54 protein-coding genes, 1 tRNA gene, 1 other RNA gene and 1 pseudogene (1 of these 57 cut by a window edge) are annotated in these 55,891 nt (G+C 70.8%); 41 read left to right on the top strand and 16 right to left on the bottom strand.

Going from position 1 to position 55,891, the window contains the following annotated elements:
• Both LY625_RS07545 and LY625_RS07540 read left to right on the top strand, forming a co-directional pair.
• Window positions 1-516, top strand: partial view of a 3-deoxy-D-manno-octulosonic acid kinase gene (locus tag LY625_RS07545; RefSeq protein ID WP_233739285.1) — the 3' portion only. Its footprint begins 234 nt before the window's first position; 516 of the gene's 750 nt are visible here — the last part of the coding sequence; its start codon lies off the left edge, out of view; it ends in the stop codon at window positions 514-516.
• Window positions 516-1,286 (top strand): MBL fold metallo-hydrolase, encoded by a 771-nt coding sequence (locus LY625_RS07540; RefSeq protein WP_233739283.1) that lies wholly within the window; start codon window positions 516-518, stop codon window positions 1,284-1,286. The genes LY625_RS07545 and LY625_RS07540 overlap by 1 nt, the downstream gene beginning before the upstream one ends.
• A gap of 38 nt (window positions 1,287-1,324) precedes the next feature.
• On the opposite strand, the gene LY625_RS07535 is transcribed toward LY625_RS07540, so the two are convergent.
• The 8 genes from LY625_RS07535 to LY625_RS07500 all read right to left on the bottom strand — a co-directional run bounded on the left by LY625_RS07535 (window position 1,325) and on the right by LY625_RS07500 (window position 10,104).
• Window positions 1,325-1,825 (bottom strand): hemerythrin domain-containing protein, encoded by a 501-nt coding sequence (locus LY625_RS07535; protein ID WP_233739281.1) that lies wholly within the window; start codon window positions 1,823-1,825, stop codon window positions 1,325-1,327.
• A 123-nt stretch (window positions 1,826-1,948) separates the two neighbouring features.
• An RNA gene (gene ffs, locus LY625_RS07530) (signal recognition particle sRNA small type) lies at window positions 1,949-2,045 on the bottom strand.
• Between the two features lie 55 nt (window positions 2,046-2,100).
• On the bottom strand, window positions 2,101-2,724 hold the full coding sequence (locus LY625_RS07525) for a TetR/AcrR family transcriptional regulator (protein ID WP_233739261.1): 624 nt from the start codon (window positions 2,722-2,724) through the stop codon (window positions 2,101-2,103).
• On the bottom strand, window positions 2,721-4,148 hold the full coding sequence (locus LY625_RS07520; protein WP_343223472.1) for an efflux transporter outer membrane subunit: 1,428 nt from the start codon (window positions 4,146-4,148) through the stop codon (window positions 2,721-2,723). The genes LY625_RS07525 and LY625_RS07520 overlap by 4 nt, the downstream gene beginning before the upstream one ends.
• Window positions 4,141-7,290, bottom strand: a complete 3,150-nt coding sequence (locus LY625_RS07515) for an efflux RND transporter permease subunit (RefSeq protein ID WP_233739253.1) — start codon at window positions 7,288-7,290, stop codon at window positions 4,141-4,143. Before LY625_RS07515 ends, LY625_RS07520 begins: the two co-directional genes overlap by 8 nt.
• 9 nt (window positions 7,291-7,299) lie before the next feature.
• On the bottom strand, window positions 7,300-8,523 hold the full coding sequence (locus LY625_RS07510) for an efflux RND transporter periplasmic adaptor subunit (RefSeq protein WP_233739251.1): 1,224 nt from the start codon (window positions 8,521-8,523) through the stop codon (window positions 7,300-7,302).
• 241 nt (window positions 8,524-8,764) lie between these two features.
• Window positions 8,765-9,955 carry a GGDEF domain-containing protein gene (locus LY625_RS07505; RefSeq protein WP_233739249.1) on the bottom strand — a complete coding sequence of 397 codons (1,191 nt, stop codon included), beginning with the start codon at window positions 9,953-9,955 and terminating at the stop codon, window positions 8,765-8,767.
• A gap of 56 nt (window positions 9,956-10,011) precedes the next feature.
• A tRNA-Ser gene (locus tag LY625_RS07500) sits at window positions 10,012-10,104 on the bottom strand.
• A gap of 170 nt (window positions 10,105-10,274) precedes the next feature.
• On the opposite strand from LY625_RS07500, the gene dnaX reads away from it, so the two are divergent.
• The 4 genes from dnaX to LY625_RS07480 are packed head-to-tail and all read left to right on the top strand — an operon-like array spanning window position 10,275 to window position 13,705.
• A complete protein-coding gene (gene dnaX / locus LY625_RS07495; RefSeq protein ID WP_233739247.1) occupies window positions 10,275-12,308 on the top strand; it encodes a DNA polymerase III subunit gamma/tau in 2,034 nt (677 codons plus the stop codon).
• A 53-nt stretch (window positions 12,309-12,361) separates the two neighbouring features.
• Entirely contained in the window at window positions 12,362-12,682 is a 321-nt protein-coding gene (locus tag LY625_RS07490) for a YbaB/EbfC family nucleoid-associated protein (RefSeq protein WP_233739239.1), read from the top strand.
• Window positions 12,683-12,695: 13 nt separating this feature from the next.
• Window positions 12,696-13,292 (top strand): recombination mediator RecR, encoded by a 597-nt coding sequence (gene recR / locus LY625_RS07485; RefSeq protein ID WP_233739230.1) that lies wholly within the window; start codon window positions 12,696-12,698, stop codon window positions 13,290-13,292.
• A 53-nt stretch (window positions 13,293-13,345) separates the two neighbouring features.
• Window positions 13,346-13,705, top strand: a complete 360-nt coding sequence (locus LY625_RS07480; RefSeq protein WP_233739222.1) for a histidine triad nucleotide-binding protein — start codon at window positions 13,346-13,348, stop codon at window positions 13,703-13,705.
• A 9-nt stretch (window positions 13,706-13,714) separates the two neighbouring features.
• Here LY625_RS07480 and LY625_RS07475 read toward each other — a convergent pair whose 3' ends face one another.
• From LY625_RS07475 to LY625_RS07460, 4 genes are read right to left on the bottom strand one after another with little or no spacing between them, the layout of a single operon-like run.
• Window positions 13,715-14,200: a Slp family lipoprotein gene (locus LY625_RS07475; RefSeq protein WP_233739213.1), complete on the bottom strand. Its 486-nt coding sequence runs from the start codon at window positions 14,198-14,200 to the stop codon at window positions 13,715-13,717.
• Window positions 14,197-16,191, bottom strand: a complete 1,995-nt coding sequence (locus tag LY625_RS07470) for a DUF3488 and transglutaminase-like domain-containing protein (RefSeq protein ID WP_233739211.1) — start codon at window positions 16,189-16,191, stop codon at window positions 14,197-14,199. The genes LY625_RS07475 and LY625_RS07470 overlap by 4 nt, the downstream gene beginning before the upstream one ends.
• Entirely contained in the window at window positions 16,184-17,107 is a 924-nt protein-coding gene (locus tag LY625_RS07465; RefSeq protein ID WP_233739564.1) for a DUF58 domain-containing protein, read from the bottom strand. The genes LY625_RS07470 and LY625_RS07465 overlap by 8 nt, the downstream gene beginning before the upstream one ends.
• Window positions 17,108-17,146: 39 nt before the next feature.
• Complete coding sequence (locus LY625_RS07460; protein WP_233739563.1) at window positions 17,147-18,073, bottom strand: AAA family ATPase; 927 nt, start codon at window positions 18,071-18,073, stop codon at window positions 17,147-17,149.
• Between the two features lie 200 nt (window positions 18,074-18,273).
• Here LY625_RS07460 and LY625_RS07455 point away from each other — a divergent pair, with 200 nt between their 5' ends.
• Window positions 18,274-20,124, top strand: a complete 1,851-nt coding sequence (locus tag LY625_RS07455; RefSeq protein ID WP_233739562.1) for a glycosyltransferase family 39 protein — start codon at window positions 18,274-18,276, stop codon at window positions 20,122-20,124.
• 16 nt (window positions 20,125-20,140) lie between these two features.
• On the opposite strand, the gene LY625_RS07450 is transcribed toward LY625_RS07455, so the two are convergent.
• Window positions 20,141-20,725, bottom strand: coding sequence for a nucleoside triphosphate pyrophosphatase (locus tag LY625_RS07450; protein ID WP_233739209.1), 585 nt, complete (start codon window positions 20,723-20,725; stop codon window positions 20,141-20,143).
• Window positions 20,722-21,093 carry a hypothetical protein gene (locus LY625_RS07445; protein WP_233739200.1) on the bottom strand — a complete coding sequence of 124 codons (372 nt, stop codon included), beginning with the start codon at window positions 21,091-21,093 and terminating at the stop codon, window positions 20,722-20,724. The genes LY625_RS07450 and LY625_RS07445 overlap by 4 nt, the downstream gene beginning before the upstream one ends.
• Window positions 21,094-21,218: 125 nt before the next feature.
• Here LY625_RS07445 and LY625_RS07440 point away from each other — a divergent pair, with 125 nt between their 5' ends.
• The 14 genes from LY625_RS07440 to LY625_RS07375 all read left to right on the top strand — a co-directional run bounded on the left by LY625_RS07440 (window position 21,219) and on the right by LY625_RS07375 (window position 32,782).
• Window positions 21,219-21,758, top strand: a complete 540-nt coding sequence (locus LY625_RS07440) for a YceD family protein (RefSeq protein ID WP_233739198.1) — start codon at window positions 21,219-21,221, stop codon at window positions 21,756-21,758.
• Between the two features lie 46 nt (window positions 21,759-21,804).
• Complete coding sequence (gene rpmF / locus LY625_RS07435) at window positions 21,805-21,999, top strand: 50S ribosomal protein L32 (RefSeq protein ID WP_233739196.1); 195 nt, start codon at window positions 21,805-21,807, stop codon at window positions 21,997-21,999.
• A gap of 89 nt (window positions 22,000-22,088) precedes the next feature.
• Window positions 22,089-23,069, top strand: coding sequence for a beta-ketoacyl-ACP synthase III (locus tag LY625_RS07430; RefSeq protein WP_233739194.1), 981 nt, complete (start codon window positions 22,089-22,091; stop codon window positions 23,067-23,069).
• A gap of 50 nt (window positions 23,070-23,119) precedes the next feature.
• Window positions 23,120-23,914: a serine/threonine protein phosphatase gene (locus LY625_RS07425; RefSeq protein ID WP_233739192.1), complete on the top strand. Its 795-nt coding sequence runs from the start codon at window positions 23,120-23,122 to the stop codon at window positions 23,912-23,914.
• 95 nt (window positions 23,915-24,009) lie between these two features.
• Window positions 24,010-24,954, top strand: coding sequence for an ACP S-malonyltransferase (fabD, locus tag LY625_RS07420; protein ID WP_233739190.1), 945 nt, complete (start codon window positions 24,010-24,012; stop codon window positions 24,952-24,954).
• Window positions 24,955-24,994: 40 nt separating this feature from the next.
• Window positions 24,995-25,738 carry a 3-oxoacyl-ACP reductase FabG gene (gene fabG / locus LY625_RS07415; RefSeq protein WP_233739188.1) on the top strand — a complete coding sequence of 248 codons (744 nt, stop codon included), beginning with the start codon at window positions 24,995-24,997 and terminating at the stop codon, window positions 25,736-25,738.
• 127 nt (window positions 25,739-25,865) lie between these two features.
• Window positions 25,866-26,105, top strand: coding sequence for an acyl carrier protein (acpP, locus tag LY625_RS07410; RefSeq protein ID WP_027070331.1), 240 nt, complete (start codon window positions 25,866-25,868; stop codon window positions 26,103-26,105).
• Between the two features lie 114 nt (window positions 26,106-26,219).
• Window positions 26,220-27,458: a beta-ketoacyl-ACP synthase II gene (gene fabF / locus LY625_RS07405; protein WP_233739186.1), complete on the top strand. Its 1,239-nt coding sequence runs from the start codon at window positions 26,220-26,222 to the stop codon at window positions 27,456-27,458.
• On the top strand, window positions 27,459-28,817 hold the full coding sequence (locus LY625_RS07400) for an aminodeoxychorismate synthase component I (protein ID WP_233739184.1): 1,359 nt from the start codon (window positions 27,459-27,461) through the stop codon (window positions 28,815-28,817).
• Window positions 28,814-29,647: an aminodeoxychorismate lyase gene (gene pabC / locus LY625_RS07395; protein WP_233739182.1), complete on the top strand. Its 834-nt coding sequence runs from the start codon at window positions 28,814-28,816 to the stop codon at window positions 29,645-29,647. Before LY625_RS07400 ends, pabC begins: the two co-directional genes overlap by 4 nt.
• Window positions 29,644-30,720, top strand: a complete 1,077-nt coding sequence (gene mltG, locus LY625_RS07390; RefSeq protein WP_233739180.1) for an endolytic transglycosylase MltG — start codon at window positions 29,644-29,646, stop codon at window positions 30,718-30,720. Before pabC ends, mltG begins: the two co-directional genes overlap by 4 nt.
• A complete protein-coding gene (gene tmk, locus LY625_RS07385; RefSeq protein ID WP_233739178.1) occupies window positions 30,717-31,361 on the top strand; it encodes a dTMP kinase in 645 nt (214 codons plus the stop codon). Before mltG ends, tmk begins: the two co-directional genes overlap by 4 nt.
• Window positions 31,358-32,380, top strand: a complete 1,023-nt coding sequence (locus tag LY625_RS07380; RefSeq protein WP_233739176.1) for a DNA polymerase III subunit delta' — start codon at window positions 31,358-31,360, stop codon at window positions 32,378-32,380. The genes tmk and LY625_RS07380 overlap by 4 nt, the downstream gene beginning before the upstream one ends.
• A gap of 45 nt (window positions 32,381-32,425) precedes the next feature.
• Window positions 32,426-32,782 carry a PilZ domain-containing protein gene (locus LY625_RS07375; RefSeq protein ID WP_233739174.1) on the top strand — a complete coding sequence of 119 codons (357 nt, stop codon included), beginning with the start codon at window positions 32,426-32,428 and terminating at the stop codon, window positions 32,780-32,782.
• An 18-nt stretch (window positions 32,783-32,800) separates the two neighbouring features.
• On the opposite strand, the gene LY625_RS07370 is transcribed toward LY625_RS07375, so the two are convergent.
• Window positions 32,801-34,876 (bottom strand): 3-hydroxyacyl-CoA dehydrogenase NAD-binding domain-containing protein, encoded by a 2,076-nt coding sequence (locus LY625_RS07370; RefSeq protein ID WP_233739165.1) that lies wholly within the window; start codon window positions 34,874-34,876, stop codon window positions 32,801-32,803.
• Between the two features lie 198 nt (window positions 34,877-35,074).
• On the opposite strand from LY625_RS07370, the gene rpoE reads away from it, so the two are divergent.
• The 9 genes from rpoE to recO all read left to right on the top strand — a co-directional run bounded on the left by rpoE (window position 35,075) and on the right by recO (window position 44,270).
• On the top strand, window positions 35,075-35,671 hold the full coding sequence (rpoE, locus tag LY625_RS07365; RefSeq protein WP_233739163.1) for an RNA polymerase sigma factor RpoE: 597 nt from the start codon (window positions 35,075-35,077) through the stop codon (window positions 35,669-35,671).
• Window positions 35,672-35,683: 12 nt separating this feature from the next.
• Window positions 35,684-36,628, top strand: a complete 945-nt coding sequence (locus LY625_RS07360; RefSeq protein ID WP_233739161.1) for a sigma-E factor negative regulatory protein — start codon at window positions 35,684-35,686, stop codon at window positions 36,626-36,628.
• Between the two features lie 50 nt (window positions 36,629-36,678).
• Window positions 36,679-38,190 (top strand): DegQ family serine endoprotease, encoded by a 1,512-nt coding sequence (locus LY625_RS07355; protein WP_233739144.1) that lies wholly within the window; start codon window positions 36,679-36,681, stop codon window positions 38,188-38,190.
• 137 nt (window positions 38,191-38,327) lie between these two features.
• Entirely contained in the window at window positions 38,328-40,121 is a 1,794-nt protein-coding gene (gene lepA / locus LY625_RS07350) for a translation elongation factor 4 (RefSeq protein WP_233739143.1), read from the top strand.
• A 12-nt stretch (window positions 40,122-40,133) separates the two neighbouring features.
• Window positions 40,134-40,919, top strand: a complete 786-nt coding sequence (gene lepB / locus LY625_RS07345; protein WP_233739137.1) for a signal peptidase I — start codon at window positions 40,134-40,136, stop codon at window positions 40,917-40,919.
• Window positions 40,920-40,973: 54 nt separating this feature from the next.
• Complete coding sequence (locus tag LY625_RS07340; protein ID WP_233739135.1) at window positions 40,974-41,348, top strand: DUF4845 domain-containing protein; 375 nt, start codon at window positions 40,974-40,976, stop codon at window positions 41,346-41,348.
• An 18-nt stretch (window positions 41,349-41,366) separates the two neighbouring features.
• Window positions 41,367-42,029, top strand: coding sequence for a ribonuclease III (gene rnc / locus LY625_RS07335; RefSeq protein WP_233739133.1), 663 nt, complete (start codon window positions 41,367-41,369; stop codon window positions 42,027-42,029).
• A gap of 581 nt (window positions 42,030-42,610) precedes the next feature.
• Entirely contained in the window at window positions 42,611-43,519 is a 909-nt protein-coding gene (era, locus tag LY625_RS07330) for a GTPase Era (protein WP_233739131.1), read from the top strand.
• Between the two features lie 4 nt (window positions 43,520-43,523).
• Window positions 43,524-44,270 carry a DNA repair protein RecO gene (recO, locus tag LY625_RS07325; protein ID WP_233739129.1) on the top strand — a complete coding sequence of 249 codons (747 nt, stop codon included), beginning with the start codon at window positions 43,524-43,526 and terminating at the stop codon, window positions 44,268-44,270.
• On the opposite strand, the gene LY625_RS07320 is transcribed toward recO, so the two are convergent.
• On the bottom strand, window positions 44,267-44,968 hold the full coding sequence (locus LY625_RS07320; protein WP_233739127.1) for a response regulator: 702 nt from the start codon (window positions 44,966-44,968) through the stop codon (window positions 44,267-44,269). The two genes, recO and LY625_RS07320, sit on opposite strands and share 4 nt — an antisense overlap.
• A 34-nt stretch (window positions 44,969-45,002) precedes the next feature.
• On the opposite strand from LY625_RS07320, the gene LY625_RS07315 reads away from it, so the two are divergent.
• The 11 genes and pseudogenes from LY625_RS07315 to LY625_RS07265 all read left to right on the top strand — a co-directional run.
• The gene (locus tag LY625_RS07315) at window positions 45,003-47,036 is read left to right on the top strand and encodes a YdbH domain-containing protein (RefSeq protein WP_233739125.1); all 2,034 of its coding nucleotides are present in this window, start codon (window positions 45,003-45,005) and stop codon (window positions 47,034-47,036) included.
• Window positions 47,037-47,065: 29 nt separating this feature from the next.
• On the top strand, window positions 47,066-47,674 hold the full coding sequence (locus LY625_RS07310) for a DUF1318 domain-containing protein (protein WP_233739123.1): 609 nt from the start codon (window positions 47,066-47,068) through the stop codon (window positions 47,672-47,674).
• A gap of 51 nt (window positions 47,675-47,725) precedes the next feature.
• Window positions 47,726-49,078, top strand: coding sequence for a 23S rRNA (uracil(1939)-C(5))-methyltransferase RlmD (gene rlmD / locus LY625_RS07305; protein WP_233739122.1), 1,353 nt, complete (start codon window positions 47,726-47,728; stop codon window positions 49,076-49,078).
• A 19-nt stretch (window positions 49,079-49,097) separates the two neighbouring features.
• Entirely contained in the window at window positions 49,098-49,601 is a 504-nt protein-coding gene (locus LY625_RS07300; RefSeq protein WP_233739110.1) for a CYTH domain-containing protein, read from the top strand.
• Window positions 49,602-49,760: 159 nt separating this feature from the next.
• Window positions 49,761-50,756, top strand: coding sequence for a beta-N-acetylhexosaminidase (gene nagZ / locus LY625_RS07295; RefSeq protein WP_233739108.1), 996 nt, complete (start codon window positions 49,761-49,763; stop codon window positions 50,754-50,756).
• Entirely contained in the window at window positions 50,753-51,316 is a 564-nt protein-coding gene (locus LY625_RS07290; RefSeq protein ID WP_233739106.1) for a hypoxanthine-guanine phosphoribosyltransferase, read from the top strand. The genes nagZ and LY625_RS07290 overlap by 4 nt, the downstream gene beginning before the upstream one ends.
• A 3-nt stretch (window positions 51,317-51,319) precedes the next feature.
• A complete protein-coding gene (locus LY625_RS07285; protein ID WP_233739104.1) occupies window positions 51,320-52,087 on the top strand; it encodes an S-methyl-5'-thioinosine phosphorylase in 768 nt (255 codons plus the stop codon).
• A gap of 116 nt (window positions 52,088-52,203) precedes the next feature.
• Window positions 52,204-52,410, top strand: a complete 207-nt coding sequence (locus LY625_RS07280) for a cold-shock protein (protein ID WP_233739102.1) — start codon at window positions 52,204-52,206, stop codon at window positions 52,408-52,410.
• Window positions 52,411-52,541: 131 nt separating this feature from the next.
• Window positions 52,542-53,117, top strand: a pseudogene (locus LY625_RS07275) (DNA alkylation response protein); the annotation flags it as partial.
• A 356-nt stretch (window positions 53,118-53,473) separates the two neighbouring features.
• Entirely contained in the window at window positions 53,474-54,547 is a 1,074-nt protein-coding gene (locus LY625_RS07270) for a site-specific integrase (RefSeq protein WP_233739100.1), read from the top strand.
• Window positions 54,540-55,891 (top strand): hypothetical protein (locus LY625_RS07265; RefSeq protein ID WP_233739098.1); only part of this gene is annotated, 1,352 nt, incomplete at its 3' end. The genes LY625_RS07270 and LY625_RS07265, both read left to right, overlap by 8 nt.

Here is a 55,891-nt window from a genome sequence, read left to right as displayed (position 1 = left end):
GCCCGTTTCAACCGCGACCGCTACCTGTGGCAGGGCGCGATGCGCAGCCGCAGTTTTGCCGAGTTCCGGCTCTCGCGCGCGGTGATCGAGCGCGGCCTGCCGGTGCCGCGGCCGATCGCCGCGTGCTACCTGCGCGAGGGCGTGCTCTACCGTGCGGCGATCCTGATCGAGCGCCTGGAGGGCGTGCGCACGCTTGCCGACCGGGTGCAGGTGGCCGGTGACGGCGCTCCCTGGGAAGAGGCCGGGCGGCTGGTCGCCCGTGCCCACCGGGTGGGACTGGACCATGCCGACCTCAATGCCCACAACCTGATGTTCGACCAGCGCGGGCGCGGCTGGGTGATCGACCTGGACCGCGGCCGGCTGCGCATTCCCGATACCCGCTGGCGCGAGCGCAACCTGCAGCGCTTGCGGCGCTCGCTGCTCAAGCTGCGCGGTGAGCGCAGCCCCGGGGAGGTGCTGGCCGACTATGGCCGGTTGCGGCGCGCCTACGAGCGCGCCTGGGAGCGCGGCTGCTGATGGACCGGAACGACGACCGCTGGCGGCTGCGGCTGCACGGCGTGGGCAACGCCTCGGCGGTGGAGCTGGGCTCGGCGATGGCGACGATCGAGCGCGACGGCCGGCCCTGGCTGACCATCGATTGCGGCGGCGAAGGCCTGACCGCCTGCCTGGCGCAGTACGGCGCGCCGCCGGTGGCACTGTTCATCACCCACACCCACCTCGACCACGTGGCCGGTTTCGAGCGGCTGTTCGTCAAGGCGTGGTTCGGCGAGGGGTTGCGCGGGAAGATCCGGCTGTACGTGCCGGCCAGGCTGGTGCCATTGCTGCACCAGCGGGTCGGCGACTACCCGAACGTGCTTGCCGAAGGCGGAGCGAATTTCTGGGAGGCCTTCCACCTGGTGCCGGTCGGCTCCGCGTTCTGGCACGACGGGGTGCGGCTGGAGGTCTTTCCCACCCGCCACCACTGGCCGGACACCTCGTTCGGCCTGCGCCTGCCCGGCAGCCTGGTCTGGACCGGCGATACCCGGCCGATCCCCGAAGTGCTGGCGGCCATGGCCGGGCAGGGCGAGCTGGTCGCCCACGATTGCGGCCTGCACGGCAATCCCTCGCACAGCGGGATCGACGACCTGGAGCGCGAGTACCCGGCGGAGCTGCTGCGGCGTTGCCTGCTGTACCACTACGCCAGCGCGGCCGATGGCCAGGCGCTGGCGGCGCGTGGCTACCGGGTGGCGCATGCCGGCGAACTGGTGGACCTGCCCCCGGACCGTGCGGAGCGGGCGCAGGACTGAGCGGCCACGGCGCCCGCGCCCGCAGCCCGGGGCGGTTCCTACGGCTGGTACAGCACGTACAGTTCAGCTTCCTCGCGGGCGATGCGCTGCGCCAGCAGGCGGCCGACCTCGCCATGCTCGCGGATGAACTGCGCCTGGGTCGCCGGCCCGACCGGCTGCTGGCGGTAGCGGCGCACGAACTCCACCACCCCGCGGGCGATCGAGTTCATCTCCCTGCGGAAGCCGCGGATCAGTTCGCTGTTGACCTCGTCATCGGCCATCGACTGCTCGAGGTAGACATAGAAGCGCACGTTCTCGGTCAGCAGGTGCGCCTCGAGGCGGATCTTGAATTCCTGCAGCGCGGCGTCCACGCCGTGGAATTCCCCGGCCGCCACCTGCTCACCCAAGCGGGTGTACATCGCCACCAGTTCCTGGTGGTCGTCCTTCAGGCCGTCCACCAGCCCGGGGTCATAGCGGATCGTGCGTCCCTGTGCGACTTGCGGCGACGCCGTCGTGGCAGCGGGTGTTGCATCCGGCTTGCCGCCGAACAGTCGTTTCAAAAGGCCCATTGCTCTCCCCCCCGTCAGGCCCGGATGTTTGTACCCGCTGTGCACCGGGTGGGCAAGCCTGCCGGCCGGTGAGCCGGACCAGGGTCACAGATCGGGGTGGCGGAAATGGCGGTGGCCCCGCCGACTTGCCTCGGCGCCCGCATCAGTCGATACCGTTGCTGCCTTCCGGCCCTGGCGGGGTTTTCGACCTAGCGTCGCGAGGGGCCAACGGGGCCACCATGGATGTCCGGCGGATTGCTGCCGGCAAGCAGGCAATGATCGCACAGTCACCCAGGCGGGTGGAACCTCAGCAGGTTCGGTATGACCTGCTCAACGGCCAGCCGCAGCTCCTCGGAGTCGCCGTCGGGATGCCTGACCACGCGGACCGCCAGCCCCGAGATCAGCGCATGCATGGCGATGCCCCGCACCCGCAGCTCGAGCGGCGAGGGCCGGGCACCCTGTGCCTTCGCCACCGTCTCCAGCCAGGCGGCGAAATCATCCGCGCTGATCCGGTCGGCGCGGCGCAGCGCCTCGGCGATCTCCGGGTTGCGGCTGGATTCGGCGCTCATCTCCAGGAACAGCACCGGGTCCATGTCGTCGGGCTGGTCCTTGCACCACAGGCTGGCCAGCCGCGGGACCAGGGTCGCGGCATCCACCCCGCTCTGCAGGTCGGCGATGTTGCGCCGTGCCTGCCGCAACTGGCGGTCGATGATCGCCAGCACGATCGCGTTCTTGTTCTCGAAATAGCGGTAGATCAGTCCTGCGCTGACCTGCGCGGTCTCGGCGATGTTGGCGATGGTGGCGGCATGGAAGCCATGCCCGATGAAGCACTGGGCGGCCGCATCCAGGATGCGGCCGCGCTGTGCCTCGGCGCGCTCGCGCGCGCGGCAGCCGGTGTGTTCCGCGTTCACGGCGTGCGCTCGGCCCAGCCACCGCCGAGCACCCGGTACAGGGTGACCCGGTTGGCCTGCTCGGCCAGTTGCACCTGCACCAGCGACTGCTCCGCCTGGTAGTGGGTGCGCTGGGCGTCCAGCAACTCCAGGTAGCTCACCAGGCCCGCGTCATAGCGCGCCTGCGACAGCTCCAGGGTGTTGCCGGATGCTTCCACCAGGTCCTCCAGCGCGGCGCGCTGGCGGGCGAGGGTGGAACTGAGCGCCAGCGCATCGGCGACCTCGCGGAAGCCGGCCTGGATCGCCCGCTCGTAGTCGGCCAGGGCGATGTCGCGGTCGGCCTGGGCCATGCCCAGTGCCGCGCGCAGCCGTCCGCCCTGGAAGATCGGGATGTTGATCTGCGGGCTGAAGCGCCAGAACCCGGTCCCGCCCTCGAACAACCCCGACAGCTCGGTGCTTGCCGAGCCGACCATGCCGGTCAGGCTGATGGATGGGAAGAACGCCGCCCGCGCCGCTCCGATGTTGGCGTTGGCCGCCAGCAAGCGGTGCTCGGCGGCCATCACGTCCGGTCGCCGCAGCAGCGTCTCGGCCGGCACGCCGGCCGGCAACGGTGCCAGGCCACTGACCTGCGACAGGAAACGGTCCGGCAGCAGCGCCGGGTCGACCGGCTGGCCGACCAGCAGGTCGAGTGCGTTTTCGTCGCGCGCGACCTGGCCGGCAAAGCGGGCGACATCGGCGCGCGCGGTTTCCACCAGCGTCCGGCTCTGGTTGAGTTCCAGCCCGGACACCGCGCCCAGCTCGTGGCGCTGGCCGGTCAGCCGGTAGGACTCCTCGTGGGTACGAAGGGTCTGTTCGGCAATCTCCAGCAGCTCGCGGTCCGCAGCCAGGCTGAGCCAGGCGTTCGCGACCTCGGCGATCAGGCTGAGCTGCGCGGCCCGGTGGCTCTCGCCGGTCGCCAGGAACTGTTCCAGCGCGGCGCGGCTGAGGTTGCGCACGCGGCCGAACAGGTCCAGTTCGAACGCGGCCAGGCCGACCCCGGCGGTGTACAGGTCCTGCACCGGGGCATCGCCGCCGGTGCGCTCCAGTGTCGCGTTGGCGCCGAGCGAGGGCAGCCGGTCGGCACGCTGGATGCGGTACTGGGCGCGGGCCCGCTCGACGTTGAGGATGGCGATCCGCAGGTCGCGGTTGTTGTCCAGCGCCTGGGCGACCAGTTCCTCCAGCCGCGGGTCGGCGAAGAAGTCGCGCCAGCCGATGTCGGCCACCTCCAGGCCGCCGGCGGTCGCCTCCGGCGGGTGGGCATCGGCGCCGGCGGAGGTCACCGGCGGCAGCGGCCATTCGGCCGGGATCGACGGCTGGGCCGGCGGTACGCGCGGCTCGAGCATCGCGCAGCCGGAAACGAACACGCTGGTGGCCAGCGCCAGGGCGGTGATCAGGTGCTTACTCACGGTTTTCCACCTCCCCTTCGACCAGCGGCTCTTTCCGCAGCTCGGGGTTGAAGATGCGTTCGACCACCAGGAAGAACAGCGGGATGAAGAACACGCCCAGGAAGGTGCCCACGAGCATGCCGCCCAGCACGCCGGTGCCGATCGCGCGCTGCGCACCGGAGCCGGCGCCGGAGGCGATCGCCAGCGGCAGCACGCCCAGGCCGAAGGCCAGCGAGGTCATGATGATCGGGCGCAGGCGGTCGCGGACGGCCTGCATGATCCCGCCGACCAGGCCCATGCCCTTCTCCAGGTTTTCCTTGGCGAACTCCACGATCAGGATCGCGTTCTTGCTGGTCAGGCCCACCGTGGTGAGCATCGCGACCTGGAAGTACACGTCGCGCTCGTAGCCGCGGAAGGTGGTGAACAGCACCGCGCCGAGGATGCCCAGCGGGGCGACCAGCAGCACCGAGGTCGGGATCGACCAGCTCTCGTACAGCGCCGCCAGGCACAGGAACACCACCAGCAGCGACAGGGTGTAGAGCATCGGGGTCTGCGAGCCGGCCTGGCGCTCCTGGTAGGACATCGCGGTCCATTCCATGCCGATGCCGGGGGGCAGCTGGCCCACCAGGCGCTCCATTTCCGCCATCGCGTCACCGGACGCCACGCCCGGCGCCGCCTCGCCCTGGATCTCCATCGCCGGCACGCCGTTGTAGCGCTCCAGGCGCGGGGAGCCGTAGTCCCAACGGGTGGTGGCGAAGGCGCTGAACGGCACCATCTCGCCCTGGTTGTTCTTCACCGACCACAGGTTGAAGTCTTCCGGGGTCATGCGGAACGGCGCTTCGGCCTGGATGTAGACCCGCTTGATGCGGCCGCGATCGATGAAGTCGTCGATGTAACGGCCGCCCCAGGCGGTGGACAGGGTGGTGTTGATGGCGTCCATCGACAGCCCCAGTGCCGCCGCCCGCCGGGTGTCGACGTCGATCCGGAACTGCGGGGTGTCCTCCTGCCCATTGGGGCGCACGTTGGCGAGCAGCTCGCTCTGGCCGGCCATCCCCAGCAGTTGGTTGCGGGCATTGAGCAGGGCCTCGTGGCCGAGGCCGGCGTTGTCCTGCAGGAAGAACGAGTAGCCTGCCGCGATGCCCAGCTCCGGCATCGCCGGCGGGGCCATGACGAAGATGAAGGCGTCCTTGACCTGGCTCATCGCCGCCATGCCGCGCATCGCGATGGAACTGGCCAGGGAGTCCTCGCTGGTGCGGTCCTCCCAGTCGGTGAGCTTGATGAACGCCATGCCGGCGTTCTGGCCCATGCCGGCGAAGCTGAAGCCCTGCACGCTGAAGACCGACTCCACGACCTCCGATTCGTTCTCCAGGAAATGGTTCTCCAGCGCCCGGATCGACTCCATGGTGCGCTCCTGGGTGGCGCCGACGGGGGCCTGCACCATCGCCATCAGCACGCCCTGGTCCTCATCGGGCAGGAACGAGCTGGGGGTGCGCATGAAGGCCAGCACCATCACCACCGCCAGTGCGGCGAAGATCAGCATGAAACGGCCGGGGCGGGCGAGGATGCCGCGCACGCCGCGGCGGTAGCGCGCGCTGGTGGAGTCGAAATTGCGGTTGAACCAGCCGAAGAAGCCGCGGCTGCCGCCCATGTGCTCGCCCTTCTTGACCGGCTTGAGCATGGTCGCGCACAGCGCCGGGGTGAGCACGATGGCGACGATCACCGACAGTGCCATCGCCGAGACGATGGTGAAGGAGAACTGCCGGTAGATGATTCCGGTCGAGCCGGTCATGAACGCCATGGGCACGAACACCGCCGACAGCACCAGGCCGATGCCGACCAGCGCGCCGGTGATCTGGTCCATCGACTTGCGGGTGGCCTCCAGTGGCGACAGGCCCTCTTCGCTCATGATGCGCTCGACGTTCTCCACCACCACGATCGCATCGTCCACCAGCAGGCCGATCGCCAGCACCATCGCGAACATGGTCAGCATGTTCACCGACATGCCCAGCGCGGCGAGCACGCCGAAGGTGCCCAGCAGCACCACCGGCACGGCGATGGTCGGGATCAGGGTGGCGCGCAGGTTCTGCAGGAACAGGTACATCACCAGGAACACCAGCACGATCGCCTCGATCAGGGTGTGGATCACGCCCTTGATCGAGATGCGCACGAACGGGGTGGTGTCGAAGGGCACGACCACCTTCATGCCCTGCGGGAAATAGGGCTTCATGTCGTCCAGCGCCGTGGCCACCAGCTCGGCGGTCTCCAGCGCGTTGGCCCCGGTCGCCAGCGAGATCGCCACGCCGGTCGCCGGTTCGCCGTTGTAGCGGCTGATGAACTCGTAGGTCTCGCTGCCCAGCTCGATCCGGGCGATGTCACCCAGCCGCAGCAGCGAGCCGTCGGGGTTGGCGCGTACCACCACGTCGCGGAACTGCTCGGGGGTCTGCAGCCGGTCCTGGGCATTGATGGTGGCGTTGAGCTGCTGCCCTTCCACCGCCGGGGCCCCGCCGAGCTGGCCGATCGCGACCTGCGCGTTCTGCGACTGGATCGCGGCGACCACCTCGGACACCGACAACTGGTAGGTGTCGAGCCGGTTGGGGTCGAGCCAGATGCGCATGGCGTACTGGCCGCCGAACACCTGCAGGTTGCCGACCCCGGGGACGCGGCTGAGCGGGTCGACGACGTTGGCGTTGACGTAGTCGGAGATGTCCTCGCGGGCCATCGATCCGTCTTCCGACACGAAGCCGATCACCTGCAGGAAGCCGCTGGCCGACTTGCTGACGTTGACGCCCTGGCGCTGCACCTCCTGCGGCAGCAGCGGCATGGCCAGCTGCAGTTTGTTCTGCACCTGGACCTGGGCGATGTCCGGATCGATGCCCGGCTCGAAGGTCAGGGTGATGGAGGCACGGCCGCTGGCGGAGCTGTTGGACGAGAAGTACATCAGCCCGTCCAGGCCGGTCATGTTCTGCTCGATGATCTGGGTCACCGAGTCCTCGACCACCTGGGCCGAGGCGCCGGGATAGTTCGCATTGATGGAGACCGAGGGCGGGGCCACGGTCGGGTACATCGACACCGGCAGGTTGAGGATCGAAAGCGCCCCCGCCAGCATGATGATGATCGCGATGACCCACGCGAAGACGGGTCGATCGATGAAGAAGCGTGCCATGGGAATCCCTTACTGCTGGTCGGCCGGCTCGGCGGCGTCGGCGGAAGGCGCGGCGGGTTCGCCGGCGGCGGGGGCATCGGAACCGGGACCGGCGTCGCCGGCGGCGGCCTGCGCCCTGGCCTCCACGACCTGGACCGGGATGCCCGGCTGGATCTTCTGCAGGCCTTCGACGATCACCCTGTCACCGGCGACCAGGCCGCCCTCGACCAGCCACTTGTCGCCGATGGTGCGGCTGACCTGGACCGCACGCACCTCGACCAGGCCCTGGTCGTTGACCACCATGGCGCTGGTGTTGCCCTTCGGGTCGCGGGCGACGCCCTGCTGCGGCACCAGGATCGCGCCCTGGCGCACGCCGCTGCCAACCATGGCGTTGACGTACATGCCCGGCATCAGGATGTGCTCGGGGTTGTCGACCACCACCCGCAGCGCGTAGCTGCCGGTGGACGGGTCGACGCTGACCTCGGAGAACGCCAGCCGACCCTGGTGCGGGAACTCGGTGCCGTCCTCCAGCACGATGGTGACCGGCAGGTCGGCGCGCTCCAGGGTGCCGGCGGCCACGGCCTTGCGCAGCTCCAGCAGCTCGCTGGCGGACTGGGTCAGGTCGACGTAGATCGGGTCGAGCTGCTGGACGGTGGCCAGCGGCTGGGCCTGGTTGGCGGTGACCAGCGCGCCCTGGGTCACCGAGGAGCGGCCGATCTGCCCGCTGATCGGGGCGGTGATGCGGGCGAAGCCGACATTGACCTGGGCGCTCTGCACCGCGGCCCGCGATGCCTTGACGTCGGCCTCGGCCTGGCGCAGCGCGGCGGTGGCGTTTTCCTCGTCCTGCCGGCTGACCGCGTCGATGCGGGCCAGCTCGGTGGTGCGGGCCGCGCGCAGGCGCGCCGCCTCGACCGTGGCTTCCGCCCGCGCCAGCTGGGCCTGGGCACTGGCAAGCGCGGCCTCATAGGTGGCGTTGTCGAGCTGGTACAGCGGCTCGCCTTCCTTGACCATGCCGCCCTCGGTGAACAGCCGGCGCTCGATGATGCCGGAGACCTGCGGACGTACTTCGGCGATCTGGTAGGCGGTGGTCCGGCCGGGCAGCTCGCGGGTGAGGGTGGTGGTCTCCGGGACCAGGGTGACCACGGCCACCTCGGGCGGGGGCGGCTGCTGGGCGGCATCGTCACCGCCGCAGGCGGCGAGCATGATCGACAGGGCCAGGGGCAGGAGCACGAGGCGGCGTGGGGACTTGGGCATGGGGAGGACTCGAGCTGCAGAAAAGGAAAAGGGCGGCCTGCACGGGCCGCCGGGACGGAGAGAATGAACGGTCATTCGCAGCCCGTCAACCGTAAATGAACGGGAGCCCGCCGACGGGCTTTCCCCTGTTCAGGAACACGGGCGGCTGCTGGCCTGCGCCACTGCCCGCTCGCCCGAACGCACAGGTCGCGAAGTCTCTTCCAAGGCCCGCGAAGCACGGGTGAACAGCTGTTCAGCCCGGTCAGTGAAAAGATCGTGCGTCCCCGCGGCGGCGCCCGGGGTGACTTGGAGCAGGCGTGGGGCCATCGGCGACCACCCGGTTGCGACCCGCCGCCTTGGCCGCGTAGAGCCGTCGGTCCGCCTCTGACAGCAGTGTCTCGATGTCCACCGCCTTGCCTCCGGAGGCGGCCACGCCAACGCTGACGCTGGCTCCAACCGGCTGCCCGTCCACCTCCATGGCCGCCGCCGCGAAAGCCTGCCGGAATCGTTCGGCGCTGGCGGTCGCCTCCTCCAGGCCGGCGTCGGGCAGCACGCAGACGAACTCTTCGCCACCAAACCGGAACACCCAGTCCCCCTTGCGCAGGGTGCCCCGCGCGACGCGGGCGGCGGCCACGATGACCGAGTCGCCCAGCTCATGGCCGAAACGGTCATTGATGCGCTTGAAACGGTCGATGTCGAAGTACAGCACCGCGCGCTGGCGCGCGGCCTGCCTGTTCCATTCGGCCGCCCGCTGCTGGAAGAACCTGCGGTTGTACAGGCCGGTCATCGGATCGCGCACCGACTCGTCGTAATACCGCAAGGCCGCGCGCTCCTTGTGCATGGAGACGATCAGAGCGGTGGCGAGCAGGACCTGCACCAGCACCTGCACGTTGTAGGACACCACGGTCCAGGTCTCCGTCGGGGCCGCCCCGAGCGGCTGCGGCGTCCAGTGGGCGAGCACGAGACGGATCGCGCCGAGTGCCGCGATGACCATGAACAGGATCGACAGGCGCCGGACCGACGGCAGGCCCGGGTCGCGGTGCAGCCACAGTTCACGCGCGGCCAGGGCGGAGTAGCCGGTTGCCAAGCCGATGCGCATCCAGGCATTGGGAGTGGCCCAGCCCTGGGGCCCGAACAGCAGGATCGCCAGCACCAGCCAGGCGAGGGAGGGGCCGAGCAGCAGGACCCACCTCGGGCGGTTGCCATGGAAGGCGCGCATCGCCTGCCAGGCGAAGGCATACGCAAGGGAGATCGCAAAGGTGCCCAGCTGCAATCCCAGCCGGCCCGGGAGCAGCTCAGGCCTGACGAGCAGCGCACACCCGCAGGCACCTGCGAGGAAGGGCAGCGCGAACCAGAGTCCGCGCGTGGAATCCGGGCGCAGCGCGGCAACCAGCAGCGATACGCACAACAGGAAGACGGCGCTGCAGCCGAGCAGGGTAGGGACATCAACCATGAAGTCGCGCGCAATAAAAAAGAAAACCCCTGCGGGCGCAGGGGTTTTCCATTGTCTGGCGGAGAGAGGGGGATTCGAACCCCCGAGGCGGGGTTTAGCCGCCTACACACTTTCCAGGCGTGCTCCTTCAACCACTCGGACACCTCTCCGGACCCGCCGGGCGCGGCGCGGGCGCCGGGAACGGGGGTGGCGGATTCTAGCCGCCACGGCGGCCGCGGACAAGTCGGGGCCGCGGCGGCCGCGGCGGGTGGGCATGGCACAATGCGCTCCCGCCAGGCGGCCGGTCCGGGCCGCCCCCCGCCGGAACACCCAGGTACCGATGTCCTATCTCGTCCTCGCCCGCAAGTGGCGCCCGCGACGCTTCGCCGAACTGGTCGGCCAGGAGCACGTGGTGCGCGCGCTGACCAATGCCCTGGACAGCGGCCGCATCCACCACGCCTTCCTGTTCACCGGCACCCGCGGGGTGGGCAAGACCACCATCGCGCGGATCTTCGCCAAGTCGCTCAACTGCGAGCAGGGCACCTCGGCCGAGCCGTGCGGGGAGTGCGCGGCCTGCCGCGACATCGACGCCGGCCGCTTCATGGACCTGCTGGAGATCGACGCCGCCTCCAACACCGGCGTGGACGACGTGCGCGAGGTGATCGAGAACGCCCAGTACGCGCCCTCGCGCGGACGGGTGAAGGTGTACCTGATCGACGAGGTGCACATGCTGTCGAAGGCGGCGTTCAATGCGCTGCTCAAGACCCTGGAGGAGCCGCCGGGGCACGTGAAGTTCCTGCTGGCGACCACCGACCCGCAGAAGCTGCCGGTGACCGTGCTCAGCCGCTGCCTGCAGTTCAACCTCAAGCGCCTGGACGAGGCGCAGATCGGCGGCCAGATCGAGAAGATCCTCCGGGCCGAGGACATCGCCGTGGAGGCCGGCGCGGTGCGGCAGGTCGCCCGCGCCGCCGACGGCAGCCTGCGCGACGGGCTGTCGTTGCTGGACCAGGCGATCGCCTACACCGGCGGCCAGCTGACCGATGCGGCGGTGGCGACCATGCTTGGCACCGTCGACCGGACCCGGGTCGGCGCCCTGCTGGCGGCGCTGGCCGACGGCGACGGCGAGGCCCTGCTGGACGAGGTCGCCACCCTGGCGGAGTTCTCGCCGGACTGGGGCAGCGTGCTGGAAGCGCTGGCCGAGGCGCTGCACCGGATCCAGGTGCGGCAGCTGGTGCCGGCCGCGGCCGTCGCGGCCGAAGGAGTCGACGTCGACGGCCTGGCCGGCCGGGTTTCGCCGGAGCTCGTGCAGCTGTGGTACCAGATGGCGACCGGCGGCCGCCGTGACCTGCCGCTGGCCCCCAGCCCGCGTGCGGGATTCGAGATGAGCCTGCTGCGGATGCTGGCCTTCCGCCCGGCGGCGGCCGGGGACGTGGTGGCGTCCGATGCACCGGCATCGCGCCCGCGCCCGCGTGCGGAGGCCGGCCCGGAGCCGGAACCCGACCCGGCCGCAGCGGCTTCCATTACATCGGCACCGGCACCGGCACCGGAACCGGCACCGGCACCAGCACCAGCACCGGAACCGGAACCGGAACCGGAACCGGAACCGGAACCGGAACCGGAACCGGAACCGGAACCGGAACCGGAACCGGAACCGGAACCGGAACCGGAACCGGAACCGCGCCCGGCTGCGACGCTGGACCCCGCCCCGGTTGTGGCGCCCACTCCCGGGCAGCGCGCTGGAAGCGCGGATCTGTCCGTTCCCCAGGTTGAATCCCCGGCCGGCCACGGCGGTTCCATGGAGGTGGGGGATCCGGACGAGGTGCCTTGGCACGAACCCGGGGCCGGCGGGGGGCCGCCGGCCATGCCCGCCGCGTACTGGCGCGAGGACGAGGCTTCACCGCCGTCGCCACCACCGCCATCGGTATCCGCTGGCGAGCCGGCACCGCCGCCGGCGCCCGCGCGCGCGGCGGCGCAGTCGGGCCTCGCCAACGGGGACGACTGGCACCAGTGGGTGCTTGCGAGCGGGCTCAAGGGCCCGGCGCGGGTACTCGCCGAGCATGCCGGTTTCATCGGCCACGCCGACGGCGTGCTGCGCCTGGCATTGGCGCCGGAGGACGAGCTGTTGCACAAGCCGGCGCTGGTCGAGCGCATCGCCGCGGCGCTGGCGTCGCGCCTGGGTGCCACGCCGCGGATCAGCTTCGAGGCCGCCACGACTCCGGCGGAGTCGGTCGACCGCAGGCGCCAGCGTGACAAGGCGCGCCGCCAGGCGCAGGCCGAGGACGCCTTCATGGCCGATCCCGAGGTCCAGCGGCTGATCCGCGAGCGCGGGGCGACCCTGGTCCCGGATTCCATCCGCCCGCTCGACGGGCCTTGAGCACGGCGCCACGCGCCACCATCCATTCCCTTCCAGACACACGAGTGAACGACATGCGCGGAAACATCGCCCAACTCATGCAGCAGGCGCAGAAGATGCAGGAAAACATGCAGCGGGCGCAGGAGGAGCTGGCCAACATCGAGGTCACCGGCAACGCCGGCGGCGGCATGGTCAGCGTGACCCTGAGCGGCCGCATGGAATGCCGCAAGGTGCGCATCGACCCCAGCGTGATCACCGATCCCGAGATGACCGAGGACCTGGTCGCCGCCGCCATCAACGACGCGGTCAACAAGGTCAACGCCGCCTCGCAGGACAAGATGGGTGCCGCGGCGTCGGGCATGCAGCTGCCGCCGGGCTTCAAGATGCCGTTCTGAGTCGGGCGCGGCGATGAGCTCCCCCCTGCTGCAGCAGCTGGTCGAGGCGCTGCGGATCCTGCCCGGCGTCGGCCCCAAGTCGGCCCAGCGGATGGCCTACCACGTGCTCGAGCGCGACCGCGCCGGGGCGCGGCGGCTGGCCGAGGTGCTGGGCCAGGCGGTCGAGCGCATCGGGCATTGCGAGCGCTGCCGCGACTTCAGCGAACAGCCGGTCTGCGCCACCTGCGCCAGCGCCTCGCGCGACAGCCAGCTGCTGTGCGTGATCGAAACGCCCGCCGACCGGCTGGCGATCGAGCAGGCCACCGGCTATCGCGGGCTGTACTACGTGCTGCAGGGCCGGCTGAGCCCGCTCGACGGCATCGGCCCGGCCGAGTTGGGTCTGGAGCGGCTGGAGGCCCGCCTGGCCGAGGGCGGGGTGGGTGAGCTGATCATCGCCACCAACCCCACCGTCGAGGGCGAGGCGACCGCCCATTACCTCGGGCAGCTGGCCCGGCGCCACGGCGTGCGGCCGAGCCGCCCGGCGCACGGGATGCCGCTGGGCGGCGAACTGGAGTACGTCGACCGTGGCACCCTGTCGCACGCCTTCACCAGTCGCACCGAACTGACCTGACCGAACTGACCTGAGCGGGCCGGTCCGGCCGCGCCGCCCGACCCGGAGACCCCATGACCCAGACCGACACCACCCTCTTCGGGCGGATCATCCGCCGCGAGCTGCCTGCCGACATCGTCTACGAGGACGACGAACTCATCGCCTTCCGCGACATCGCCCCGCAGGCGCCGGTCCACGTGCTGTTCGTGCCCAAGACCCCGATCGCCACGCTCAACGAGCTGACCCCGGAGCAGGCACCGGTCATCGGCCGGCTGGCGCTGGCGGCGGCGAACTACGCGAAGGAGCAGGGCTTCGCCGAGGCCGGCTACCGCATCGTCATGAACTGCAACGACAACGGCGGGCAGACGGTCTTCCAGCTCCACCTGCACCTGCTGGCAGGCGCGCCGCTGGGCGGTTTTGGCGAGGGGCGCTGAGCCCGGGGCTCACCACCAGCCCCACCACGGCCACGGCGCCGGGCGCTCGATCACGTCGACCCGCTCGCGCACGCCCCACAGGTAGACCACGTCGGCGGACATGCGCGGCAGGCGGTAGTCGTATTCGCCGATGGTGCGGTCCTCGTACCCGTCGATGTGGCCGGTGAAGGTGACCTCGCGGCCGGGCTGGAAGATCGCCGGGTCGTAGAAGCCGTCGCGGCAGGCCAGGAAGCGGCCGTCGAAGCGGTCGCTCGAGCGCATCGGCCGCCCGGTGGCGTCGAGCTGCACGCCGAGCATCTGGAAGCAGGTGCGGTTCTGCTGCGGCTCGACCTGGATGATCTGCCCGCCCCAGCGCACCGGCATGCCGGCCTGCTCGCCGGTGGCCGCGGCATGCGGGGTCAGCTCGGCGTAGCCGCCCTGCAACGGGGCGGGGTAGGTTGCGCAGCCGGCGAGGGCGGCGGTCGCGACGGCAAGCAGGGTCAGTCGGATCTTCATCTGGATTCTCCGGTGTCGTCCCGGCGGTGGCCGCGGGGCGGCCGGTGGCGGCGCAGTTCGCGGGCCAGCTGGCCTGCGCCGGCCGCCTGCCGGGCATGCAGCGGAGCGTAGCGCGAATCACTGAAACGGCGGCTGAGTTCGACCAGACCGGGGTCGCCGTCCAGCGCGGCGTCGACCCGGCGGGCCCACTGCAGCGCCGGTTCCGCCGGTGCCCGGCCCAGGCCCAGCCTGCGATAGCGGGCGTCCAGCCGGTGCCAGGCGCGCAACACCGGGTCGGGCTGGCGCTCGCCGCGCCGGCTCAGCCAAACCATCCACAGCAGCGCCAGCAGTGCGACCAGCGCGAACATCAGTCCCAGCCGGAGCGGATCCAGCCGATCGATACCCAGTGGGCGCAGCAACGCGGCCTGGCGCTCGGCGTCGAAGCCGAGCATGAAATCGTTCCAGCCGGTGCGCAGCCAGTCGCCCAGGTCGAACAGCCCGCCCGCGCCGCCCAGCGCGCCGCCCAGCATCCCGGCGCCCGGGCGCCGGTCGGCGAGGGTGTCGTAGATCCGTTCCGGCGCTACCGCCGCGGTGGGATCGACCCGGCGCCAGCCTTCGCCTTGCAGCCAGACCTCGGCCCAGGCGTGGGCATCGGAGCGGCGTACCAGCCAGTAGTCGCCCAGCGGGTTGCGGTAGCCGCCCACGTAGCCGGTGACCACCCGCGCGGGGATCCCGGCGGCGCGCATCAGCACCACGAAGGCACTGCTGAAGTGCTCGCAGAAGCCTTCCTGCTGGTCGAACAGGAACTCGTCGACGCTGTGCCGGCCCGCCAGCGGCGTGCTCAGGGTGTAGGCGAAGTCGGAGGTGACCCAGTCCAGCGCCCGCTGGACGATGGCCGCGTCGTCCGCGCCGGCCTCCGCGCGCCATTGCCGTGCCAGCTCCAGGGTGCGCGGATTGAAGCCCTCGGGGAGCGCCAGCGCGGCACGGCGCAGGCGCGGGTCCAGATCCGCGTCGAAGCGCGCCGGCGGAGCCGAGCTCATCGTCCAGCGGGTCAGTGCGCTCAGCGGGCGGCGCGTGAACAGCTCCAGGTCGCGGCCCATCCGCGCTCCGTCCGGGGCGGCGAGGGGCAGGTCGAGCGCGACCAGCTGGCGCCGCTCGGTCGGTTCCACCTCGACCTGGTAGTCCCACCGCACCGCGGCTGGCTCGACCGGCGCCGGCGGGGCGTGGCCCAGCCAGTCGGCACGGCTCCAGGTACGGCCATCGAAGCGCCACATGACCGGGCCGCGCCAGTACATCTGCGCGGGTGCCGGCTCCGATCCCTGGAACCGCACGCGCAGTGCCGGGGTGTCATCGACCAGCAGGTCCAGCCAGTCGCCCGGGGACATCTCGTCGGACAGCCCGGTGCTGGCCATCGCCCGTTCGGGGACCCCCCACAGCGGCGATGCCAGGCGCGGGAACAGCCAGAAAGCCGCCAGGGCGAGCGGCAGCCCCAGCGCCAGCAGCTTGCCGACCCGGCCCAGGCGCGCGCCGGCACCGCCCACCACGTACCCGCCGGATTCCAGCTCGGCCAGCCGCTGCAGCGCGCCCAGTGCCAGCACCGCGCCGCCCAGGCCGAGCAGCAGGCTCACCGGCCCCTGGTCGAGCAGGAAGGTGCCGAACGGCGCGAACAGGGCGAAGCCCAGCAGGCTGCGCGCATCGCGCAGGCGGAAGGTCTCGGCGGGCTTGATCGCGAGCATCGCCGCCAGCACCGCGGTGCCGGTGTCGCGGCCGATGCGGAACTCCGACATCGCCAGCACCAGCCCGAGCATCGCCAGCGCCAGCACCAGGCGCACCGTGCCGGGGATGGTCCGGCGCCAGGACACCAGTCCGACCCCCACGGCGACGACGCCCACCAGGGCCCCCAGCAGGCCGGGCAGCTGCAGCAACAGCGGCAACAGGCAGGCGCCGGACGCCAGCAGCGTCCAGGCACGGCTGCCGCGGTCCAGCAGCAGGCGGTCGGCGGGCTCAGTCATCGGGCATCAGCGCCAGGGCGCGCAGGCAGGCGTGGCGGTGGTGCGGCCCGCGCCCGGGGCCGATCGGGGGCTGGCCGGGCAGCACCAGCCGGTAGCGGCGGCCGTCGCGCTCGGCCTCGTCGACCCAGCGCGCCAGGCGCGCGATGCGGGCCTCGCGGTCGGCGCTGCCGGCAGCCGCCCAGTCGAGCACCACGTCGGCACCCAGGGGCTCGTCGTATTCGCGCACCAGCAGGGTGTCGCGCCGCGCCGAGGCCTTCCAGGCGATGGTCCGGCGCGAATCCCCCGGCCGGTACTGGCGCAGGTGGTGGACATCGTCGCCGCTGGCATGCAGCCGGTGCTGGACGCGGTCGCCGGAACCGCTCGGCAGCGGCGGGCCTTCGGGCTCCGGGCGCGGATAGACCAGCAGCGGGTCCGCGGGCCAGACCAGGCCCCACGCCCGCGCCAGGCCCAGTGGCCGGGTGGTGGCCACCTGCAACCGCGGCGCGCGGTGCCAGCCGCGCCGGGTAGTGGGGATATCCAGCCGTGCCTCGCCCTTGCCATGGTCCAGGTCCAGCAGCGCCGTGCGCTGTGGATCGCGCTCGGCCGCCACGCGCAGGCCGCGGCGCTCGCGGCCGTCATCGGCGCGCGCGTGCGCGCGCAGCACCAGCGCGCTTCCGGCCGGTACCGGTTCCGCTTCCACGCCGGTCACCTCCAGGCCAGTCAGCTGCAGCTGGGCCGCGACCAGGCTGGCCAGGCCGCCGCCGGCGAGCAGCAAGCCGAGCAGCAGGGCCGGATTGTTGTTGTAGTTCAGCGCGCCCAGCAGCATCGCCGCCAGCAGCGCGCCGTAGAACAGCCCGAAACGGGTGGGCAGCACGTAGACCCGCCGGCGGTCGAGCCGCACCGGCAGTGCCTCGGTGGAACGCGGGCGTACCAGCATCCGGATCCGTGTGCCCAGGCGTGCCTTCAGGCCCACGGCTCAGTCCACCGGCACCGCGTCCAGGATCGAGCGGGCCAGGGCCTCGTCGGTGCCGGTATCGGCCTCCGGGACCAATCGGTGGGCGGCGACCGCGACGAACAGCGCCTGCACGTCACCCGGCAGCACGTGACCGCGGCCTTCCAGCAGCGCGTGGGCCCGGGCGCCGTGCAGCAGGGCCAGACCGGCGCGCGGCGACAGCCCGACGCGCACGCCCGGGTGCCGGCGGCTGCGCCCGAGCAGTGCCTGGACGTAGTCGATGAGCGCGTCGCTGGCGTGCACCGCGGCGACCGCCCGGCGCACTGCGGCGACATCGTCGCGGGTCAGCAGCGGCCGGACCTGGGCGATCAACGCGCGCCGGTCCTCGCCGGCCAGCAGGGCGCGCTCGGCGTCCTGGTCGGGGTAGCCCAGGCCGAGCCGCAGCAGGAAGCGGTCCAGCTGCGAGTCCGGCAGCGGATAGGTGCCCGACAGGTCCGCCGGGTTCTGCGTGGCGATGACGAAGAACGGGTCGGGCAGGGCATGGGTGGTGCCGTCGACGGTCACCTGGTGCTCGGCCATCGCCTCCAGCAGCGCGCTCTGGGTGCGGGGCGGGGCACGGTTGATCTCGTCGGCCAGCAGCACCTCGGTGAACACCGGGCCGGGATGGAAGTCGAAACGCCGTGCCTGCGGGTCGAACACCGACACGCCCAGCACGTCGGCCGGGAGCAGGTCGGAGGTGAACTGGACGCGCTGGAACCCCAGTCCCAGCGTGCTCGCCAGCGCATGCGCCAGCGTGGTCTTGCCCAGGCCGGGCAGGTCCTCGATCAGCAGGTGGCCATCGGAAAACAGCGACACGAATGCCAGCCTGACCTGCCGCGGCTTGCCCAGCACCAGCTGGTTGACCTGTGCCTGCGCGCGGTCAAGCGCACCGCTCAGCCGCTCGGGTAGCATGGCCGCCGCGCCAGGGCGGCGGGTTTCACCGGCCGTCGTTCCGGTTGCCGCCATCATCGTCTCCTGTGCTGTCGCCTTCGCGGCGGGACTGCGGGGTCGCCCCGCCACATGGAACCCACCGAGTGTACCGAGGTCATCCGCGCATGCCGCAAGCCGTGCGACCCGCTTCTGCCGAGCCGCGCATAGTCGATACCGGACCCCTGGCCGATGCCGGGGCGGATCGCGCCCGTCGGGCCTTCCTGCTGCTGTTCGCCGTGGTCAGCGCATTCAAGCTGCTGGTGGCCGCGCGGCTGCCGGTATTCGTCGACGAGGCCTTCTACTGGCTGGAAGGCCAGCACCTGGCGCCGGCCTACTCGGACCTGCCCGGACTGACCGCCTGGCTGGCCCGGCTGGGCGTCGCGCTGGGCGGCAACACCGAGCTGGGCCTGCGGCTGCCATTCCTGCTCATGGCGGCGGTGATCCCCTGGCTGGTGGTGCGCATCGCCCGCCGCGAGTTCGGCGACGCCAACGGCTGGCAGGCCGGCAGCCTGGCCCTGCTGTTGCCACTGGCCGGCACCCTGGGGCTGATGGCGTTGCCCGACGCGGCGATGGCCCTGGCCACGCTGCTGTGCATGGATGCGGGGGCCAGGCTGCTGCGTCGCGTCGACGCCGCGGCCTCGCTGGAGCTGGCCGCCGGCCTGGTGATCGGTGGGCTGAGCCACTACCGCTTCATCGCGGTGATCGGTGTCGGCCTGCTTGCCCTGTTGCTGCTGGCGGACGGACGCCGTGCGCTGCGCGATGTCCGGGTGTGGACCGCGATCGCCATCGGCGCGGCGGCGTGGACCCCGCTGGTGTGGTGGAACATGGACAACGCCGATGCCGGGTTGCGTTTCCAGCTGGTCGACCGGCATCCGTGGGCCTTCCACCTGGAGGGCCTGTGGTTCGTGCTGGTCCAGGCGCTGATGGTCACCCCGCTGCTGTTCGCGGCGCTGCTGCTGGCCGGCTGGCGCGGGCGCTCCAGCGCCCTGCCGGCGTCCCGCTATTTCGCCCTGCTGGGACTGCTGGTGGTCGCCGGCTTCTTCATCCTGGGCTTCTTCGCCGATACCGAGCGGGTCAGCTTCCACTGGCCGCTTCCCGGCTATCTCGCATTGCTCCCGCTGGCGCCCGCGCTGCTGCAGGGCTGGCCGCGCTGGTTGCGCTCGGCCACCTGGGCGCTGGCGGCAGCCGGACTGCTGGCGATGCTGGGCTACTACGTGGCCGTGTCGGTGCCGGAAGTGCGCGCGCGCGCCGCCACGCAGAAGTGGTATCCGGCCAACTTCGCCGGCTGGGACGAGTTGGCCGGAGCGGTCCGCAGCGAACTGGCGGCGATGCCGGACGGCACCCGGGTGCTGGCCGGCAGCTTCAAGATCGGCGCCGAGCTGGGCTTCGCGCTGGGCGACCCCGGCATCCCGATGCTCGACCACGCGCTCAACCACCGGCACGGGCGCGCGCCGCAGCTGCGCCTGTGGGGCATGGAGGTGACCGACTTGCCGGAGCGGGGCAAGGCGCCGGTGCTGCTGGTCGAGGCCTCTACCGACGTGCCGTACAAGGACCTGCTGGCGCGCTACCGGTACATGTGCTCGATGGTCGGCCCGCTGCCGCCGCCCAGGGTGGTCAACGTCGACCACGGCAGCCAGCGCTTCCTGCTGTTCCGGCTGGAGCAGCCGGTGCCCGCGGATGCCCCGTGCACCACGCCGGCGATGGCCTGGATCGATGCGCCGGCCAGCGGCGCGGCGGTCGGCCGCAGCTTCGAGGTGGCCGGCTGGGCGTTCAAGGACGGCGTCGGGCTGGAGCGGGTGGAGGTGCTGCTCGACGGCGCGGTGGTCGCGGAGGCCGGTTACGGCCTGCACGCCCCGCACGTGGCTGCGTTCTGGCGGGTCAGCACCGACCCCCGGCACCCGGATGTGGGCTTCGGCGCGCAGGTCGAGCTGGCGCCGGACGTCGCGCCGGGGCCGCACTGGCTGGGCCTGCGGCTGCACGGCGCCGATGGCAGCGTGGAAACCTGGCCGGAGCAGCCGGTCGAGGTGCGTTGAGCACCCGGGCAGCCGCTCAGGGGACGGCGAATCCGGCCTGGCGCAGCAGTGCGGCGGTGGCGATCAGCGGCAGCCCGACCAGCGCGGTGGGGTCGCGACCCTCCACTGCCTCGAACAGGCTGATGCCCAGCCCTTCGACCTTGAAGCTGCCGGCGCAGTCGAAAGGACGCTCGGCATCCACATAGCGCCCGATCTCGGCGTCCGAAAGCGTCCGCAGCAACACGGTGGTGGTGTCCAGCGCCTGCGCCAGGCCGCCGCCGGCCTGGCGCAGGGCCACCGCGGTGTGGAAATCGACCCGGGCGCCGGACATCGCCCGCAGTTGGCCGATCGCGCCGGCACGGTCGCCCGACTTGCCCAGCGGCCGGCCGGCGAGGTCGGCGACCTGGTCCGAACCCAGCACCCAGGTCCCGGCCGGACAGCGGGCGGCGACCGCATCCGCCTTGCCGGCCGCCAGCCGCACCGCCAGTTCCGCGGGGGGCTCCCCGGCGCGCGGCGATTCGTCCAGTTCCGGGGCGAGCGCCTCGAAGTCGAGCCCCAGGCGCGCCAGCAGCCCGCCGCGGTAGGCCGAGGTCGACGCCAGGACCAGCCGCGCGTGGCTCACGGTGCGGTGACCCGCGCCTCGCGGACCCGGTCCAGCTGGTGGTCGATGCGCTGGCGGGCGTCCTCGATCGAGCCGCGCACCTGGCGCAGTTCGTCCACGCTCGCCCCGCCGCCGTGCTCGCGCAGCCACAGGCGCTGGCGCAGCATCTCGCGCATCGCCTCGTGGACCGGGTCGCCGTGGCCGTCGCCCGCCACCGCGGTGATCTCCGAGCGCGCGGTGCGCAGGCGTGCCTCCAGTGCGTCGGCCGCGTCGAGCAGCTGCACCACCTCGCGCTGGTGGCGGCTACGGCGGTGCCGGCGCAGCAGCAGCCACGCGAGCAGGCCGCAGCCGGCGACGACGGCCGGGGTCAACAGTAGGGAAATGTCCACGGAAGCAGCGCAGTCGGGAACCGGCGCCAGTCTGTACGGCAAAGCGGGCAGGGGGCAAATGCCGATGGATTACGGGAGTGCGCGCATTGACACGGCGACGCCCGATCCTTAGCATTCCCCGGCTTATGTCCGCCGGCGTACCCAACGTGCCCGTTCCTGAGACCGTGGATGCGTGGCGGATGGTCGCCTCGCGCCGCGGCATCGAGGCGCGCGTGCCGCTGGAGCGGCTGTCCAGGCTTCGCGATGCACTGCTCGATGTCGAGGGCGAAGTAGCCTTCACCCTCGATTTCGGGCGTGACGAGCTGCAGGTGCCGTACGCCGAGCTGCACGTGGAGGCCGGGCTGCCGCTGCAGTGCCAGCGCAGCATGGAGCGTTTCGTGCTGCCGGTGGACTTGACCCAGCGACTGGGTCTGGTGCGCAGCGAGGCCGAGGAGGCGGCGCTGCCGCCGGGCTACGAGGCGCTGGAGGTGCCGGCCGACGGCTTCGTGGTACCGCTGGACATCGTCGAGGACGAGTTGATCCTCGCGGTGCCGGTGATCCCGGTGAAGCCGGGCAGCGAGGCGGTCGAGCGCGACTGGCCGGCGCCGGCCGCCGAGCAGGAGCGCGCGAACCCGTTCGCCGCCCTGTCCGCATTGAAGAACAAGACACCCGGCGAGCCGGACTGACCGGCCCGGACCCCACGTCCACCGACGTTTTCCTTGGAGCAAGACCATGGCTGTCCAGAAATCCAGAGTCTCCCCGTCGAAGCGCGGCATGCGCCGTTCGCACGACGCCCTGTCGGCCAAGCAGCTGTCCACCGACCCGACCACCGGCGAGACCCACCTGCGCCACCACGTCACCGCCGACGGCTACTACCGCGGCAAGAAGGTGATGGACACCAAGACGCAGGTGTTCGACGAAGAGTAAGCTCCGGCTTCACACCGTGAAGCCCTCGGCGCCGGCGGTGCACCTGCCGGCGCCCGAGGGCGTTCGCGGCTTCTTGCAGCGGAGTGGCAATGACTGATCGTATTTTTTCCCGCATCGCGGGTACCGGCAGCTACCTGCCGGAAAAGGCGCTGTCCAACGCCGACCTGGCGCAGTTCGTCGACACCAGCGACGAGTGGATCGCCTCGCGCACTGGCATCCGCCAGCGCCACATGGCCGCCGAAGGCGAGACCACCGGCGACCTGGCCTTCCATGCCGCCACCCGTGCGATGGAAGCGGCCGGCGTGGACGCCTCCGAGCTCGACCTGATCGTGCTCGGCACCACCACTCCCGACATCATCTTCCCGTCTACGGCCTGCCTGTTGCAGCACCGGCTGGGCGCCAACGGCTGTCCGGCGTTCGACGTCAACGCCGCCTGCTCGGGCTTCATCTACGCCCTGGCAGTGGCCGACCAGTTCATCCGTTCCGGGGCGGCGAAGACCGCGCTGGTGGTCGGTGCCGAGACCCTGACCCGGATGCTCGACTGGAGCGACCGCTCCACCTGCGTGCTGTTCGGCGATGGCGCCGGCGCGGTGGTGCTCAGGGCCGACTCCGAAACCGGCGTGCTCAGCACCCACCTGCACGCCGACGGCGGCAAGAAGGAACTGCTGTACAACCCGGTAGGGGTCTCTGCCGGCTTCAGGCCGGAAGAGGAAAACGCCGGCGTGAAGGTGCTGATGACCGGCAACGAGGTCTTCAAGCACGCGGTCAAGGCGCTGGACTCGGTGGTCGAGGAGACCCTGGAGGCCAATGGCCTGGACCGGACCGAGATCGACTGGCTGATCCCGCACCAGGCCAACCTGCGCATCATCGAGGCCACCGCCAAGCGGCTGGCGATGCCGATGGAGCGGGTGATCGTCACCGTGGACCGCCACGGCAATACCTCCTCGGGTTCGGTGCCGCTGGCGCTGGACGAGGCGGTGCGCTCCGGTCGCGTGGAGCGCGGCCAGCTGTTGCTGCTGGAGGCCTTTGGCGGTGGCTTCACCTGGGGTTCGGCGTTGCTGCGCTACTGATTGCCGCTGGACGGGTCAGGAAAGCCGCGGCGCGGCAACGGAAGGCAGCAGTGATCGAACCCATCGAGGTCGCCGGGAGCCGGGCGTGGCTGAAGCATTACCGCAACGGCCGGCGCCGGCGGCTGCGGCTGGCCGCGCTGGACCTGGTGGCACGCAGGCTCGAACTGGATCCGCTGCGGCCGCCGCCCCGCCATGGCGGCACCGAGGCGCTGCGCACCGAGCAGCGCCGGCTCGGGCAGCTCAGCCGTGCCGGCGTGCGGGTGCCCGAGATCCTCGGGGTGGGCAGGACGACCCTGCTGCTCAGCGACCTGGGTCCGACCCTGGGCTCGCAGATGGGCGCTGCCAACGGCGAACCCACGCGCCTGGACGGGCTCGCGTCTGCCGCGATCGAGGCGATCGCCGACGGCCACGCGCGCGGCGGCTACTTCGGCCAGCCGTGGCCACGCAACCTCACGGTCGGCGACGCCGGCGTCGGTTTTCTCGACTTCGAGGAAGACCCGCTTGAAGTGATGCCGCTGCCCCACGCGCAGGCACGCGACTGGGCCGTGTTCACCTATGGAGTGGCCCGCCATTACGGTGACCGCCCGCAGGTGCTGGAGCGGATGCTTGCCGATGCGCTGTCGCGGGCTCCCGCGGGCGTTCCCGGGGCGGTTGCCGGGATGGGGCGCGGGCTGCGCCCGGTCGAACGGGTCGCCGCGCCATGGCGCAGCCGGTCGATGCAGGCCCTCGTGCGCGCCGCCTCGGTCCTGCGCAAGGCGAGCGTATTGTTGCTGGTGGTCGCTTTGCTGCTCGGCGTCGACCTGCTCCACGACGGCGAACTGGACCTGTTCGACCTGCTGTCCTGAGCCGGGTGGCCGCGGGCGCTACATACGCACTCGTACAGACACCCTCGGCACCGGACACGTATCATGCGCCGCTTGTTTGGCAGCCGGACCTACCTGTGACCGATCCCCAGCTCGCTTTTGTCTTCCCGGGGCAGGGCTCCCAGTCGCTGGGCATGCTGGGCGAACTGGCCGCCGCCCACCCGCTGGTGGCCGGAGTGTTCGCCGAAGCCGGCGAGGGCGCCGGCGCCGACCTGTGGAAGCTGAGCCAGGAAGGCCCCGAAGAGCAGCTCAACCAGACCGAGTTCACCCAGCCGGCGCTGCTGGCTGCCGGCGTGGCGGTGTGGCGGCTGTGGCAGCAGCGCGGTGGGGCCCGCCCGGCATTGCTGGCCGGCCACAGCCTGGGCGAGTACGCCGCGCTGGTGGCCGCCGGCACGCTGTCGCTGGCCGATGCCGCCCGCCTGGTCCGCATGCGCGGCCAGCTGATGCAGGATGCCGCGCCCGCCGGGACCGGCGCGATGGCCGCGGTGCTCGGTGCCGACGACGTGCTGGTCGAGGACGTTTGCCGTCGCGCTTCCGGCCGCGAGGTGGTGGTTCCCGCCAACTACAACTCCCCGGGCCAGATCGTCATCGGCGGCCACGCCGGGGCGGTCGACAAGGCGCTGGTCCTGCTGGCCGAGAGCGGCGTGCGCAAGGTGGTGAAGCTGGCGGTCAGCGTGCCCTCGCATACCCCGCTGATGCGCGAGGCTTCCGAGCGGCTCGCCGCGGCGATGGCCGATGTCGAGTGGCTGCCGCCGGCGCTGCCGGTGGTACAGAACGTCGATGCCGCGGTGCATGACGGCAGCGATGCGGTCCGTGAGGCATTGGTGCGCCAGCTGTACCTGCCGGTGCAGTGGACCGGTTGCGTGCGCGCGCTGGCCGAGGCCGGCGTCACCCGGCTTGGCGAATGCGGACCCGGCAAGGTCCTCACCGGGCTGGCCCGGCGCATCGACAAGGGCTTCGAGGCCCGCGCGCTGGGGATCCCGGCCGATTTCGACGCCGCGCTGGCCGACTGGACACGCTGAGCATTACCCGGGCATCGACTGCCCCAAAGAGGATTCCCTGATGGAAAAGACCCTGGCTGGAGAAGTGGCGCTGGTGACCGGCGCCAGCCGCGGCATCGGTGCCGCCATCGCCGACGAGCTGGCCGCGCTGGGCGCGACCGTCATCGGCACCGCGACCTCGGAAGGCGGCGCGAAGGCGATCGGCGAGCGGCTGGCGGCCGCCGGCGGCCACGGCCGGGTGCTCGACGTGACCGACCCGGCATCGATCGACGCGCTGCTGGAAGGCATCGCCGCGCAGTCCGGGCCGGTCTCCATCCTGGTCAACAACGCCGGCATCACCCGCGACAACCTGCTGATGCGGATGAAGGACGAGGACTGGCAGGCCATCATCGACACCAACCTGACCTCGATCTACCGCACCAGCAAGGCGGTGATGCGCGCGATGATGAAGGCGCGCCGCGGCCGGATCATCAACATCGCCTCGGTGATCGGGCTGACCGGCAACCCCGGCCAGGCCAACTACGCGGCGGCCAAGGCCGGCGTCATCGGCTTCAGCAAGTCGCTGGCGCGCGAGGTCGGCTCGCGCAACATCACCGTCAACGTGGTCGCGCCCGGCTTCATCGACACCGACATGACCCGCGACCTGCCCGAGGAGCAGCGCGGGCAGATGCTCGGGCAGATCGCCCTGGGTCGGCTCGGCGAGCCCGCCGACATCGCCCGGGCGGTGGCATTCCTGGCAGGCCCCGCCGCGGCGTACATCACCGGCGAGACCCTGCACGTGAACGGCGGCATGTACATGCCCTGAGCGCAGGACGCGCATGGTCCGGAACACCCGGACGGTACCCCACCGAGGCCTGCGGCCGGTGTTTGCGGCAGGCCCGATTCCACTACACTATTGCGTCGGACATCCCGTACGGGAGGAGTGAGAAGAAATGAGCACCATCGAAGAGCGCGTCAAGAAGATCGTCGTCGAACAGCTCGGCGTCAAGGAAGAGGAAGTCACCACCAACGCCTCGTTCGTCGACGACCTGGGCGCCGACTCGCTGGACACCGTCGAGCTGGTCATGGCCCTCGAGGAAGAGTTCGAGTGCGAGATCCCGGACGAGGAAGCCGAGAAGATCACCTCCGTGCAGCAGGCCATCGACTACGTCAAGGCGCACGTCAAGGAGTAAGGCGGCGTGGGCGGCGGGCGGTCGTTGCGGCCGTCGATCCGTCCCGACAGGACCTGACCGGGGCCGCCTTGCGCGGCCCTGCGTCTTTGCAAGACCAGACAAGCGGAGTCTCCAATGTCCAAACGTCGCGTAGTGGTCACCGGCCTGGGCCTCGTCTCGCCCCTGGGCAACGACCTGGCCAGCAGCTGGGACGGCATCGTCAACGGCCGCTCCGGGATCGCGCCGATCACCCATTTCGACGCCACCGGCTTCGCCACCCGGATCGCCGGCGAAGTGCGCGACTTCGACGTCACCCGCTGGGTGCCGGCCAAGGACGCGCGCAAGATGGATCCCTTCATCCACTACGGCGTGGGTGCCTCGATGATGGCCATCGAGGATGCCGGACTGGAGGTGACCGAGGCCAACGCGCCGCGCATCGGCGCACTGATCGGTTCGGGCATCGGCGGCATCCTCGGCATCGAGGAGCAGACCGCCAAGTACCTCGACGGCGGGCCGCGCAAGATCTCGCCGTTCTACGTGCCCAGCACCATCATCAACATGCTGCCGGGGCAGGTCTCGCTGCTGACCGGCATCAAGGGCCCCAACTTTTCCGCGGTCTCCGCCTGCGCCACCGCCAACCACTCGATCGGCATGGCGATGCGGATGATCCAGTACGGCGATGCCGACGTGATGCTGGCCGGCGGCGCCGAGCGCGGCTCCTCGCCCACCTCGATGGGCGGGTTCTGCTCGATGAAGGCCATGTCCACCCGCAACGACGAGCCGCAGAAGGCCAGCCGCCCGTGGGACAAGGACCGCGACGGCTTCGTGCTCGGTGATGGCGCCGGGGTGCTGGTGCTGGAGGAGTACGAGTCGGCCAGGGCGCGCGGCGCCCGCATCTACTGCGAGCTGGCGGGCTTTGGCGCCAGTTCGGACGCTTTCCACATGACCGCGCCCAGCGAGGACGGCGAAGGCCCGGCACGCTGCATGGTCTCCGCCATGGCCGATGCCGGCGTCGGTCCGGAGCAGGTGGGGTATCTCAACGCCCACGGCACCTCGACCCCGCTGGGCGACCTGGCCGAGACCCTGGCGATCAAGCGCGCGATGGGCGAGCACGCCTGGCGGACCATGGTCAGCTCGACCAAGTCGATGACCGGCCACCTGCTGGGCGCGGCCGGCGGCGCGGAGGCGATCTTCTCGGTGATGGCGCTGCACACCGGCATCATCCCGCCGACCCTCAACCTCGACGAGCCGGGCGAAGGCTGCGACCTGGACTATGTGCCCAACGTCGCCCGCGAGCACCAGGTGGACGTGGCCATGTCGAACGGTTTCGGCTTCGGCGGCACCAACGGCACGCTGGTGTTCCGGCGTACCTGAGTGCTGTTGGCCCGACCGCTTCCGTCATCGCCGGACCTGCTCGACCTGCACCGCGCCGACCCGGCGCGGTATCCGCTGCTGCTGGAGTCCAGCGCCCATGGCACCGCCCATGGGCGCTGGGACCTGCTGTTGCGCGCCAGCGGCGGTTCGTTGGCCCTGGGCCGCGACGGGCTGACCCGCGACCACCGCGGACAGGTGCAGGAGGGGCGCTTCCTCGATGCGCTCGACCGTGCCTGGCAGGCCCTGCGGCTGCCGCGGCAGGAGCCGCGCTGGCCGTTCCGCGGCGGCTGGGCGCTGCTGCTGGGCTACGAGCTCGCCGGGCAGGTGGAGCCGGTGCTGCGACTGCCGCCGGCGCCGGGCCGGCTGCCGGTGGCGCTGGCGTTGCGCTGCCCCGCCGCGTTGCTGCGTGACCGCACCAGCGGTGAATGCGTGGCGGTCGCGGAGGCCGGCTGCGGGGAGTTGCTCGACTCGCTCGTTGCCGACGCCGGTGCCGCCTGCACCGGCGCCGCGCCGCTGCCGGCCTGGCAACCGCCGGCGGAGGTGGTCGAGGATGCGCCGCACCGCTACACCGACGCGGTCGCCCGGGTGCTGGAGTACCTGGCCGCGGGCGACGTGTTCCAGGCCAACATCTCGCGCGGCTGGCAGGCCCGCTTCGATGCCACCCCGGATCCGGCGGCGCTGTTCGCGCGCCTGCGCCGGTGCAACCCGGCGCCGTTTTCCGGGCTGTTCGCCGGCCCCGGATGGGCGCTGGCCAGTGCCTCGCCCGAGCGGCTGGTGTCGGTGCGTGGCGACGTGGTCCAGACCCGGCCGATCGCCGGCACCCGTGCCCGGCTGCCCGGCGACGACGAACCCGGGCGCATCCGCGAGCTGGTCGGCCATCCCAAGGAGCGCGCCGAGCACGTGATGCTGGTCGACCTGGAGCGCAACGACCTGGGCCGGGTCAGCCGGCCCGGCAGCGTGGAGGTGGACGAGTTGATGACGGTGGAGAGCTACGCCCACGTCCACCACATCGTCAGCAACGTGCGCGGCCTGTTGCGCGCGGGCACCACGCCCGGGCAGGTGATGGCCGCGGCCTTTCCGGGGGGCACCATCACCGGCTGCCCCAAGGTGCGCTGCATGCAGGTCATCGCCGGGCTGGAGGGCGAGGGACGCGGCGCGTATACCGGCTCGATGGGCTGGCTCAACCGCGACGGCGACATGGACCTCAACATCCTGATCCGCAGCGCCGAGCTCGAAGGCCGCAGCCTGCGCTTCCGCACCGGCGCCGGCATCGTCGCCGATTCCGATCCCGGCCACGAGCTGGAGGAAACCCGGGCCAAGGCCCGCGGCATGCTGCGGGCGCTCGGGGTCGAGCGGTGAGCACTACCGGGCGGCTGTTCCGCGGTGCACGGCAGGTCGAGGCCCTCGGGCTGGATGACCGCGGGTTCCGCTACGGCGAGGGCCTGTTCGAGACCATGCGCGGCCACCGCGGCACCATCCCCTGGTGGCCGGCGCACTGGCAGCGCCTGGCGTCGGGCGCGGCACGCCTGGGCCTGCCGTTGCCGCCCGCCGGCCGGGTGCTGGAGGAAACCACGCGGCTGCTGGCAGGCCGCGACGCGGTCCTGCGGCTGCAGCTCACCCGTGGCGGTGGCGGGCGCGGCTACGCCCCCCCGACAGCGCCCGAGCCGAGCTGGGCGCTCACACTGCATCCGCTGCCCGCTCCGCCAGCAGCCGAAGGCCTGCGCCTGCGCTGGTGCGAGCTGCGGCTGGGGGCGCAGCCAGCGCTGGCCGGACTCAAGCACTGCAACCGGCTGGAGCAGGTCCTGGCCCGCGCCGAACTGGAAACCGGGGAGCCGGCCGACGAGGGGCTGCTGCGCGGACCGGACGACGAACTGGTCTCGGCCATCGCGGCCAACGTGTTCGTCCTGCTGGGCGGGCAGTGGCTCACCCCGCCGGTCGAGCGCTGCGGGGTTGCCGGGGTCTGCCGCGGCTGGCTGCTGGGCCAGGGGCTGGCCCGGGTGCAGGCCCTGTCCCGCGGGGAGGTGGAGCGGGCGGACGCGGTGGTCCTGGGCAATGCCGTGCGCGGTATCCTCCCGGTCTCGCGGCTGGGCGGGCGCCGCTGGCCACCGCACCCGCGCACCGCTGCGCTGCGGGCCGCGCTCGCCGCCGCCCATCCCGCCTTTGCCGATACCGATCAGGAGACCGCGTGACCGCCGCCAGACACAAGGGCCTTGCCGGCCTGATCCTGTTGTTGCTGCTGGTCCTGGCGGCCGCCGCGCTCGTGGCCGGCTGGTGGGGCTGGCAGCGCTACAGCGCCTTCGCCGACGCGCCGCTGGACGGCCTTGGCGACGGCGCCGCGGTGATGGTCGAGCGCGGCGATTCGCTGCCGATCGTGGTGCGCAAGCTGCGCGAGGCGGGCGTGGACGCCGGCGATGACCTGGAGTGGCGCCTGCTGGCGCGCCAGCTCGGGGCCGACTCGCGCCTGCACGTGGGCGAGTACGCGCTGCCGCAGGGCATCACCCCGCGCGAACTGCTCGGGGCGATGGGGCGTGGCGATACCGTCCGCCACCGCTTCACCATCATCGAGGGCTGGAACATCCGCGAGCTGCGCGCCGCGCTCGGGCGGGCCGACGCGCTGGAAAAGAAGGCTTCGGAACTCGATGACGAGGCCCTGATGGCCGCGCTCGGCCGCGCCGGGGAGCATCCCGAGGGACGCTTCCTGCCCGAGACCTACGTCTTCACCCGCGGCGACAGCGACCTGGACGTGCTGGGCCGCGCGGCGACGGCCTTGGACCAGGCCCTGGCCGCCGCGTGGGAAGCGCGCGGCCCGGACACCCCGCTGCAGTCGCCATACGAGATGCTGGTGCTGGCCTCGATCGTGGAGAAGGAGACCGCCGTCCCCGCCGAACGCCCGCAGGTCGCGGGCCTGTTCGAGCGCCGCCTGCGCATCGGCATGCGCCTGCAGACGGATCCCACGGTGATCTACGGCATCGGCGCGGACTACGACGGCAACATCCGCCGCAGCCACCTGGCCACCGACACGCCCTACAACACCTACACCCGTGACGGCCTGCCGCCGACCCCGATCGCCATGCCCAGCCGCGCCTCGCTGGACGCGGTCGCCTCGCCGGCGGACGGCACCGCGCTGTACTTCGTGGCGCTGGGCGACGGCAGCGGCCGGCACCTGTTCGCCGACACCTACGCCGAGCACCAGGCCAATGTCCGGCGCTACCTGCGCAATTACCGCGAATACGTGCGTGGGCTGGAGGCCGGGGAGAAGTGAGCACGGAACTGCGGACCGAACCCCGGCTGGTGACCCTGGAGGGCGGCGAGGGCGCCGGCAAGACCACCGTGCTCGCCGCGCTGCGGGCCATGCTGGAGGCCGCCGGCGAGCGCGTGGTGTGCACCCGCGAGCCCGGCGGCACGCCGCTGGCCGAGCGCATCCGCGCGCTGCTGCTGGACACCGGCCACGAACCGCCTGCGGCCACCACCGAACTGCTGCTGATGTTCGCCGCGCGTGCCCAGCACGTGCAGGCGACCATCGCCCCGGCGCTGGCCGGCGGGGCCTGGGTGCTCAGCGACCGCTTCACCGATGCCAGCCACGCCTACCAGGGCGCCGCGCGCGGTGGCGACCGCGGGCTGATCCACCTGCTGGAGCAACGCGTGGTGGGCATCACCCCCGGGCTGACCCTGCTGCTGGACGTCCCGGTGGAGGTCGGGCTGGCCCGCGCGCGCGGTCGCGGCGGGGTGGACCGGATCGAGGCCGAGGACGCCGCGTTCTTCGAACGCGTGCGTGCCGGCTATCTCGAACGTGCCGTGGCCGAGCCGGAACGCTTCAGGCTCGTCGATGCCAGCCGGCCCGCCGACGAGGTGGCGGCCGAGGCGCTGGCGCGGCTGTCGGCCTACCGCGGGTCGCTGGCATGAGCGCGCTGGCGCCCTGGCAGCAACGGGTGTACGACCGCGCTGCGACCGCGCTGGACAACGGCCGGCTCGGCCATGGCCTGCTGCTGTGCGGGCCGGCGCAACTGGGCAAGCGGGAGGTGGCCGAACGCCTGGCGCGCCGCGTGCTGTGCGCCAGCCCGGTGGCCGGGGGCGAGCCCTGCGGCCTGTGCCGCAGCTGCCGGCTGCTCGATGCGCGTTCCCAGGCCGACCCGGTGGAGGTTCGCCCCGACGGCCGCCTCGCCCACCCGTGGGGGCATCCGGCGCACCCGGACCTGCTGCTGGTCGGACATGCGGTCAACCACAAGGTCAGGCCGCCGAAGCCGCGCAGCGAGATCGTGATCGACCAGGTGCGCGAGCTCGGCGAACAGATGGCGCTGACGCCGCAGTACGGCCGGGCGCGCGTGGCGATCATCGACCCCGGCGAGGCGCTCAACACCGCCGCCGCCAATGCCCTGCTCAAGACCCTGGAGGAACCGGTCCCCGGGCGCTACCTGTGGCTGGTGGCCTCCGAGCCGGCCCGGCTGCCGGCGACCATCCGCAGCCGTTGCCAGAAGCTGGAGTTCCGCCTGCCGCCACGTGAGCAGGCGCGCCAGTGGTTGCTGGCGCAGGGCCACGAGCCGGCCCTGGCCGAGGAAGCGCTGGAAGCGGCCCGCGGCCACCCCGGACAGGCCCATGCCTGGCTGGAGGCGGGCGTGCTGGAGCTGCGCCGCGAGGTCGCGCACGGCCTGGACGGGATCGCCGGCGGCAGTCTGGCCGCGCCGGCGCTGGCCCAGGCCTGGTGCAGCGACGACCGGGCCGGGCTGCGGCTGCGGCTGGCCGCGGACCTGGCGCTGGCCCGGGCGGCGGCCAGCTTGACCGACCCGGTGCGTACGCGCAGTCTGGCGGCGTGGTTCGACCGCGCCAACAAGGCCCGCGACCTGTTGCGCACCACGGTCCGCGCCGACCTGGTGGTGGTGGAACTGTTGCTGGCCTGGCGCGCTGTCCATGCGCGGCCGGGGTGAGGACACGGCCGCGGCTGCGGCGATGGCAGAGACGGATACCCGATCATGGTTGGAGCAGGGGGCGCGAGGCAGGGAATCCTGACCCTCGCAGTGAAGGACAAGGCGGCGCTGTACAACGCGTACATGCCCTACATCAGGCAGGGCGGGCTGTTCGTGGCCACGCCCAAGCGCTACTTCCTGGGTGACGAGGTCTTCGTGTTGGTCACCCTGCCGGAGTCCAGCGAGCGCATGCCGGTGGCCGGCAAGGTGATCTGGGTGACTCCGGCCGGCGCCCAGGGTGCCCGCCCGGCCGGCATCGGAGTGCAGTTCAACGACGGCCCCGAGGGCGATGCGCTCAAGGGCCGGATCGAAGCGCTGCTGGCCGGCAGCCTGGACGCCGACCGGCCGACGCACACGATGTAGCGGCCCGGCCGCGGCTGCTCAGCCCCCGCGCAGCGCCGGCGAGTCCCAGCCCGGCCGCGGGGCGAAGCGCTCGCCGTGCCGGACCTGCAGGCGAGCCAGGCGCTCCAGCAGTGCCTCGGGGCCGGTCTCGCGGATGTACTGGATCGGGCCGCCGCGGAACGGGGCGAAGCCGGTGCCGAAGATCACCCCGGCGTCCAGCAGCTCGGCATCGGCGACCACGCCGTCGTGCAGGCAGGCCACCGCCTCGTTGAGCAGCGGCAGGATCAAACGGTCCTGCAGGTCTTCCGGCGCCCGGTAGCCATCGGGCAGCTCGGGCTTGACCGGCTTGCCGTCCTCCCAGCGGTACAGGCCCTGGGCGTCCTTCTTGCCGCGCTTGCCCGGTTCGGCCTGGTCCGCCAGTGCCGCGGGCACCTGCAAGCCGAGGAACGGCGACAACTCCGCGCCGACGCCGGCGGCCACGTCCAGCCCCACGGTATCGACCAGTTCGATCGGGCCCATCGGCATGCCGAAGGCTTCGGCGGCCTTGTCGATCGCACGGCCGGGAACCCCTTCCGAGTACGCGGTCACCGCCTCGAGCATGTAGGGGAACAGCACCCGGTTGACCAGGAAGCCGGGGGTGCCGGCGACCGGCACCGGCAGCTTGCCCAGGGCCTTGCAGAAGCCGGCCAGGCGCGCCTCGGTGCGCGGGTCCATGCCGGGGTGGCGGACGATCTCCACCAGCGGCATCAGTGCGACCGGATTGAAGTAGTGCAGGCCGGCGAACTGTGCCGGGTGCCGCAGCCCCTCGGCCAGTTCCGCGACCGGGATCGAGGAGGTGTTGCTGGTCAGCAGCGCGCCGTCCTTCAGCCGGGGCTCGATGCTGTCGTACAGCCCGCGCTTGGCATCGGCATCCTCGATGATCGCCTCGATCACCAGGTCGGCCCGGGCCGCGCCGTCGCCGGCCAGGTCGCCCTTCAGGCGCGCGGCGACTTCCGGCCGCTGCGACTCGTCGCGGACCTTCCTGGCGAACAGCTCGCCGGCGCGTGCGAGTGCCTTGTCGATGTACTCCTGCCCGCGGTCGTTGAGGGTGACCTGGAAGCCCTTGTAGGCCGACCAGGCGGCGATGTCGCCGCCCATCACCCCGGCACCGACCACGTGCACGTGGCCGATGCCGTGGTCCCTGCCGCCGGCGGACTTGAGCCGCTCCTGCAGGAAGAACACCCGGATCAGGTTGCGCGCGGTCGGCGTGGCGGCGAGCTTCGCCACCGACCTGCGCTCGGCCGCGAGCCTGCGCTCCAGGCTGCCGCCGGTGTCCTTCCAGGTGCGGATCAGCGCGTACGGCGCCGGGTAGTGCTCCTTGCGGGCCTTGCGCGCGACCTGCTTGAGCGACATCGGCGCGATCACCTGCCGCGCCGGCCAGGTGTTGGTCAGCCAGCCCATGAAGCGCTGGCGCAGCGGGCGGGTGGTGCCGCGCAGCGCGAGCGCGGCGGCGGAATCGACCAGGACCGCCTTTTCCGCGGTGCGGTCGACCAGGCCCTTGGTCCTGGCCGCGCTCGCCGACAGCGTGCGGCCGGTCAGCATCAGGTCCAGTGCGTCGGGCGCGCCGATCAGTCGTGGCAGGCGGACGCTGCCGCCCCAGCCGGGATAGATGCCCAGTTTCACCTCCGGCAGGCCGATGCGCGTGGACGGGTCCTTGCTGGCCACCCGGTAGTCGCAGGCCAGCGCCAGCTCGGTGCCCCCGCCCATGCAGAAGCCGTGGATGGCGGCGACCGTCGGGCAGGGAAGGGCGGACAGCCGCTGGAACACCTGCTGGCCGCGCTGCATGGCGCTGCCGACCGTGCCCTGGGCGTCGAACTGCTGGAACTCCCGGATGTCGGCGCCGGCGATGAAACCGTTGTCCTTGCCGGAGGTGACCACCAAGGCTTTGGGCGGGTCGATCGCCAGCCGCTCCAGCAGTCCGTCGAGCTCGATCAGCACGTCCTGCGAGAGCGCGTTGACCGACTCGCCGGCGCGGTCGAGCGAGAGCACCAGCACGCCGTCGTCGCGCATCTGCCAATGCCAGTGCTGCAGGCGCAGCCCGTCGAAACCAGGGACTGCGGACGCGTTCGTGGCCATTCGGCACCATCCGTTCAGGTATGGAGGAGCCGCTATGATCCGGGCGGGCTTTCGCCCCCGTCAAATCGCCCATGCATGACCGCTGGCGCTTGCGCGCCGCATCCCGCGCCCCAACTGTCTGCCGGGTTGGAACTTTTCCCCGAAAGGGTTGTCCATTGTTCGGCCCCGGCCGAGCCTGAAGGAGCGCCGGCGGCGGGTATGGCCGAGAACGAACTGGATCAGGAGCTGGTGCAACGTGTGCAGCAGGGCGACAGCGCAGCCTTCGATGTCCTGGTGCGCCGGCACCAGCACCGCATCCTCGCACTCGTGGGGCGCTACGTCGCCGACCGCAGCGAATGCCAGGACGTCGCCCAGGAGGCGTTCGTCCGGGCCTGGCGCGCCATCGGCAGCTTCCGTGGCGATTCGCAGTTCCACACATGGTTGCACCGCATCGCAGTGAACACCGCAAAGAACCATCTTGTTTCCCAGGGACGCCGGCCGCCCGGCGCCGACATCGACGTGGCCGACGCCGAGCACTTCGACGGTGCCCTGCGCATGCGCGACAACGACACCCCGGAGCGCGAACTGGCGCGCCAGCAGGTGGAGCACACCGTGCTGCGGGTGATCGGGGCGCTGCCAGCGGAACTGCGCGAGGCGATCACCCTGCGCGAGGCCGAGGGCCTGGGTTACCAGGAGATCGCCGAACGCATGGACTGCCCGGTGGGCACGGTGCGCTCGCGGATCTTCCGCGCCCGCGAGGCGATCGATGCCGCCCTGGAGCCGCTGCTCGACGGCGGTGACCGGCAGGTGCACTGAGGACGAAGAATGATGACCGGATCCGACAACCCTTCCGAACGCGAACTCCTCAGCGCCTTGCTGGACGGCGAGCTCGCCGGCGACGCGCGCCGTTTTGCTCTGCGCCGGCTGGTCCACGACCGCGACTGGCAGCTGGCGGCCGCCCGCTGGCAACTGGCCGGCGACGCCGTGCGCGGGCAGCCGCTCGCCCCGGCACCGGCCGGATTCGCCGACCGGGTGGCCGCGGCGGTGGCGGCCGAGGCCGCAATCGCCAGCGCGGCGGCGCCGGTTGCCGGTGCCCGTACGCGACGTGCGGGGCGCGCGCGCTGGATCGGTGGCGCGGCCCTGGCGGCTTCGGTGGCGATGGTGGCGCTGTTCGCGGTGCGCTCGCCGCTGGAGCCCCCCGGCGGGGGCGGATTGCCGGCCGGCGGCGACCACGGAGTGCAGCTGTCCCAGGTCCCCGGGAACCCGGCAGCCGGGATGACCGTCGCCGGCCTGTCCGCCGCGGAACCCGCGCCGGAGGCCGCTGATGGCATGGGCGCGCTGGCCGCCGCCGCGCCGCTGGCCGCGGCGGCGCTGGACGCCGGCCGCCGTGACGGGTCCAGGCGCTCGCGCGGCCAGCAGCAGCGGGCGGCCCTGAGGGCCTCGCGCGAGCGCGGGGCGCAGGTACAGGTTGCCGCCGTGGCGGACGCCGGGCCCGTGCCGCGCCCGGAGGAGCCGCTGCAGGTCGCGATGGCTGACCGGTCGACCGGTGACGGGCCGGCCCGGCCGTTCACCCCCGCTGACGAGATCGTCTCCCGCCCGTGGCCGCGCGCGCTGCCGGCGCTGTCGGGGGGCCATGCCTTCACTGCCGGCTTCGATGCCGGTCCACAGACTGCCACCCCGTCGTTCTATCCCTTCGAACCGCGCCTGCCGCCCGAACTGCGCGAGCAGCTGGGCGTGCTGCCATCGGCGGACGAGCCGGTGCCGCGGTACTAGCGCGCCGCATCCCGATCTCCCGAGCCATACTTTTCCGAGGCCAAGCATCGATGAACCCGAAGCTTCGTACCTTCGCCCTGATGGGCGTGCTGTTCGCCGCCGCGCCGGCCGCCTGCACTGCGCAGCAGTCGCCCGCCGAGGCCACCACCGCCAGCGCCGCCGCCCAGGCGGTCACCCCGCCGACCGCCGCGCCGCTGGTGAGCGGACTGCCGGACTTCACCGCGCTGGTGGAACGTGTGGGACCGGCGGTGGTCAACATCAGCGCCGAGACCGCACCGCGCCGGCCTGATCCGTCGCAGCAGATGCCGCCCGGCCTCGAGGACTTCCTGCGCCGCTTCGGCATGCCGTTCCCCGGCGTCCCCGACGGACCGCGCGGCGGTGGCACCTCGCTGGGCAGCGGCTTCGTCATCTCCGCCGACGGCTACATCCTGACCAACCACCACGTCATCGCCGGCGCCGACACGGTGAAGGTCACCCTGTCGGACCGCCGCGAGCTCGAGGCCGAGGTGGTCGGCAGCGACGAGCAGTACGACGTGGCGCTGCTGAAGATCGAGGCCGACGGGCTGCGCTGGATGCGTCCGGGCAACTCGGAGTCGCTCAAGCCGGGGCAATGGGTGATCGCGATCGGCTCACCGTTCGGCCTGGACCACTCGGTCACCGCCGGCATCGTCAGCGCGGTCGGCCGCTCCAACCCGTACTCCGGGCAGCAGTACGTGCCCTTCATCCAGACCGACGTGGCGATCAACCGCGGCAACTCCGGTGGCCCGCTGCTCAACACCTCCGGCGAGGTGGTGGGGATCAACTCGCAGATCTTCTCCAACTCCGGCGGCTACATGGGCGTGAGCTTCGCGATTCCGATCGACCTGGCGATGAACGCCGTCGAGCAGATCAAGGAAACCGGCCAGGTCAGCCGGGGCATGCTCGGCGTCGCCATCCAGGGCGTGAGCCAGCAGCAGGCCGAGGCGATCGGACTGCCCGACACCCGGGGCGCGCTGGTCACCCGCGTCGAGCCGGGCAGCGCGGCCGCCGATGCCGGCCTGCGCCGCATGGACGTGATCCGCAGCTTCAACGGCGCCCGGGTGAGTGACGCCGGCGACCTGCCGCCGCTGGTCGGCGTGGTGGCGCCCGGCACCCGCGCCAAACTGGAGGTGTTCCGTGACGGCCGGCTGCGCAGCATCGACCTCACCGTCGGCGGCGACGAGAGCAATGCGGCCGCCAGTACGCGCAACCGCAGCGAGCCGGCGCCCGCCCCCGCGGCGGAGACCACCGTGATCGGCCGCTTCGGCCTGCAGGCGCGGGACCTGGCGGCCGACCAGCGGCGCCGGCTGGGCCTGGGCGAGGACGAGGGCGTGCAGGTGGTGCGCGCCGACGGCGAGGCGGCCAGCCAGGCCGGCCTGCGCGGTGGTGACGTGATCATCGCGGTCGGCAGTGACGGCATCGGCAGCGTGGCCGCGCTGGAGCGCCGGCTGGCCGACGTGGCACCGGGCCAGACGGTGATGCTGCTGGTCCAGCGCGGCAACGGCGGCGCGCAGTACGTCACCCTGACCGCGCCGGAGGAATAGGCGGGCCGTTCGCCGGGAGCCCTGGGGCGCATCACGCCATCGGCTGATGCGCCCTTCTCCGTCCAGGGGCGTGTGCGATAATCGCCGGTCGCCCGCCCGGCCGGTTCCCGGCCATTCCAGAGCCTCGCCGCGCCTGTATGCAGCAGATCCGCAACTTCTCCATCATCGCCCACGTCGACCACGGCAAGTCGACCCTGGCCGACCGCATCATCCAGCTCTGCGGCGGCCTGACGGCGCGCGAGATGGAAGCCCAGGTGCTCGACAACAATCCGATCGAGCGCGAGCGCGGGATCACCATCAAGTCGCAGTCGGTCTCGGTGCCGTACACCGCGCGTGACGGCAAGACCTACCACCTCAACTTCATCGACACCCCCGGCCACGTCGACTTCAGCTACGAGGTCAGCCGCTCGCTGGCCGCCTGCGAGGGCGCGCTGCTGGTGGTCGACGCCGCCCAGGGCGTGGAGGCGCAGTCGGTCGCCAACTGCTACACCGCGGTGGAGCAGGGCCTGGAGGTGATCCCGGTCCTGAACAAGATCGACCTGCCCACCGCCGACATCGAGCGCGCCAAGGAGGAGATCGAGGCGGTGATCGGCATCGACGCCTCCGACGCGATCCCGGTCAGCGCCAAGACCGGCCTGAACGTCGAGGACGTGCTGGAGGCGATCGTCACCCGCATTCCGCCGCCGCGGCCGCGCGACACCGACAAGCTGCAGGCGCTGATCATCGATTCCTGGTTCGACAACTACCTGGGCGTGGTCAGTCTGGTGCGTGTCATGCAGGGCGAGATCAAGGGCGGCGACAAGATCCTGGTCATGTCCACCGGCCGCACCCACCAAGTCGACAAGGTTGGCGTGTTCACCCCCAAGCGCAAGGAAACCCAGGCGCTGCGGGCGGGCGAGGTCGGCTGGATCAACGCCAGCATCAAGGACGTCCACGGCGCGCCGGTGGGCGACACCCTGACCCTGGCCGGGGATCCGGCGCCGAAGCCGCTGCCCGGCTTCCAGGAGATGCAGCCGCGGGTGTTCGCCGGGCTGTTCCCGGTCGATGCCGACGACTACCCGGACCTGCGCGAGGCGCTGGAGAAGCTGCGGCTCAACGACGCCGCGCTGCGCTTCGAGCCGGAAAGCTCGGAGGCGATGGGCTTCGGCTTCCGCTGCGGCTTCCTGGGCATGCTGCACATGGAGATCGTGCAGGAGCGCCTGGAGCGCGAGTACGACCTGAACCTGATCAGCACCGCGCCGACGGTGGTGTACGAGGTGGTCAAGAGCGACGGCGGGATCATGTCGCTGGACAACCCGGCCGACCTGCCGCCGGTGAACAAGATCGAGGAGATCCGCGAGCCGATCATCCGCGCCACCATCCTCACCCCGCCGGACTACGTCGGCAACGTGATCACCCTGTGCGAGGAGAAGCGCGGCAGCCAGGTCGGGATCAACTACCTGGGCAGCCAGGTGCAGATCATCTACGAGCTGCCGATGGCCGAGGTGGTGCTGGACTTCTTCGACCGGCTCAAGTCGGTCAGCCGCGGGTACGCTTCACTGGACTACCACTTCGTGCGCTTCGAGGCGGGTCCGTTCGTGCGCGTGGACACGCTGATCAACGGCGACAAGGTCGATGCGCTGAGCATGATCACCCACCGCGCCCACGCCGACCGGCGCGGCCGCGACATCGCCGAGAAGATGCGCGAGCTGATCCCGCGGCAGATGTTCGACGTGGCCATCCAGGCTGCGATCGGCTCGCAGATCATCGCCCGCTCCACGGTCAAGGCCATGCGCAAGAACGTGCTGGCCAAGTGCTACGGTGGCGACATCTCGCGCAAGAAGAAGCTCCTCGAGAAGCAGAAGGCCGGCAAGAAGCGGATGAAGCAGGTCGGCAGCGTCGAGATTCCGCAGGAGGCCTTCCTGGCCGTACTGCAGGTGGACAACAAGTAGGGGACACGCCCGATGCGCTGGTTTGAAATCGCCCTGGTGGCGCTCACCCTGCTGTCCGGCCTGGTCTGGCTGCTCGACAGGCTGGTCCTGGCCCGCCGCCGCGCCGCCCACCAGGGCCTGCTCGATGACGACGCCGAGCCGTGGTACGTCGACTACTCCAAGGCCTTCTTCCCGGTGCTGCTGGCGGTGCTGGTGCTGCGCAGCTTCGTCGCCGAGCCGTTCCGCATCCCGTCCAACTCGATGATGCCGACCCTGCTGACCGGCGACTTCATCCTGGTCAACAAGTTCGCCTACGGCCTGCGCCTGCCGGTCACCAACGACAAGTTCCTGGCCATCGGCGAGCCCGCGCGCGGTGATGTCGTTGTGTTCCGTCCGCCGCACCTGCCGCAGCAGGACTGGATCAAGCGGGTGATCGGGCTGCCCGGCGACCGGATCGGCTACCGCGACAACCAGGTCTTCATCAATGGCGAGCCGATGCAGTACCAGCCCGAGGGGATCTACGAGGGGCGTGGCAACGGCACCGAGATGACCGGCGCCGAACTGCTCACCGAACTGTTGCCCGGGCGCCCGCACCAGGTGCTCGAGCGCACCGGCCTGCCTTTCCGCGACCCCGGGGAGGGGGAGTGGACGGTGCCCCCGGGGCACTATTTCGTGATGGGCGACAACCGCGACAACAGCGAGGACGGCCGATACTGGGGCTACCTGCCGGAGGAGAACCTGCGCGGCCGGGCGTTCCTGATCTGGATGAACATCGATGGCGGGGTGGATTTCTCGCGCATCGGCGAGCGCATCCGCTGACCGCCGGCAACGAGGGAAGCCGCCGCGGCGGCCTGCACACAAGGGGAAGGGGACATGAGGCGCAAGCAGAAGGGCATCACCCTGCTGGGATTCATCATCGGCCTGGCGGTGGCCGGGGTGTTCATCTACATGGGCATGAAGGTGATCCCGATGTATTCGGAGTACTACTCGGTCCGGCAGGCGCTGGAGGGCCTGGCCAAGGAGCCCGACATCACCACCTCCAGCCCGAAGCAGGTCCAGGACCTGTTCTTCCGCCGGCTGGACATCAGCTACGCCGACAACGTCAAGCCGCGCGACGTGAAGATCGCCCGCAAGGACTCCGGCTACCTGATGACCGTGGACTACGAAGTGCGCAAGCCGCTGATCGCCAACCTCGACGTGGTCGGCCGCTTCCACGCCGAGAAGGAGTTGCGGCGCAGCCGTGACTGAGGCCGCCGCGGTGTGCCGATGAAGGACCTGATCGGGCATCCCTTCGCCCAGCCGGCACTGCTGGAGCAGGCGCTCAAGCACCGCAGCGCGGGGACGCCGCACAACGAGCGGCTGGAATTCCTCGGTGACGCGCTGGTCAACCTGTTCGTCGCCGAGGCGCTGTACGCGCGCTGGCCCACGGCCAACGAAGGCGCGCTGACCCGCGCCCGCGCCGAGCTGGTGCGCGAGTCCGCGCTGGCGCCCATCGCCCGCGCGCTCGGCCTCGGCGACCGGCTGACGATGGGGCCGGGCGAGATGAAGTCCGGCGGCCACCGGCGCGACTCGATCCTCGCCGACGCGGTTGAAGCGGTGGTCGCGGCGATCTACCTGGACGCCGGCTACGAGCGTTGCCGTGAAGCGGTGCTGCCCTGGTTCCAGGCCGCGATGGACGCCCTGCCGCCGCCGAACAAGGTCGGCAAGGACGCCAAGACCCGCCTGCAGGAGTGGCTGCAAGCCCGCCAGCACCCGTTGCCGGTGTACGCCCTGCTGGAGGAAACCGGCGAGGACCACGCCAAGCTGTTCCACGTCAGCTGCACGGTGCCGCACACCGGCCTGGTGACCGGCGGCGAGGGCAGTTCCCGCCGCGCCGCCGAGCAGCTCGCGGCGGAGGCGGCGCTCTCGGCCCTCACCCCTGGGCTCTAGGGGCGACTTCAGACGCGAGCCCGGAGGGTGCGTAGGCTCCGGAAGGAGCGTCGCACGTGCGGGGTGCTTGCCGGTCGGTTCGATCGGGCCATCCATGGCCCGACTCACCGCGCGTGGGCCATCCATGGCCCACTCCGGCAACACCCCGCCCGCACGCCGCGTCGGCGGTTTTGAGTCGCTGCACAATCGTGTGTGCAGGCGGTGCGGCGAGAAGTCACCGGCGCGGGGGTGGTTGGGTAAGGGCCGAGAGCGCCGCCTCGGCAGGAAAGAGGGATTTCATCGTTGTGCCAGCTCTGAACCCACAGCACCCACCAGTCCATGCCGCGCTCGTGCATTCAGTGGTCCGGCATTGCAGCAGTTCCGGCGAACCCGCTTGATCACGCCACGGCACTGACTCGCTGGGACGGCGTGCGGGCACTGTGTTGCCGGAGCAGGCCATGGATGGCCTGCGCTCGGTGAGTCGGCCCATGGATGGGCCGATCGAACCGACCGGCAAGCACCCTGCACGCGCGACGCTCCTTCCGGAGCCGGTGACTTGCCGATCACGGGTCCAAGGCCCGCGCAACCTCTACAATCGCGGCATGGACCCAACACCCCAACGCGCCGGCCACGTCGCCGTCATCGGCCGGCCCAACGTCGGCAAGTCGACCCTGACCAACGCCCTGGTGGGCGCGAAGGTCAGCATCGTTTCCTCGCGCCCGCAGACCACCCGGCACCGGCTGCTGGGGATCGCGACGTTTCCGGGAGGGCAACTGGTGCTGGTCGACACCCCGGGCCTGCACCGCGACCATGGCCATTCCACCGCCACCGCGATGCACCGCTGGATGAACCGCGCCGCGCGCGGTGCGCTGGAAGGCGTGGACGCGGCGATGCTGGTGGTCCGCGCCGGGCAGTGGGACGAGGCCGACAGCTTCGCCTACGAGGCGCTGCGTGGCGCCGGTGTACCGGTGGTACTGGTGGTCAACCAGGTCGACCGGATCAAGGACAAGTCGCAGTTGCTGCCCTACCTGGCGCAGGTCAGCGAGGGCCGCGAGTTCGCTGCCGTGCATCCGGTCTCCGCACTCAAGCGCAAGGGCCTGGAAGCCCTGGTCGCCGACGCGCTGGCGCTGATGCCGGAGCAGCCGCCGGCCTACGGCGAGGACGAGATCACCGACAAGAGCCAGCGCTTCCTGGCCGCCGAGATGGTCCGCGAGCAGCTCATGCGCCAGCTGGGCGAGGAGCTGCCGTACGCGACCACGGTCGAGATCGAGCGTTACGAGGAAGGAGCCGGGCTGGTGAAGGTGGGTGCGGTGATCTGGGTCGAGCGCAAGGGACAGAAGGCGATCGTCATCGGCAAGGGCGGCGAGCGCCTGCGCGAGGTAGGGACCCGCGCGCGCCAGCAGATGGAGCGGCTGTTCGACTGCAAGGTGTACCTGGAGACCTGGGTGCGGGTGCGCGAAGGCTGGTCGGACGACGAGGCGGCCCTGCGCGCCTTCGGCTACCACGAGTAAGCCGGTGAGGATCTCGGGCGAACCGGGATTCGTGCTGCATGCGCGCGCCTGGCGCGAAACCAGCCTGCTGGTGGAAGTGCTCAGTGCCAACCACGGCCGGGTGGGGCTGGTCGCCCGCGGCGTGCAGGGACCGAAACGCCATGCGCTGCGGGCGGCGTTGCAGCCGCTGCAGTGGATCCGCTTCGATGCGGTGCAGCGCGGGGAACTGGCGCAACTACGCGGGGCCGAGGCGATGGATGCCGCGCCACGGCTGGCCGGCGAGGCGATGGTCTCGGCCTTCTACCTCAACGAGTTGACCCTGCGGCTGCTGCCGCGCGGTGACGCGCTGCCGGAACTGTTCCTCGCCTATGCCGGCACCCGCGAGCGGCTGCGGCAGGGCGCGCCCCTGGCCTGGACCCTGCGACGCTACGAGCGCGACCTGCTGGAGGCACTCGGGATCGGCTTCGACTGGAGCCTGGAAGCCGGCGGCAACCCGGTGGATCCCGCCGCGCGCTACCGCATCGACCCGGAGTCCGGGCCGTTGCGCATGCTCAGCGACCGTGGCGCCAGCGACCGCCGCCAGGGCGCGACCGGCCGCGGCCTGCTGGCGCTGGCCGCCGACGAGGTCCCGGAGCCGGGCGACCTGGCAGGCCTGCGCCACGCCTTGCGCAGCGTGCTCTCGCATCACCTGGGGCCGCGCGGGCTGAAGTCCTGGGAAATGCTGGCGGGGCTGCCGGGCCGGGCCGCGCGGCCGGACGTGGCGGGCGGCTAAGGTTCGAGCAGGTCCTCCACCGCCGCATCAAAGGCGGTCAACGCCGCGGTGCTGCCGGGATCCTGTGCCAAGGCCCGGACCCGCGCCGCCAGCTGGCCCGCGCCGACGAAGCCGCAGCTGGCGCGCAGCTTGTGCAGCTCGGCGTGGGCCTGGTCGTGGCGCCCATCTGCCAATGCCTGGTGGATGCGTGCGCGGGCCTGGGGCAGCTCGGCCAGGAACAGTCCGCGCAGGGTGTCGACATGCGCACGCTCGCCATTGAGCGCACGGGTCGCGGCCGCGTCGTCCCAGCGCAGTGGCTGCTCGGCGACCCGCAGCGGGACAGCTGCCGGCAGGTGCCGGCGCACCGCCTCGCGCAGGGCGCCGGGCTCGATCGGCTTGCCGATTATCTGGTCGAATCCCTGGTCGCGCAGTGCGGCCAGGGTGGCGGGGTCGGGATCGGCGGTATGGCACAGCGCCGGAGTGTCGCGGTCCAGTTCGCGCAACCGCCGCAGCAGCCGGGCGCCACTGCCGTCGGGCAGGTTGGCATCCAGCAGCCACGCCCGGTGCCGCCCGCGCCCGGCGAGTGTCAGCGCCTCTTCCATGCCCGCGGCCAGTTCCACCCGCGCGGGCAGGGCCTGCAGCGCGGCGGCGAGATAGGCGCGGCTGGTGGGGTCGTCCTCGACCAGCAACAGTCTGGGTAGCTCGGCGTCGGGGTTCATCGCGGCCAGCCCGTGGCTGGGTATGCTCCGGCGGATGCCGCGTCCGATCTTACCCGCGCCGTCGATCCGCCGCCGCGCCGCCGCGCTGGCGCTGGCCGCGTGGCTGGTGTGTGGCGCCGCCTGGGGCCGGAACGCGGAGGCGCGCATCGAGCGGATCGAGACCGCCGCCGCGACCCTGGCCGACGTGCGGGTAAGCCTGGCCTGGTCGGAGGCGGCCGGGTACGGGCAGTTGCGGTTGCGGGCCGACCGGCTGGATACGGTTCCCGGCTACACGCTGCGGCAGCTGGACTGGCGCTGCGAACTCAGGAGCCGGTCCGGCGGCCAGTGGCGCTGCGCGGGACCGGTCCGGAGCTCCGGCGGGGGCATGGACCTGGCGGTGTCGCTCGATGACGGCGATCTCGAGGCCCTGCTGGAAGGGGGCGGAACCCGGGCGTCGCTGGTGCGCCTCGAGTCGGCGCCCGACACCTGGGAAATCGACCTGGCCGGCGTGCCCCTGGCATGGCTGCAGCAACTGCTTGCGCAGGCCTGGCCCGAGGGGCGGTTGACCGCGGGCAGCGCCGGTGCCGACCTGCGCTTGCACACTCCGGAGGACCGTCCGGTGGAGCTTGCCGGAACGCTGGCCGTCGCCGACGCGGGTTTCGATAGCGAGGACGGCCGGTTCGCCGGCGAGGAACTGGTGGCGCGACTGGAGCTGCAGGCCACCTTCGGCGAACAGCCGGCGTTCTCGATCGACGGAACCCTGTCCGGGGGCGGGCTGCTGCTGGGCCCGGCCTATCTGGCGCTTGAGGACCGCGACATCGGCTTGGCGATCCAGGCGGCGGACGGGCCGGGTGGCTGGTCGTTGCCCGCCTGGCGCTGGGATGACCCCGGAATCCTGCAGGTTCAGGGCAGTGCCCGCCTGCCGGCCGCGGCCGGCCCCGACCTTGCGCTGGAATTCGACGTGCCCGCACTGGGGCCGCTCGGCCGCCACTACCTGGACGGCCTGCTGGCCCTGGCCGGCTTGGGAGGGATGCGGCTGGAGGGCGCCGCGGGCGGTTCGCTGATGCTGGCCGATGGCGCGCTCGAACAGGCTTGGCTCCGGCTCGACTCCGTGGACGTGGCCGACGGGGCCGGGCGCTTTGCCTTCGACGCGGTCGACGGCGGGCTGCGTTTCTCCGCGGGTGCCCCCGTGCAGGATTCGCTGGCCTGGGACAGCGGGCGTTTGCACGCGATCGCCCTCGGCCCCACGCGCCTGCCGCTGTACAGCGCCGGTGGCGAGCTGTGGCTGGCGACCCCGGCGACGCTCGACCTGCTGGGCGGGCAGGCGCGCCTGGACATGTTCCGGCTCCGCCCGCCACGCGCCGGCGAGCCGCTGGAGCTCGGCTTCGGCTTGGCCCTGGAGGCGCTCGACGTGGGCGCGCTCGCGGCCGCGCTGGACTGGCCGGCCTTCACCGGCGAGCTGAGCGGGAGCATCCCGGACGCCCGCTATGTCGACGGCCGCCTCGAACTGGCCGGTGGAATGGAGATGTCCCTGTTCGGCGGCGAGGTGCGCGCCTCGGGCCTGTCGATGGAGCGTCCATTCGGGGTCGCCCCCACGCTCAACGCCGACGTGCGGCTGGCGGACATCGACCTGGCCGCGCTGACCGGCGCATTCGAGATCGGCGGTATGACCGGGCGGCTGGACGGCCGCATCGACGGACTGCGGCTGCTCGACTGGCGACCGGTTGCTTTCGACGCCTGGCTCGTCACCGACCCCTCGCACCGGGAGCGCCAGCGGATCAGCCAGCGGGCGGTGCAGGACATCTCCAGCGTCGGCGATGCCTCGCTGGTGGGCAGCCTGCAAGGCCGGCTGATCGGACTGTTCGACGACTTCGGCTACTCGCGCCTGGGCATCGGCTGCGTGTTGCGCGACGAGGTGTGCAGCATGCGCGGGCTGCGTCCGGCGGTGAACGACGGCTTCGTGATCGTGGCCGGCTCCGGCCTGCCGCACCTGTCGGTGGTCGGGTACAACCGCCGGGTCGACTGGCCGACCCTGGTCGAGCGCCTGGCCGGGCTCGGCAAGGGCGACGTGAAGCCCGTGGTCGAGTAGGGTACGCGGATGACCCCTGGAGGCTGGCAATGAGTCGCTGGATCGCATTTCCGCTGGCTGCGGTGGCCGCCACCGCCTGCGTCACCATCAACGTGTACTTCCCGGCCGCCGAAGCCCGCGAGGCCGCGCGCGAGTTCGTCGAGGGCGTGGTCGGGGATTCCCCGGAGGACACCGGCTCGGGTGACGGCGGACCGAGTGCCTCGCTGCAGTGGCCGCGGCTGGACGGACTGGCCGGACGCGTCGACTGGTACGCGCTGGCCGGCATCGGTGCCGCCCACGCGCAGACCCCCGACATCACCGTCCGCACCCCCAGCATCCAGGCGATCCAGTCGCGCATGGCGCAGCGCTTCAACTCGACCCTGCGCGCCGGCTTCGATGCCGGTGCCCTGGGCTTTGCCGCCGACGGCACCATCGTGGTGCGCGATGCCTCCAAGCTGCCGCTCAAGGACCGCGCCGCGATCCAGCAGGCGGTCGCCGAGGACAACCGCGACCGCAAGGCGGTGTACCGCGAGGTGGCGGTGGCGAACGGACACCCCGAGTGGGAGCCGCGCATCCGCGAGGTGTTCGCCCAGCAGTGGGTCGCCAGTGCGCGCTCGGGGTGGTGGTACCAGCAGGGCGGGAGCTGGAAGCAGAAATAACGTAGGGCTATTACGCCCTACAATGGGCGGTTTTCCGGCGCGTTGACGTTTGTGGCCCGAATCGACAAGACCCCCTTTGAAGCCCTGGTCACCGATCTGGCCCCCGATGGCCGCGGTGTCGCCAGCCGGCCGTCGGCCGTTTCCGGCCAACCGGGCAAACCGGTCTTCATTGCCGGGGCGCTGCCCGGCGAGCGGGTGCTTGCGGTGCAGACCCGCCGCCAGCGCGACTTCGACGAGGCGCAGGCGGTCGAAGTGCTCGAGGCCTCGCCCGACCGCGTCGAACCGCTTTGCGCGCATTACGCCATCTGCTCCGGCTGCTCGCTGCAGCACCTGGCCGGCGACAGACAGATCCTGGCCAAGCAGCGGGTCCTGCTGGAAAACCTGGAGCGCATCGGCCAGGTCACCCCGCAGCAGGTGCTGGAGCCGCTCGCCGACGCCGCTTGGGGCTACCGCCGCAAGGGACGGCTTTCGGTGCGCCGGGTGGAGAAGAAGGGCCGGACACTGGTCGGCTTCCGCGAGCGCGACCCGCGCTTCGTTGCCGAGATCGACCACTGCCACACGGTGTTCCCGCAGGTCGGCGGGAAGATCGGCTTGCTCGCGACCCTGGTCGACAGCCTGGAAGGGCGCAGCCAGATCCCGCAGATCGAGTTCATCGCCGGCGAGCCCGCGGACGACTTCAGCGGCATCGCGCTGACCTTCCGCCACCTCGAGCCGCTGTCGCGGGCCGACAGCGAGCGTTTGGAAGCCTTCGGCCGCGAGCACGGTTTCGCGATTTTCCTGCAGCCCGGAGGTCTCGACACGGTCCACCCGCTGTGGCCGGCCGATCCGCAGCTGGCGTTCCGGCTGCCGCAGTGGGACCTGCAGTTCGCCTTCCAGCCGCTGGATTTCATCCAGGTCAACGCCGGGCTCAACGGCCGCATGATCGCCCTGGCGATCGAGCTGCTGGAGGCCCGCCCGGACGACCGGGTGCTCGACCTGTTCTGCGGGCTGGGCAACTTCACCCTGCCGCTGGCGCGCAGCGTGCGCGAGGTGGTCGGCGTGGAGGGCGAGGCCGGGCTGGTGGCGCGGGCGCGGGAGAACGCGGCGCGCAACGGCATCGACAACGCGCGGTTCTTCGCCGCCGACCTGGGCAGGGACCTGTCGGGTGAGTCGTGGATGGGCGAGGGCTTCGACCGCCTGCTGCTGGATCCGCCGCGCTCGGGCGCCGACTTCGTGCTGGCCGAGCTGCCGCTGGCGCAGTTCAAGCGCATCGTCTACGTCAGCTGCCATCCCGCCTCGCTGGCGCGCGATGCCGGTTTCCTGGTCAACCAGAAGGGCTGGACGCTGCGCGCCGCGGGGGTGATGGACATGTTCCCGCACACCGGACACGTGGAATCCATCGCCGTTTTCGACCCGCCGCGCTGAGACGGCACCGGAGCAGTCCATGGCAATCGAGATCGAGCGCAAGTTCCTGGTATCCGGCGACGGCTGGCGCGCGGCGGCCCACGAGGTGCTGCCGATGGCGCAGGGCTACCTCAACGACGCGTCCAGCCTGGACAGCGGGGCGATGCGCGCCTCGGTGCGCCTGCGGATCTCCGGCGACCGCGCCTGGCTGAACATCAAGTCGCACGAGGCCGGGCGCAGCCGGCAGGAGTTCGAGTATCCGGTGCCGGTCGCCGATGCCCGCGCGCTGCTCGGGCTGTGCGTGGGCGGGACGGTCGACAAGCGCCGCCACCTGGTCCGCCACGGCGGCCACCTGTGGGAGGTCGACGAGTTCCTCGGTGACAACGCGGGCCTGGTGGTGGCGGAGATCGAGCTGGACTCGCCGGACGAGGATTTCGAGCGCCCCGACTGGCTGGGCGCGGAGGTCACCGACGACACGCGCTACTACAACCTCGCCCTGGCGTCGGAACCGTACGGCCGCTGGGCCACGGATCCACGGCGGTAGCCCGGGTAAGCGAAGCGCACCCGGGGGGCAGCAATGTCGGCGGATGCCCGCGTCCGCGGGCATGACGATGTGGACAGAGGCCCGCGTCCGCGGGCATGACGGTGCCATTCTGCGCGACAATCACCGGCCGTTCCGCGTGATCCACGCCTGGAGTCCCCGATGCTCGTGATCGGCATTGCCGGCACCGAACTCACCGCCCAGGAGCGCGACTGGCTGCAGCATGACGCCTGCGCCGGCGTGATCCTGTTCACCCGCAACTTCGCCTCGCGGGCGCAGGTCGCGGAACTCTCGCAGGCGATCCGCGAAGCGGCGCCACGGCCGCAGCTGGTCTGCGTCGACCAGGAAGGCGGGCGCGTGCAGCGCTTCCGCGACGGCTACAGTGCGCTGCCGCCGCTGGAGCGCTTCGGCCGCCAGTACCGTGACGACCCTGACGGCGCGCTGGCGCTTGCCCGGGAACACGCCTGGGTGATGGCCAGCGAGGTCCGGGCCAGCGGCGTGGACCTGAGCTTCGCCCCGGTGGTCGACCTGGGCCGCGGCAACCGGGCGATCGGCGACCGCGCCTTCGATGCCGAGCCGGACGTGGTCGCCGGGTTCACCCGCGCCTATGTCCAGGGCATGCACGCCGCCGGAATGGCGGCGACGCTCAAGCACTTCCCCGGACACGGCTCGGTGCTCGAGGACACCCACCACGACGAGGCCGTCGACGCGCGCAGCCTGGAGCATATCGAGGCGCTGGACCTGGTGCCGTTCGCGGCGGGCATCGAGGCCGGCGCCGACGCGGTGATGATGGCCCACGTGGTTTATCCGGCGGTCGCCCCGGAACCAGCCGGCTATTCGAAGACCTGGATCGAGGAGATCCTGCGCGGGCGCATGGGTTTCCGCGGGGTGGTGTTTTCCGACGACATCGGCATGGCCGCGGCATTTTCCGCCGGCGGCATCAAGCAGCGCGTGGACCTGCACCTGGATGCCGGTTGCGACGTGGTGCTGGTCTGCCATCCGGAACTGGTGGACGAATCGCTGAAAGCCGTCGAGGGGCGCAGCCTCAACACCCTGGCGGTCACCGGCCTGCTGGGCCGCGGGCCGCTCGGCTGGGATGGCCTGATCGCCGATGCCCGCTACGGCGAAGGACGCACCCGGCTGGAGGGGCTGGCATGAAGGCCGACCTGAAGCAGGTGCTCGCCGGCGCGGACCTGATCCACGACCAGGCGACCGTCGAGCAGGCGATCGCACGCATAGCCGGCGAGATCCGCGCGGACTGCCCCGATGTCGCGGAGATCGACGAGCGCCCGGTCTTCCTGACGATCATGCACGGCGGCCTGCCGTTCGCCGCCCGGCTGGCGATGGAACTCGGCGCATTGGGCCTGGACCTCGCGCTCGACTACCTGCACGCCAGCCGCTACCGCGGCGCGACCTCCGGCGGCGAACTGCACTGGAAGCACCGGCCGGCCACGCCGCTGGCCGGACGGCGGGTGCTGCTGGTCGACGACATCCTCGACGAGGGCCACACGATGGCCGGCATCGTCGAGTGGTGCCGCGCGCAGGGCGCGGCGGAGGTCCGGATCGCGGTGCTGGCGGTCAAGCAGCACGACCGCTGCGTCGAGGGCGTCTGCGGCGACTACGTCGGCCTGCGGGTGCCGGACCGCTACGTCTTCGGTTACGGCATGGACTACCACGAACAGGGCCGCAACCTGCCCGCCATCTACGCAATGGAGTAGCCCATGATCCCCGGACTCGAGCTTGCGCTCATCGGTGGCACCGGCCTGTACCAGCTGGCCGGCCTGGAGGATGCCGAAACCCACCAGCCGGTGACCCGCTACGGCGCTCCGTCCGGCCCGGCGCACGTCGGGACCTTGCACGGCCGGCGCATCGCCTTCCTCGCCCGCCACGGCGAGGGCCATTCGGTGCCGCCGCACCGCGTCAACTACCGGGCCAACCTCGCCGCGCTGCAGTCGCTGGGGGCCAGGCGGGTGCTCGCGCTCAACACGGTGGGCGGGATCGGGGCGGATTTCGGCCCGCGGGTGCTGGCCTGCCCGGACCAGCTGATCGACTACACCTGGGGCCGGATTTCGACGGTCTGCGAGGAGCCGGGTACCGACGTGCTCCATGTCGACTTCGGTGAACCCTACAGCCGCGGGCTGCGCCGGCAGGTCCTCGCCGCCGCGCAGCGCAGCGGCACGGCCCTGGTCGACGGCGGCTGCTACGGTGCGACCCAGGGACCGCGGCTGGAAACGCGTGCCGAGATCGCCCGCATGCGCCGCGACGGCTGCGACCTGGTGGGCATGACCGGCATGCCCGAGGCCGGCCTGGCGCGCGAGATGGGACTGGACTACGCCTGCCTGGCCATCGTCGCCAACTGGGCGGCCGGCGCCGGCCCGGACCCGGACGAGGTGATCACCTTGCAGGACGTGCTGGACAACGTCGCGGCCGCCTCCGCCGGGCTGCCGGGCTTGCTGGAAGCGTTGTTGCAGGGGAATGGAAACGCCTGAAAAAAGGCGGCGGCCTGCCCATTGTCAAGCGCAGGTTCAGTTTGCATACTGCGCGGGCGTCCGGCCCCCGGAGGGGAAGAGCGCACGAAACCCCAGTCAACGAGGTCATAAAGGATATGCAGTACGGCACCGTGAAGTGGTTCAACGACGCCAAGGGATTTGGCTTCATTACCCCGGAAGAGGGCGGTGCGGACGTGTTTGCACACTTCTCCGCGATCAATGCCAAGGGTTTTCGCAGCCTCCAGGAAGGCCAGCGGGTGCATTACGAAGTGACCCAGGGGCCCAAGGGCGCCCAGGCGTCGGACATCACCCCCGCCGAGTAAACGTTCCGCCAGGTCCTGCATCCAGGCCCCGCCCCGTGCGGGGCCTTTTCATTCCCGTGGACGCATGCGGCAGCGCGGCGCCGCGTCGTGCCGATGCGCTAGATTCGAAGCGCACACGCACGAAGACGACCATGGATATCGAGTCCCGGCCCGAACGCTTCCGCACCCACCAGGTGGAGAACCAGCCGCCGCCGTTCGCCCCGCGCGACCTGTGGAATGACGACCGGGTATTGCGCGAGGCCCTCGAGCGCGAGGGAGCGGCGCGTTTCCGGTCGCATATCGCCGGCTACGGCGCGCTCGCCGGGAGCACCCTGTACGAACTCTCCTTCGATGCCCACCGCGACCGCCCGCGGCTGTGCACCCACGACGCCGCCGGCCGGCGGATCGACCGGGTCGCTTTCCACCCGAACTACCACGTACTGATGGACGCGGCGGTCACCCATGGAGTCGCCGGCCTGTCCTGGCACGATGCCGGCGAGGGCGCCCACGTCGCGCGGGCGGCGCTGAGCTACCTGCACCACCAGGTCGAGCCCGGCACCAGCTGTCCACTGACCATGACCCACGCCGCGGTCCCGGTACTGCGCCGGGAGCCGGCGCTGGCGGCATGGGCCGACAAGGCCGCCGCGCCACACTACGACCCGCGCGAGCTGCCGGTCGCCGGCAAGGCCGGCATCACCCTGGGCATGGGCATGACCGAGAAGCAGGGCTAAGGTTTCATGTACCCTGTGGACGCGCACATCTTACATGCAACCATGGACCCTTGCGTCTGAGGGCGACATCCCACTGTCCAAGCCCTGCGAGAGGCGCAATGGCACGCTTAGATAGGATCTGCTTCACACCATGCACTCCGACCGAGGCCCCGGGGCAGCGGGTCACTTGGACAACCCCTATTCGCGCCCGCGGGAATAAGGAGCCTGTAGACGGGCTGCCAGTCCTTTACTGGAGTTCAGGAGAGCCATGGGCCGAGGCCAACCTATACTTCGCCTCGCGGGCAGAGCTAATAATTGCCAATGAGCTATCGTTAGCGAGCGTGGAGGTCGTTGCGCTCGGATTGCTTGCATACATGAAATTCTTGGAGTCCAGGCCCGATCTGCGCTGGAACCATTTCCCAACCGCAAAAAGAGATCGCCCTATCACGCAGTTTCGAGGGTACCTGATCAGGTCACGAGACGCAGGTGCGATCGCTGCTTCGGTGGCATCAGCGCATATGGCCAGCGTGATTCGCTGGTATCGCTGGGTGAAGTCGAGACGTTTGATCTCCGCTTCAACGCCTCTTTGGAGAGACCGGATTATTCCTGTCAAGCTGACGGATGTTCATGGGTTTGAGCGCACAATTGCGGTCGCAAGTTCGGAGTTGAGTATACCGAACCGGAAGAGAGGTATCGCCAAGCTCGAGGATGGACTGCTTCCCGTGAGCCTGGAGGAGCGCGACAAGATCCTGGCGATCTCGTCGCGTCACAGCAGTACAGAGTTTGATCTAATGCTACGACTTGGGTTCTTTACCGGAATGCGTATAGGGTCAATCTGTGACCTTAAGCTAGGTACGATTTTCGACGCCGCACGCGTCGCTGAGACGACTTTGCTCCGCTATTTACACATTGGTCCGGGGGTGCGGGGCGCGCCGGTGAAAACCAAGTTCGGCGTGACAGGGCGGGTGATTATTCCGACAGATCTCTTAACGTCGGTGAAGGCGTACATCAATTCAGAACGTCGACTCAAGCGTGAGGCCTTGGCGCGGCCTGAGCACAAGAATATCGTATTCCTCAATCGCTTTGGGCGGCCCTATGGAAGTCGAAGGAATGGTGCGAGTCCGTCTGTTAATGTCGACATGTTGCGGTTGCGGAAAGCGGCGGCCGCCCAAGGGTACGATCTTACAGGCTTTAAGTTTCACCGGACGCGAGCCACCTTCGCTACGTCGCTTGCACAGGCAGGGGTGCGAACCGTAGATCCAGCTGTTACTTGGGGAAGCGTTATTGGCCTGATCCGAGATCTGCTTCTCCACAAGGACGAGGCCACATCGATGCGCTATGTCACCTTCGTCCAGCAGCAAGAGGTGAAATCGTATTGGGCGAACGAGTTCACGGCCTTCCTTTTTGGGGGGAAGGGAAATATGCCGCTCGGAGAGGGCAGTGAGTGATTCCTGCGAGCTGTCAATGCTCCTGCCGGTGCAGTACACCGTGCGACAGGCAAAGCTTTACGTGGATGCACTCCTGTGGCGAGGCGCGGCCGGAACGAACGCAGCGCGTGTTCTGCCGCGTATCCACGGGGGAGAGCTTGGCGACGCAGTCGCAACGCGAGGGCCGCCATTGGAACTAGTATTTGAGTTCCTCTCGGCCGAAGCCGCTCGAGGTGCGAGAGATGCAACGATACGGAACTTCTTCAGTGCGCTCAGGGAGTTCTACAGATACGTCGACGACCAAGATGGGGATGTCGATCTGGTGAACATTCGCGCATGGTACAAGGAGTGGGTGGAGCATCAGTATCAGCGTGTTCGGGCACGAAAACTAAACGAGCGAGTGGCGTATCATCAAGGAAAGACGGTGGCGAGTCTCTTTGCGCGCGCCATGGAGGTTCCATTCGTATCAATGGCTACCGGAACGCGCTTGAAAAAGCCTCGAAAATCCAAGCGGACGCTTGGGCTGGAGGCAGACAAGGCCAGTTTAGCCACTACGCGAGCTTTCGGGGGGGATCTGCTTGATATCGTCTCGTGTCTATCCTTCGACAACTGTATGGGTCCGTTGCCCGTAACGGTCACTCTGCAGTCAAACGGGTCGTCAAAAGAACTCTGGTGCGGCTTGCAACCAGCCAGCCGAGTGCGCGCTGAAGTTCACGCGGAAGCTCTTAAGGTCGGAGGGCCCAAAATGATTAGAGCTTTCAGGTCTCGTCGCTCACTCCACCCGGAGTTAACGGAGCGCTTTAAGGTTATCAATCTCCGCACCTCAGCCGAGTTCCTGATCTTCATAGCTCAGACTGGCATGAACAACGCGCAAGCGCTGGCAATGACGATGGGGGACTTCCGATACGAGAGTATCCTAGACGGCTACGCGCTCCGCAAGTATAAGCACCGAAAAAGGGGCGAGGTCGAGTTTGAGATTTATGGGGAGTACCGGCCACACTTCGAGCGGTATCTGAAGTTTCGTAAGCAGGCCTTCCCGCCTGGCTACTCCACTCTTCTTTTCCCGGTATTGAGCAGGCCGGGGATTCCGCTCGGGCGTCAGCTGGATATCACGAACGTCCGGAGGCTCTTGGTAGAACTGGGCAGGCCATTTGTATCCCCGCAAAAGTTGCGTGGGACGAGGGTTAACTGGCTCGCGAGAGCGGTGGGAGATAATTCGCTGGTAGCCGACATGGCTCAGCACGATGTGACTACACTGGAACGTATCTACCTTAAGCCGAATCATCAAGTAGCGGCTGTAGAGTGGACGGAGTACTTCGGGTCGGTTGATCGATCCGTTCAACTTGCCGCTGGGCCAGGCTCGTG

Source organism: Lysobacter sp. GX 14042 (assembly GCF_021390425.1).
Taxonomy (GTDB): Bacteria; Pseudomonadota; Gammaproteobacteria; order Xanthomonadales; family Xanthomonadaceae; genus Novilysobacter.
This window is presented reverse-complemented; position numbering and strand designations above follow the sequence as displayed.

Excerpts from the sequence above, each read along its gene's own strand:
- LY625_RS07480 (WP_233739222.1), top strand. The coding sequence starts at position 13,346 with ATGACCCAGACCGACACCACCCTCTTCGGGCGGATCATCCGCCGCGAG.
- LY625_RS07375 (WP_233739174.1), top strand. The coding sequence starts at position 32,426 with ATGGTTGGAGCAGGGGGCGCGAGGCAGGGAATCCTGACCCTCGCAGTG.
- rnc (WP_233739133.1), top strand. The coding sequence starts at position 41,367 with ATGAAGGACCTGATCGGGCATCCCTTCGCCCAGCCGGCACTGCTGGAG.
- acpP (WP_027070331.1), top strand. The coding sequence starts at position 25,866 with ATGAGCACCATCGAAGAGCGCGTCAAGAAGATCGTCGTCGAACAGCTC.
- LY625_RS07475 (WP_233739213.1), bottom strand. The coding sequence starts at position 14,200 with ATGAAGATCCGACTGACCCTGCTTGCCGTCGCGACCGCCGCCCTCGCC.
- LY625_RS07510 (WP_233739251.1), bottom strand. The coding sequence starts at position 8,523 with ATGCCCAAGTCCCCACGCCGCCTCGTGCTCCTGCCCCTGGCCCTGTCG.
- LY625_RS07315 (WP_233739125.1), top strand. The coding sequence starts at position 45,003 with ATGCCGCGTCCGATCTTACCCGCGCCGTCGATCCGCCGCCGCGCCGCC.
- nagZ (WP_233739108.1), top strand. The coding sequence starts at position 49,761 with ATGCTCGTGATCGGCATTGCCGGCACCGAACTCACCGCCCAGGAGCGC.
- era (WP_233739131.1), top strand. The coding sequence starts at position 42,611 with ATGGACCCAACACCCCAACGCGCCGGCCACGTCGCCGTCATCGGCCGG.
- LY625_RS07340 (WP_233739135.1), top strand. The coding sequence starts at position 40,974 with ATGAGGCGCAAGCAGAAGGGCATCACCCTGCTGGGATTCATCATCGGC.
- LY625_RS07430 (WP_233739194.1), top strand. The coding sequence starts at position 22,089 with ATGACTGATCGTATTTTTTCCCGCATCGCGGGTACCGGCAGCTACCTG.
- LY625_RS07470 (WP_233739211.1), bottom strand. The coding sequence starts at position 16,191 with ATGACTGAGCCCGCCGACCGCCTGCTGCTGGACCGCGGCAGCCGTGCC.
- LY625_RS07270 (WP_233739100.1), top strand. The coding sequence starts at position 53,474 with ATGAAATTCTTGGAGTCCAGGCCCGATCTGCGCTGGAACCATTTCCCA.
- dnaX (WP_233739247.1), top strand. The coding sequence starts at position 10,275 with ATGTCCTATCTCGTCCTCGCCCGCAAGTGGCGCCCGCGACGCTTCGCC.
- LY625_RS07440 (WP_233739198.1), top strand. The coding sequence starts at position 21,219 with ATGTCCGCCGGCGTACCCAACGTGCCCGTTCCTGAGACCGTGGATGCG.
- LY625_RS07380 (WP_233739176.1), top strand. The coding sequence starts at position 31,358 with ATGAGCGCGCTGGCGCCCTGGCAGCAACGGGTGTACGACCGCGCTGCG.
- LY625_RS07490 (WP_233739239.1), top strand. The coding sequence starts at position 12,362 with ATGCGCGGAAACATCGCCCAACTCATGCAGCAGGCGCAGAAGATGCAG.
- LY625_RS07360 (WP_233739161.1), top strand. The coding sequence starts at position 35,684 with ATGACCGGATCCGACAACCCTTCCGAACGCGAACTCCTCAGCGCCTTG.
- LY625_RS07310 (WP_233739123.1), top strand. The coding sequence starts at position 47,066 with ATGAGTCGCTGGATCGCATTTCCGCTGGCTGCGGTGGCCGCCACCGCC.
- LY625_RS07355 (WP_233739144.1), top strand. The coding sequence starts at position 36,679 with ATGAACCCGAAGCTTCGTACCTTCGCCCTGATGGGCGTGCTGTTCGCC.
- rpmF (WP_233739196.1), top strand. The coding sequence starts at position 21,805 with ATGGCTGTCCAGAAATCCAGAGTCTCCCCGTCGAAGCGCGGCATGCGC.
- LY625_RS07540 (WP_233739283.1), top strand. The coding sequence starts at position 516 with ATGGACCGGAACGACGACCGCTGGCGGCTGCGGCTGCACGGCGTGGGC.
- rpoE (WP_233739163.1), top strand. The coding sequence starts at position 35,075 with ATGGCCGAGAACGAACTGGATCAGGAGCTGGTGCAACGTGTGCAGCAG.
- LY625_RS07285 (WP_233739104.1), top strand. The coding sequence starts at position 51,320 with ATGATCCCCGGACTCGAGCTTGCGCTCATCGGTGGCACCGGCCTGTAC.
- LY625_RS07515 (WP_233739253.1), bottom strand. The coding sequence starts at position 7,290 with ATGGCACGCTTCTTCATCGATCGACCCGTCTTCGCGTGGGTCATCGCG.
- LY625_RS07505 (WP_233739249.1), bottom strand. The coding sequence starts at position 9,955 with ATGGTTGATGTCCCTACCCTGCTCGGCTGCAGCGCCGTCTTCCTGTTG.
- LY625_RS07280 (WP_233739102.1), top strand. The coding sequence starts at position 52,204 with ATGCAGTACGGCACCGTGAAGTGGTTCAACGACGCCAAGGGATTTGGC.
- LY625_RS07465 (WP_233739564.1), bottom strand. The coding sequence starts at position 17,107 with ATGCTGGTACGCCCGCGTTCCACCGAGGCACTGCCGGTGCGGCTCGAC.
- LY625_RS07370 (WP_233739165.1), bottom strand. The coding sequence starts at position 34,876 with ATGGCCACGAACGCGTCCGCAGTCCCTGGTTTCGACGGGCTGCGCCTG.
- LY625_RS07300 (WP_233739110.1), top strand. The coding sequence starts at position 49,098 with ATGGCAATCGAGATCGAGCGCAAGTTCCTGGTATCCGGCGACGGCTGG.
- LY625_RS07460 (WP_233739563.1), bottom strand. The coding sequence starts at position 18,073 with ATGCTACCCGAGCGGCTGAGCGGTGCGCTTGACCGCGCGCAGGCACAG.
- fabF (WP_233739186.1), top strand. The coding sequence starts at position 26,220 with ATGTCCAAACGTCGCGTAGTGGTCACCGGCCTGGGCCTCGTCTCGCCC.
- LY625_RS07290 (WP_233739106.1), top strand. The coding sequence starts at position 50,753 with ATGAAGGCCGACCTGAAGCAGGTGCTCGCCGGCGCGGACCTGATCCAC.
- lepB (WP_233739137.1), top strand. The coding sequence starts at position 40,134 with ATGCGCTGGTTTGAAATCGCCCTGGTGGCGCTCACCCTGCTGTCCGGC.
- lepA (WP_233739143.1), top strand. The coding sequence starts at position 38,328 with ATGCAGCAGATCCGCAACTTCTCCATCATCGCCCACGTCGACCACGGC.
- fabG (WP_233739188.1), top strand. The coding sequence starts at position 24,995 with ATGGAAAAGACCCTGGCTGGAGAAGTGGCGCTGGTGACCGGCGCCAGC.
- LY625_RS07320 (WP_233739127.1), bottom strand. The coding sequence starts at position 44,968 with ATGAACCCCGACGCCGAGCTACCCAGACTGTTGCTGGTCGAGGACGAC.
- recR (WP_233739230.1), top strand. The coding sequence starts at position 12,696 with ATGAGCTCCCCCCTGCTGCAGCAGCTGGTCGAGGCGCTGCGGATCCTG.